This is a genomic window from Enterobacter sp. JS8-1, assembly GCF_049187015.1.
GTDB lineage: Bacteria > Pseudomonadota > Gammaproteobacteria > Enterobacterales > Enterobacteriaceae > Enterobacter > Enterobacter mori.
In genome coordinates, this window is record NZ_CP185805.1 from 975178 (window position 1) to 1032848 (window position 57671).

49 protein-coding genes, 1 tRNA gene and 2 pseudogenes (1 of these 52 running past the window's edge) are annotated in these 57671 nt (G+C 53.5%); 30 read left to right on the plus strand and 22 right to left on the minus strand.

Going from position 1 to position 57671, the window contains the following annotated elements; all coding sequences use genetic code 11:
- Positions 1-39 precede the first annotated feature (39 nt).
- The gene (dinB, locus tag ACOQH0_RS04540; protein ID WP_010427901.1) at positions 40-1098 is read left to right on the plus strand and encodes a DNA polymerase IV; all 1059 of its coding nucleotides are present in this window, start codon (positions 40-42) and stop codon (positions 1096-1098) included.
- Positions 1099-1174: 76 nt separating this feature from the next.
- Here the strand turns inward: dinB and pepD are convergent, their stop codons facing one another.
- The gene (gene pepD, locus ACOQH0_RS04545) at positions 1175-2632 is read right to left on the minus strand and encodes a cytosol nonspecific dipeptidase (RefSeq protein WP_421511631.1); all 1458 of its coding nucleotides are present in this window, start codon (positions 2630-2632) and stop codon (positions 1175-1177) included.
- A 260-nt stretch (positions 2633-2892) separates the two neighbouring features.
- On the opposite strand from pepD, the gene gpt reads away from it, so the two are divergent.
- The 3 genes from gpt to crl all read left to right on the plus strand — a co-directional run bounded on the left by gpt (position 2893) and on the right by crl (position 5159).
- A complete protein-coding gene (gene gpt / locus ACOQH0_RS04550) occupies positions 2893-3351 on the plus strand; it encodes a xanthine phosphoribosyltransferase (protein ID WP_010427903.1) in 459 nt (152 codons plus the stop codon).
- A gap of 104 nt (positions 3352-3455) precedes the next feature.
- On the plus strand, positions 3456-4700 hold the full coding sequence (gene frsA, locus ACOQH0_RS04555) for an esterase FrsA (protein ID WP_089598126.1): 1245 nt from the start codon (positions 3456-3458) through the stop codon (positions 4698-4700).
- A 57-nt stretch (positions 4701-4757) separates the two neighbouring features.
- Positions 4758-5159, plus strand: a complete 402-nt coding sequence (gene crl / locus ACOQH0_RS04560) for a sigma factor-binding protein Crl (protein ID WP_010427905.1) — start codon at positions 4758-4760, stop codon at positions 5157-5159.
- A gap of 110 nt (positions 5160-5269) precedes the next feature.
- Here the strand turns inward: crl and phoE are convergent, their stop codons facing one another.
- A complete protein-coding gene (phoE, locus tag ACOQH0_RS04565; protein WP_010427906.1) occupies positions 5270-6322 on the minus strand; it encodes a phosphoporin PhoE in 1053 nt (350 codons plus the stop codon).
- Positions 6323-6626: 304 nt separating this feature from the next.
- On the opposite strand from phoE, the gene proB reads away from it, so the two are divergent.
- From proB to ACOQH0_RS04590, 5 genes are all read left to right on the plus strand, one after another.
- The gene (proB, locus tag ACOQH0_RS04570; RefSeq protein ID WP_089598125.1) at positions 6627-7730 is read left to right on the plus strand and encodes a glutamate 5-kinase; all 1104 of its coding nucleotides are present in this window, start codon (positions 6627-6629) and stop codon (positions 7728-7730) included.
- A gap of 11 nt (positions 7731-7741) precedes the next feature.
- Positions 7742-8995, plus strand: a complete 1254-nt coding sequence (proA, locus tag ACOQH0_RS04575; RefSeq protein WP_172701325.1) for a glutamate-5-semialdehyde dehydrogenase — start codon at positions 7742-7744, stop codon at positions 8993-8995.
- A 111-nt stretch (positions 8996-9106) separates the two neighbouring features.
- Positions 9107-9182: transfer RNA gene (locus ACOQH0_RS04580), tRNA-Thr, on the plus strand.
- 110 nt (positions 9183-9292) lie between these two features.
- The gene (locus tag ACOQH0_RS04585; protein ID WP_421511633.1) at positions 9293-10528 is read left to right on the plus strand and encodes a tyrosine-type recombinase/integrase; all 1236 of its coding nucleotides are present in this window, start codon (positions 9293-9295) and stop codon (positions 10526-10528) included.
- A complete protein-coding gene (locus tag ACOQH0_RS04590; protein ID WP_421511634.1) occupies positions 10518-11468 on the plus strand; it encodes a hypothetical protein in 951 nt (316 codons plus the stop codon). The genes ACOQH0_RS04585 and ACOQH0_RS04590 overlap by 11 nt, the downstream gene beginning before the upstream one ends.
- A gap of 46 nt (positions 11469-11514) precedes the next feature.
- On the opposite strand, the gene ACOQH0_RS04595 is transcribed toward ACOQH0_RS04590, so the two are convergent.
- Positions 11515-13005, minus strand: a complete 1491-nt coding sequence (locus ACOQH0_RS04595; RefSeq protein ID WP_421511635.1) for an ATP-dependent nuclease — start codon at positions 13003-13005, stop codon at positions 11515-11517.
- Positions 13006-13798: 793 nt separating this feature from the next.
- On the opposite strand from ACOQH0_RS04595, the gene ACOQH0_RS04600 reads away from it, so the two are divergent.
- Positions 13799-14113, plus strand: coding sequence for a hypothetical protein (locus ACOQH0_RS04600; protein WP_410975242.1), 315 nt, complete (start codon positions 13799-13801; stop codon positions 14111-14113).
- Here the strand turns inward: ACOQH0_RS04600 and ACOQH0_RS04605 are convergent.
- The gene (locus ACOQH0_RS04605) at positions 14110-14919 is read right to left on the minus strand and encodes a DUF4225 domain-containing protein (RefSeq protein ID WP_218308622.1); all 810 of its coding nucleotides are present in this window, start codon (positions 14917-14919) and stop codon (positions 14110-14112) included. The two genes, ACOQH0_RS04600 and ACOQH0_RS04605, sit on opposite strands and share 4 nt — an antisense overlap.
- A gap of 854 nt (positions 14920-15773) precedes the next feature.
- Between ACOQH0_RS04605 and ltrA the strand changes: the two genes are divergently transcribed.
- The gene (gene ltrA, locus ACOQH0_RS04610; protein ID WP_421512326.1) at positions 15774-17282 is read left to right on the plus strand and encodes a group II intron reverse transcriptase/maturase; all 1509 of its coding nucleotides are present in this window, start codon (positions 15774-15776) and stop codon (positions 17280-17282) included.
- Between the two features lie 80 nt (positions 17283-17362).
- A pseudogene (locus ACOQH0_RS04615) lies at positions 17363-17840 on the plus strand (DDE-type integrase/transposase/recombinase); the annotation flags it as partial.
- 47 nt (positions 17841-17887) lie between these two features.
- Here the strand turns inward: ACOQH0_RS04615 and catA are convergent.
- The 5 genes and pseudogenes from catA to ACOQH0_RS04640 all read right to left on the minus strand — a co-directional run.
- Positions 17888-18565, minus strand: a complete 678-nt coding sequence (gene catA / locus ACOQH0_RS04620) for a type A chloramphenicol O-acetyltransferase (protein ID WP_421511636.1) — start codon at positions 18563-18565, stop codon at positions 17888-17890.
- A gap of 55 nt (positions 18566-18620) precedes the next feature.
- Positions 18621-20552, minus strand: a complete 1932-nt coding sequence (locus ACOQH0_RS04625) for a bifunctional diguanylate cyclase/phosphodiesterase (RefSeq protein ID WP_109492526.1) — start codon at positions 20550-20552, stop codon at positions 18621-18623.
- A 17-nt stretch (positions 20553-20569) separates the two neighbouring features.
- A complete protein-coding gene (locus tag ACOQH0_RS04630; RefSeq protein ID WP_010427922.1) occupies positions 20570-21064 on the minus strand; it encodes a molybdopterin-dependent oxidoreductase in 495 nt (164 codons plus the stop codon).
- 348 nt (positions 21065-21412) lie between these two features.
- Positions 21413-22624 (minus strand): L-dopachrome tautomerase-related protein, encoded by a 1212-nt coding sequence (locus ACOQH0_RS04635; protein ID WP_421511637.1) that lies wholly within the window; start codon positions 22622-22624, stop codon positions 21413-21415.
- A 45-nt stretch (positions 22625-22669) separates the two neighbouring features.
- Positions 22670-22888: pseudogene (locus ACOQH0_RS04640) on the minus strand (hypothetical protein); the annotation flags it as partial.
- 152 nt (positions 22889-23040) lie between these two features.
- On the opposite strand from ACOQH0_RS04640, the gene ACOQH0_RS04645 reads away from it, so the two are divergent.
- Together ACOQH0_RS04645 and ACOQH0_RS04650 are read left to right on the plus strand one after the other, a co-directional pair.
- Positions 23041-23940 carry a LysR family transcriptional regulator gene (locus tag ACOQH0_RS04645; protein ID WP_411777572.1) on the plus strand — a complete coding sequence of 300 codons (900 nt, stop codon included), beginning with the start codon at positions 23041-23043 and terminating at the stop codon, positions 23938-23940.
- A gap of 16 nt (positions 23941-23956) precedes the next feature.
- Positions 23957-24466 (plus strand): hypothetical protein, encoded by a 510-nt coding sequence (locus ACOQH0_RS04650; RefSeq protein WP_218308617.1) that lies wholly within the window; start codon positions 23957-23959, stop codon positions 24464-24466.
- Positions 24467-24488: 22 nt separating this feature from the next.
- Here the strand turns inward: ACOQH0_RS04650 and ACOQH0_RS04655 are convergent, their stop codons facing one another.
- Both ACOQH0_RS04655 and ACOQH0_RS04660 read right to left on the minus strand, forming a co-directional pair.
- Positions 24489-26273 (minus strand): diguanylate cyclase, encoded by a 1785-nt coding sequence (locus ACOQH0_RS04655; RefSeq protein WP_421511638.1) that lies wholly within the window; start codon positions 26271-26273, stop codon positions 24489-24491.
- 112 nt (positions 26274-26385) lie between these two features.
- Positions 26386-27495: an AI-2E family transporter gene (locus tag ACOQH0_RS04660; RefSeq protein WP_010427927.1), complete on the minus strand. Its 1110-nt coding sequence runs from the start codon at positions 27493-27495 to the stop codon at positions 26386-26388.
- 362 nt (positions 27496-27857) lie between these two features.
- Between ACOQH0_RS04660 and mmuP the strand changes: the two genes are divergently transcribed.
- Together mmuP and mmuM are read left to right on the plus strand one after the other, a co-directional pair.
- Positions 27858-29258: an S-methylmethionine permease gene (mmuP, locus tag ACOQH0_RS04665; protein ID WP_421511639.1), complete on the plus strand. Its 1401-nt coding sequence runs from the start codon at positions 27858-27860 to the stop codon at positions 29256-29258.
- Positions 29245-30177, plus strand: a complete 933-nt coding sequence (gene mmuM / locus ACOQH0_RS04670; protein ID WP_420986431.1) for a homocysteine S-methyltransferase — start codon at positions 29245-29247, stop codon at positions 30175-30177. Before mmuP ends, mmuM begins: the two co-directional genes overlap by 14 nt.
- Positions 30178-30217: 40 nt before the next feature.
- On the opposite strand, the gene fbpC is transcribed toward mmuM, so the two are convergent.
- The 6 genes from fbpC to ACOQH0_RS04700 all read right to left on the minus strand — a co-directional run bounded on the left by fbpC (position 30218) and on the right by ACOQH0_RS04700 (position 38015).
- Positions 30218-31264: a ferric ABC transporter ATP-binding protein gene (gene fbpC, locus ACOQH0_RS04675; protein ID WP_100167153.1), complete on the minus strand. Its 1047-nt coding sequence runs from the start codon at positions 31262-31264 to the stop codon at positions 30218-30220.
- Positions 31265-31268: 4 nt separating this feature from the next.
- Positions 31269-33347: an iron ABC transporter permease gene (locus tag ACOQH0_RS04680; RefSeq protein WP_348580162.1), complete on the minus strand. Its 2079-nt coding sequence runs from the start codon at positions 33345-33347 to the stop codon at positions 31269-31271.
- A 65-nt stretch (positions 33348-33412) separates the two neighbouring features.
- Positions 33413-34444, minus strand: a complete 1032-nt coding sequence (locus ACOQH0_RS04685; RefSeq protein WP_033487712.1) for an ABC transporter substrate-binding protein — start codon at positions 34442-34444, stop codon at positions 33413-33415.
- A 13-nt stretch (positions 34445-34457) separates the two neighbouring features.
- On the minus strand, positions 34458-35759 hold the full coding sequence (gene uhpC, locus ACOQH0_RS04690) for an MFS transporter family glucose-6-phosphate receptor UhpC (RefSeq protein ID WP_421511640.1): 1302 nt from the start codon (positions 35757-35759) through the stop codon (positions 34458-34460).
- Positions 35760-35844: 85 nt separating this feature from the next.
- On the minus strand, positions 35845-37386 hold the full coding sequence (locus tag ACOQH0_RS04695) for an MASE1 domain-containing sensor histidine kinase (RefSeq protein WP_348580160.1): 1542 nt from the start codon (positions 37384-37386) through the stop codon (positions 35845-35847).
- The gene (locus ACOQH0_RS04700; RefSeq protein WP_010427966.1) at positions 37386-38015 is read right to left on the minus strand and encodes a response regulator transcription factor; all 630 of its coding nucleotides are present in this window, start codon (positions 38013-38015) and stop codon (positions 37386-37388) included. The genes ACOQH0_RS04695 and ACOQH0_RS04700 overlap by 1 nt, the downstream gene beginning before the upstream one ends.
- A gap of 240 nt (positions 38016-38255) precedes the next feature.
- On the opposite strand from ACOQH0_RS04700, the gene tauA reads away from it, so the two are divergent.
- Genes tauA through tauD form a run of 4 tightly spaced genes read left to right on the plus strand, consistent with a single transcriptional unit; the run spans position 38256 to position 41665 of the window.
- A complete protein-coding gene (tauA, locus tag ACOQH0_RS04705) occupies positions 38256-39218 on the plus strand; it encodes a taurine ABC transporter substrate-binding protein (RefSeq protein ID WP_023293188.1) in 963 nt (320 codons plus the stop codon).
- Positions 39219-39228: 10 nt separating this feature from the next.
- Positions 39229-39996 carry a taurine ABC transporter ATP-binding subunit gene (gene tauB, locus ACOQH0_RS04710; protein WP_063955278.1) on the plus strand — a complete coding sequence of 256 codons (768 nt, stop codon included), beginning with the start codon at positions 39229-39231 and terminating at the stop codon, positions 39994-39996.
- Positions 39993-40820 carry a taurine ABC transporter permease TauC gene (gene tauC, locus ACOQH0_RS04715; protein ID WP_010427972.1) on the plus strand — a complete coding sequence of 276 codons (828 nt, stop codon included), beginning with the start codon at positions 39993-39995 and terminating at the stop codon, positions 40818-40820. Before tauB ends, tauC begins: the two co-directional genes overlap by 4 nt.
- On the plus strand, positions 40817-41665 hold the full coding sequence (gene tauD / locus ACOQH0_RS04720; protein ID WP_421511641.1) for a taurine dioxygenase: 849 nt from the start codon (positions 40817-40819) through the stop codon (positions 41663-41665). The genes tauC and tauD overlap by 4 nt, the downstream gene beginning before the upstream one ends.
- A 105-nt stretch (positions 41666-41770) precedes the next feature.
- Here tauD and ACOQH0_RS04725 read toward each other — a convergent pair whose 3' ends face one another.
- Positions 41771-43471 carry a lysophospholipid acyltransferase family protein gene (locus ACOQH0_RS04725; protein ID WP_421511642.1) on the minus strand — a complete coding sequence of 567 codons (1701 nt, stop codon included), beginning with the start codon at positions 43469-43471 and terminating at the stop codon, positions 41771-41773.
- Between the two features lie 72 nt (positions 43472-43543).
- Positions 43544-44518 (minus strand): porphobilinogen synthase, encoded by a 975-nt coding sequence (gene hemB, locus ACOQH0_RS04730; RefSeq protein WP_421511643.1) that lies wholly within the window; start codon positions 44516-44518, stop codon positions 43544-43546.
- 451 nt (positions 44519-44969) lie between these two features.
- Here hemB and ACOQH0_RS04735 point away from each other — a divergent pair, with 451 nt between their 5' ends.
- Positions 44970-47744, plus strand: a complete 2775-nt coding sequence (locus ACOQH0_RS04735) for an autotransporter outer membrane beta-barrel domain-containing protein (protein WP_421511644.1) — start codon at positions 44970-44972, stop codon at positions 47742-47744.
- Positions 47745-47836: 92 nt separating this feature from the next.
- On the plus strand, positions 47837-48466 hold the full coding sequence (locus tag ACOQH0_RS04740) for a helix-turn-helix domain-containing protein (protein ID WP_421511645.1): 630 nt from the start codon (positions 47837-47839) through the stop codon (positions 48464-48466).
- 1 nt (position 48467) lies between these two features.
- Here ACOQH0_RS04740 and ampH read toward each other — a convergent pair whose 3' ends face one another.
- On the minus strand, positions 48468-49628 hold the full coding sequence (gene ampH, locus ACOQH0_RS04745) for a D-alanyl-D-alanine-carboxypeptidase/endopeptidase AmpH (RefSeq protein ID WP_089599247.1): 1161 nt from the start codon (positions 49626-49628) through the stop codon (positions 48468-48470).
- Between the two features lie 204 nt (positions 49629-49832).
- Between ampH and ACOQH0_RS04750 the strand changes: the two genes are divergently transcribed.
- The 3 genes from ACOQH0_RS04750 (at position 49833) to ACOQH0_RS04760 (ending at position 52813) form a co-directional block, all read left to right on the plus strand.
- On the plus strand, positions 49833-50366 hold the full coding sequence (locus ACOQH0_RS04750; protein ID WP_421511646.1) for an isochorismatase family protein: 534 nt from the start codon (positions 49833-49835) through the stop codon (positions 50364-50366).
- A 114-nt stretch (positions 50367-50480) separates the two neighbouring features.
- Positions 50481-51701 (plus strand): peptide antibiotic transporter SbmA, encoded by a 1221-nt coding sequence (sbmA, locus tag ACOQH0_RS04755; RefSeq protein WP_421511647.1) that lies wholly within the window; start codon positions 50481-50483, stop codon positions 51699-51701.
- Positions 51702-51715: 14 nt separating this feature from the next.
- Positions 51716-52813, plus strand: a complete 1098-nt coding sequence (locus tag ACOQH0_RS04760) for a DUF1615 domain-containing protein (protein WP_221552369.1) — start codon at positions 51716-51718, stop codon at positions 52811-52813.
- Here the strand turns inward: ACOQH0_RS04760 and ACOQH0_RS04765 are convergent.
- Entirely contained in the window at positions 52810-53112 is a 303-nt protein-coding gene (locus tag ACOQH0_RS04765; RefSeq protein WP_108415685.1) for a DUF2755 family protein, read from the minus strand. The two genes, ACOQH0_RS04760 and ACOQH0_RS04765, sit on opposite strands and share 4 nt — an antisense overlap.
- 248 nt (positions 53113-53360) lie before the next feature.
- Here ACOQH0_RS04765 and ACOQH0_RS04770 point away from each other — a divergent pair, with 248 nt between their 5' ends.
- A complete protein-coding gene (locus ACOQH0_RS04770; protein ID WP_010427988.1) occupies positions 53361-53597 on the plus strand; it encodes a DUF2754 family protein in 237 nt (78 codons plus the stop codon).
- On the opposite strand, the gene ddlA is transcribed toward ACOQH0_RS04770, so the two are convergent.
- Positions 53594-54694, minus strand: a complete 1101-nt coding sequence (gene ddlA / locus ACOQH0_RS04775; protein WP_010427989.1) for a D-alanine--D-alanine ligase — start codon at positions 54692-54694, stop codon at positions 53594-53596. The two genes, ACOQH0_RS04770 and ddlA, sit on opposite strands and share 4 nt — an antisense overlap.
- A gap of 102 nt (positions 54695-54796) precedes the next feature.
- On the opposite strand from ddlA, the gene ACOQH0_RS04780 reads away from it, so the two are divergent.
- From ACOQH0_RS04780 to phoA, 4 genes are all read left to right on the plus strand, one after another.
- Positions 54797-55480, plus strand: coding sequence for an extensin family protein (locus ACOQH0_RS04780; protein WP_421511649.1), 684 nt, complete (start codon positions 54797-54799; stop codon positions 55478-55480).
- A 169-nt stretch (positions 55481-55649) separates the two neighbouring features.
- Complete coding sequence (locus ACOQH0_RS04785; RefSeq protein ID WP_421511650.1) at positions 55650-56864, plus strand: multidrug efflux MFS transporter; 1215 nt, start codon at positions 55650-55652, stop codon at positions 56862-56864.
- Positions 56865-57070: 206 nt separating this feature from the next.
- The gene (iraP, locus tag ACOQH0_RS04790; protein WP_010427994.1) at positions 57071-57331 is read left to right on the plus strand and encodes an anti-adapter protein IraP; all 261 of its coding nucleotides are present in this window, start codon (positions 57071-57073) and stop codon (positions 57329-57331) included.
- 99 nt (positions 57332-57430) lie between these two features.
- Positions 57431-57671, plus strand: the 5' portion of a protein-coding gene (gene phoA / locus ACOQH0_RS04795; protein WP_421511651.1) for an alkaline phosphatase. It continues 1175 nt past the right edge of the window; only the first 241 of its 1416 coding nucleotides appear in the window; it begins with the start codon at positions 57431-57433; the stop codon falls past the right edge of the window.

A 57671-nucleotide genomic window follows, 5' to 3' on the forward strand; every position in this document is an offset into this window, starting at 1 on the left:
TTTACTGTATACTTATCCAGTAATGAGTGAGGGCTTACTATGCGCAAAATAATCCATGTCGATATGGACTGCTTTTTTGCCGCAGTGGAGATGCGTGACAACCCGGCGCTGCGGGATATTCCCATCGCCATTGGCGGCAGCCGCGTGCAGCGCGGTGTGATCAGCACCGCCAACTATCCCGCGCGCAAGTTTGGCGTGCGCAGCGCCATGCCGACTGCGATGGCCTTAAAGCTTTGCCCTCATCTCACGCTCCTGCCCGGTCGGTTTGATGCTTATAAAGAGGCCTCAATTCATATTCGTGAAATCTTCTCCCGCTACACCTCACTGATAGAACCGCTGTCGCTGGACGAAGCCTATCTGGATGTGACCGACAGCGTGCATTGCCACGGCTCGGCCACGCTGATGGCCCAGGAGATCCGCCAGACGATATTCAACGAACTGAATCTGACCGCATCGGCGGGCGTCGCGCCGGTTAAATTCCTCGCTAAAATTGCTTCAGATTTAAATAAACCCAACGGTCAATACGTCATCACCCCTGAAGAGGTGCCTGCGTTTTTGAAAACCCTACCGCTTGGCAAAATACCCGGCGTGGGGAAAGTCTCTGCCGCAAAGCTGGAAAGCATGGGGTTGCGCACCTGCGAAGACGTGCAGCGAAGCGATCTCGCCATGCTGCTTAAGCGCTTTGGAAAGTTTGGTCGCGTGCTGTGGGAGCGCAGCCAGGGCATTGACGATCGCGATGTGAACAGCGAACGGCTACGGAAATCCGTCGGCGTTGAGCGCACCCTCATTGAAGATATTCATGACTGGTCCGAGTGCGAGGCCATTATCACGGAACAGCTTTACCCTGAGCTGGAGCGACGCTTAACCAAGGTAAAGCCGGACCTGCTGATCGCCCGTCAGGGCATCAAGCTAAAATTTAACGATTTCCAGCAGACCACGCAGGAACACGTCTGGCCGCGTCTGAATAAAGACGATCTGATTGCGACCGCAAAAAAGGCATGGGAAGAGCGCCGGGGCGGGCGAGGGGTGAGGCTGGTGGGATTGCACGTCACGCTGCTGGACCCGCAGCTGGAACGACAGCTGGTATTGGGATTGTAAAAAAGCCCGGTGCGCTACGCTTACCGGGCCTACGTTTTTCACCCTCTCCCTGTGGGAGAGGGCTGGGGTGAAGGTATTACTTAGCAGGAATCGCTTTCAGCAGCTCAGTCAGCAGCGTCCAGTAATGGCCGACGCTTTCGATATGAACCTGCTCATCCGGTGAGTGCGGACCGGTGATGGTTGGCCCGATAGACACCATGTCCATGTCAGGATACGGCTTCTTGAACAGACCGCATTCCAGACCGGCGTGGATAACCTGAATGTTCGGGGTGCTGTTGAACAGACGCTGGTATGTTTCACGCACCAGTGCCATGACCGGGGAGCTTGCGTCCGGCTGCCAGCCCGGGTAGCTGCCTTTCGCGGAGGTTTTTGCGCCCGCCAGCGTGCCCAGAGACTCCAGCATGCTCACCACGTACTCTTTACCGCTGTCGATCAGGGAACGGATCAGGCAGATGATCTCTGCGCTGTCGTCGCCCATGGTCACCACGCCCACGTTCAGTGAGGTTTCTACCACGCCTTTCGCAACGTCAGAGTTGCGGATCACGCCGTTTGGCGTCGCGTTCAGCAGCTGAACGAAGGTGTCGCGAGACTGTGCGGTCAGCGCGGCTTTATCCGTGGTCACGGATTCCAGCACTACGGTCAGGTTCTTCTCTTTCTCAGAAAGTTCGTTTTTCAGGATATCAAGATAAACGCTGGAGAGTTTTTTCAGCTCGTCTGCTTTTGCCGCGGGTACTACTACGGTGGCGAAGGCCTCACGTGGGATCGCGTTACGCAGCGTACCGCCGTTGAAATCGACCAGACGCAGATCCAGCTCAGCCGCGTGACCCGCCAGGAAGCGTGCCAGCAGTTTATTGGCATTGCCGAGACCCAGGTGAATATCGCCGCCGGAGTGGCCGCCTTTCAGCCCTTTCAGCGTCAGCTTGAAGGTCTGGTAGCCCGCGGGAATCGCTTCACGAGACAGCGGCAGGGTAGAAATGAAATCAATCCCGCCCGCGCAGCCCATGTAGATCTCGCCTTCTTCTTCGGAGTCGGTGTTGATCAGGATGTCCGCCTGCAGCCAGTTGGCCTGCAGACCGAACGCGCCGTCCATGCCTGCTTCTTCGGTCATGGTCAGCAGCACTTCCAGCGGACCGTGCTCAACGCTGTCGTCAGCCAGCACCGCCAGCGCAGAGGCCATACCGATGCCGTTATCCGCGCCCAGGGTGGTGCCGCGTGCTTTCACCCACTCGCCGTCGATGTACGGTTGAATCGGGTCTTTAGTGAAGTCGTGAACGGTGTCGTTGTTTTTCTGCGGAACCATGTCCAGGTGCGCCTGCAGCACAACCGGTTTACGGTTTTCCATGCCTGCGGTGGCAGGCTTGCGGATCAGAATGTTGCCAACCTGGTCGCGCTCGGCGTGCAGACCTTTTTCCTTCGCCCAGCCCATAATGTGTTCGGCAAGCTGTTCTTCATGGTAGGAAGGGTGTGGAATGGAACAGATTTTGGCAAAAATATCCCACAGCGGTTGTGGAGATAATTGAGACAGTTCAGACACGATAAGTCTCCTTGTCGATGCGCTGCAAACGGGGTTGCAGGTCACAGGGTTAGCAGGTTAATAGTTACCACAAGACAGGCTTGCGAGATGCATCTGAGAATACCACTTTCTCCGACGGCGGGTAGCATAAAGCATGTAAAAACTCAGGCTCGGGGCGCTAAACACTGGTTTTTAGTGCGTCAGATCTCTATAATCTCGCGCAACCTATTTCCCCCTCGAACACTTTTTAAGCCGTATATAAACAGGCTGGGACACTTCACATGAGCGAAAAATACGTCGTCACCTGGGACATGTTGCAGATTCACGCACGCAAACTGGCTGCGCGTCTGATGCCTTCCGAGCAGTGGAAAGGCATTATTGCCGTTAGCCGCGGCGGTCTGGTACCGGGGGCGCTGTTGGCACGTGAGCTGGGTATTCGTCATGTCGATACCGTATGTATCTCCAGCTATGACCACGACAACCAGCGCGAGCTGACCGTGCTGAAACGCGCGGAAGGCGACGGTGAAGGCTTCATCGTTATTGACGATCTGGTCGATACCGGTGGTACCGCGGTGGCTATCCGTGAAATGTATCCAAAAGCGCACTTCGTCACGATCTTCGCAAAACCGGCGGGTCGCCCACTGGTTGACGATTACGTGATTGATATCCCGCAGGATACCTGGATTGAACAGCCATGGGATATGGGCGTGGTCTTCGTACCGCCTATTTCAGGCCGTTAATCCCAGTACGTAACTTTACACGCCCGGCAATGCCGGGCGTTGTTCTTTTTATCCTGCCACGCGTTACAATGGACGTTATATGACGTATCCATGGAGGCAACGCAATGACGCAGGCGAATCTCACCGAAACTCTCTTTAAACCCCGTTTCAAACACCCTGAAACGTCGACGCTGGTGCGTCGGTTTAATCCGGGGACCATGCCTGCCGTCCAGTCTGCGTTAGACGGTAAAAACGTGCCCCACTGGTATCGCATGATTAACCGCCTGATGTGGATCTGGCGTGGTATCGATCCGCGTGAAATCCTTGACGTGCAGGCGCGTATCGTCATGAGCGAATCTGAACGGACCGACAGCGAGCTTTACGATACGGTGGTGGGCTATCGCGGCGGTAACTGGATCTATGAATGGTCGAAGCAGGCGATGCTCTGGCAGCAAAAAGCCAGCCAGGAAGAGGATGCCACGCGCAGCGGCAAGCACTGGCTGCATGCGGCCAATCTCTATGCCATTGCCGCGTATCCACATCTGAAAGGTGATGAACTGGCGGAGCAGGCCCAGGCGCTGGCGAACCGTGCTTACGAAGAGGCGGCGCAGCGTTTGCCGGGCCAGATGCGCGAGCTTGAGTTCAGCATTCCTGGTGGCGCACCCGTCACCGGGTTCCTGCATATGCCGGAAGGCGAAGGCCCGTTCCCGACCGTACTGATGTGCGGTGGGTTGGATTCCCTGCAAATTGATTATTACAGCCTGTTTGAGCGCTACTTCGCACCAAAAGGGATCGCGATGCTGACGCTCGACATGCCTTCTATTGGTTTCTCGTCGAAGTGGAAATTGACTCAGGATTCGAGCCTGCTGCACCAGCATGCGCTTAAAGCACTGGAGAATATTCCCTGGGTTGACCATACCCGCGTGGCGGCTTTTGGCTTCAGATTTGGGGCGAACGTTGCGGTGCGTCTGGCCTATCTTGAATCTTCGCGCCTGAAGGCTGTGGCCTGCCTGGGCCCGGTGGTTCACGCGCTGCTCAGCGATCCTGCCCGTCAGGGCAGCGTGCCGGAAATGTACCTTGATGTGCTGGCCAGTCGTCTTGGCATGCATGATGCATCAGACGAAGCGCTGCGCGTTGAGCTCAATCGTTACTCGTTAAAAACGCAGGGGTTGCTGGGACGCCGCTGCCCAACGCCGATGCTGTCAGGTTTCTGGAAAAACGATCCGTTCAGTCCGGAAGAAGAGTCGCGCTTAATCACGTCGTCATCTTCTGATGGCAAGTTGCTTGAAGTGCCATTCAGCCCGGTGTATCAGAATTTTGACAAAGCGTTAAAAGAGATTACACGCTGGATCGCGCAGAGATTGTGTTAATAGATTGCTAAATTTTGATGGTTTGGTAAAACAGTGGCTTCACAAAAGGAGATCGCAATGACGTTACCGAGTGGACATCCGAAAAGTAGACTGATCAAGAAGTTCATGGCTCTTGGCCCGTATATTCGAGAAGAGCAGTGTGAAGAGAATCGCTTTTTTTTCGACTGCCTGGCTGTTTGCGTCAACGTGAAGCCTGCACCCGAAAAACGTGAATTCTGGGGCTGGTGGATGGAAATGGAAGCAGAGGAAAAACGCTTTACCTACAGCTACCAGTTTGGCCTGTTTAACAAAGACGGTTACTGGCAAGCGGCACCTATTAAAGATCAGGAAGTGATCGACCGCCTGGAACATACGCTGAAAGAGTATCTCGGCAAGGCCAGCGCGCTGCTGGCAACGCTGGATCTGAAGCTGGAGCCTGCGGATGATTTTTCCAGCGAGGCGGTTAAGCTGACCGCCTGATAGTCTTCTCCCTCTCCCTGTGGGAGAGGGCCGGGGTGAGGGCACCAGACCGCATTAATCCCCGATAATAAAAAAACCGGCATCAAGCCGGTTTTTTTATTTCCACAAAATCAGAACTGGTAGGTCATACCCAGCGCGACGATATCATCGCTGCTTACACCCAGTTTATTGTCGTCATCAATCTGGTTGATTTTATAATCAACAAATGCGGACATGTTTTTGTTGAAATAATAGGTTGCGCCCACGTCGATATATTTCACGATATCTTCGTCGCCAATGCCTTCGATGTCTTTGCCTTTCGATTGAACATAGCCAACGGATGGACGCAGGCCAAAGTCAAACTGATATTGCGCAACCACTTCGAAGTTTTGCGCTTTATTCGCGAAACCACCGGAGATTGGAGCCATATTGCGGGTTTCTGAATAGATAGTAGCCAGATAAATATCATTGGCATCATATTTCAGACCGGTTGCCCAGCCTTCGGCTTTTTTACCTTCACCGCGCGTCAGCAGGTTCTGCTCGTTGGTGCGATCGGAGTTAGCATAAGCACCAATGACAGAGAAATCGCTGCCGCCGAAGTCATAGCTCAGAGACGTACCGAAGCCATCCCCGTTCTGCTTTTTCACGTCGCGGTTTTCATTTTTGCCCTGGTATTGCAGGGTCATATCCAGACCGTCCACCACGCCAAAGAAGTCGGTGTTACGATAGGTGGCAAGACCGGAGGCACGCTTGGTCATGAAGTTGTCGGTTTGCGCCAGACCATCGCCGCCGAACTCAGGGAACATATCGGTGTAGGATGCGACGTCATACAGCGCCCCGAGGTTACGACCGTAATCCAGAGAACCAAAGTCTTTCAATTTAAGCCCGGCAAACGCCAGACGCGTTTTCTGAGAAGAGTCGCTCTCTGCTTTGTTTCCGGCAAATTCTGCTTCCCAGCGGCCATAGCCCGTCAGCTGATCGTTAATCTGCGTTTCACCTTTAAAGCCGAAACGCACGTACGTCTGGTCACCGTCTTTAGCGTCATCATCACTGAGGTAGTGCATTGCTTTTACTTTGCCGTACACGTCCAGTTTATTACCGTTCTTATTATAAACCTCTGCTGCGTGAACAGATGCGGAAGCCACAACGCCCATTACCACTAATGCCAGAGTGCTCTTTTTCATTTTCAATCCTGAGTTTTATATACGCGCTAATATTCGCTGAACGCTAAGCCGACGCTTATGTTCCGTGAAAAAACAGGAAGGGTTTTATCGTCCGCGGGTGAACGTTTTATGACAATTTAAGAATATGTTTAAAAAAGTATGTTTTAATTTTTCAGTAATAAATTTGTCAAAATCAGCCGCTACGCTTCCTGATCCCGCGCAACAAAGTGTTTTGCTTTGTGCTAAGGCAGTTGGCAACGGGGCTGAGTCCTGTTAAAACGTTCGTTCGACATCATTTTCCCTTATCGTTGAACGGCAGAGAATCATGAGTGACAGCCAGACGCTGGTGGTAAAACTCGGTACCAGTGTGTTAACAGGCGGATCGCGCCGCCTTAATCGCGCCCACATTGTTGAGCTTGTACGTCAGTGCGCTCAGCTGCATGCCGCAGGGCATCGTATTGTTATCGTGACCTCCGGGGCGATTGCCGCCGGGCGTGAACATCTGGGTTACCCCGAACTCCCCGCGACGATAGCCTCTAAACAGCTGCTGGCCGCCGTGGGACAAAGCCGACTCATTCAACTCTGGGAGCAGTTGTTCTCTATCTATGGTATTCACGTCGGGCAGATGCTGCTGACGCGTGCGGATATGGAAGACAGAGAGCGTTTCCTGAACGCGCGCGATACGCTGCGTGCGCTGCTGGACAACAATATTGTTCCGGTTATTAATGAAAACGACGCCGTGGCCACCGCTGAAATTAAAGTGGGTGATAACGATAACCTCTCTGCGCTGGCGGCGATTCTGGCAGGTGCCGATAAACTCCTGCTTCTGACCGATCAGCAGGGGCTGTTCACCGCCGACCCGCGTTCTAACCCGGAAGCCGAACTGATCACCGATGTTCACGGCATTGACGATGCCCTGCGCGCCATCGCCGGTGACAGCGTTTCAGGTCTCGGAACCGGTGGAATGGGCACCAAGCTGCAGGCCGCCGACGTCGCGTGCCGTGCCGGTATCGACACCATTATTGCTGCGGGCAGCCGTCCGGGCGTGATTGGTGACGTGATGGAAGGCATCTCTGTCGGCACCCGCTTCCACGCCCAGGAATCCCCGCTGGAAAACCGCAAACGCTGGATATTTGGCGCGCCTCCTGCAGGTGAACTCGTCGTCGATGAAGGGGCCACTGCCGCGATTCTGGAACGAGGGAGTTCATTACTTCCTAAAGGAATTAAAAGCGTGACAGGCAACTTCTCCCGTGGTGAAGTGATCCGCATCCGTAGCCTTGAAGGCCGCGACATCGCCCACGGCGTAAGCCGCTATAACAGCGACGCGCTGCGCCGCATCGCGGGACACCATTCGCAGCAAATCGATGCCATTCTGGGCTATGAGTATGGTCCGGTTGCCGTACATCGCGATGACATGATTATTCGTTAAGGAGCCAGAACATGCTGGAACAAATGGGCGCAGCCGCGAAGGCCGCCTCTTACAAACTGGCGCTCCTTTCCAGCCGCGAGAAAAACCGTGTGCTGGAAAAAATCGCTGATTATCTGGAATCACAGTCCCAGGAAATTTTGCTCGCTAACGAGCAGGATCTGCTGGAAGCCCGTCGCAACGGTTTGAGCGAAGCGATGCTTGACCGTCTGGCGCTGACGCCGGCACGCCTGAAAGGCATCGCCGACGATGTCCGTCAGGTCTGTAATCTGGCCGATCCGGTAGGGCAGGTCATTGATGGTGGGCTGCTCGACAGCGGTTTACGTCTTGAGCGCCGCCGCGTGCCGCTCGGCGTGATCGGCGTCATTTACGAAGCCCGCCCAAACGTCACCGTTGACGTCGCCTCTCTGTGCCTGAAAACCGGTAACGCCGCTATTCTGCGCGGTGGGAAAGAGACCTGGCGCACCAATGCCGCGACGGTGAAAGTCATTCAGCAGGCGCTCGAAGAGTGTGGCTTACCGGCGGGGGCCGTACAGGCGATCGAGAGCCCGGACCGCGCGCTGGTCAACGAAATGCTGCGCATGGACAAATACATCGACATGCTGATCCCACGCGGTGGCGCAGGCCTGCACAAACTCTGCCGTGAGCAGTCGACGATTCCGGTGATCACCGGCGGTATCGGCGTGTGCCATATCGTGGTCGACGACAGTGCGGAGATTGAACCGGCGCTGAAGATTATCGTGAACGCAAAAACCCAACGTCCAAGCACCTGTAACACCGTAGAAACGCTGCTGGTGCATCAGGATATTGCGAACACCTTCCTGCCGGCTCTGAGCAAACAGATGGCAGAGAGCGGCGTGACGCTGCATGCTGACGCCAGCGCGCTCGCGCTGCTGCAGGATGGCCCTGCTAACGTCGTTCCCGTCAATGCGGAGCAGTACGACGACGAATTCCTGTCGCTGGATCTGAACGTGAAAGTGGTTGCGGATCTCGACGACGCCATTGCGCACATTCGTGAACACGGCACCCAGCATTCGGACGCGATCCTGACGCGTACGCTGCGTAATGCCGATCGCTTCGTGAACGAAGTGGATTCCTCCGCGGTGTATGTGAATGCCTCCACCCGCTTTACCGACGGTGGACAGTTTGGTTTGGGCGCAGAAGTGGCTGTCAGTACGCAAAAACTGCACGCGCGCGGTCCGATGGGACTGGAAGCGCTGACCACGTACAAGTGGATCGGCTTCGGTGACGATACGATTCGTGCGTAAATAATCACGGGTGATGCAAAAGTAGCCGTTTGATTCAAAAGGGCATTGACGCATCACCCGGATAGATCTAACCTTTTGCCCCGTGGTTACACTCGTAACCGGCCTCTCAGGGCCGATATAGCTCAGTTGGTAGAGCAGCGCATTCGTAATGCGAAGGTCGTAGGTTCGACTCCTATTATCGGCACCATCTCAACCTCCTCAAACGTCCTAATCATCCATAAATAGCCTGATTAATAACGATTTTACTGCTTTTTAATCCATCATCGTCCGTAACCATCCAGTAGAATCTGATACGGAATGTGTATAGGATTGTGTATATGTTCCTGTTCGGTCCTGGATTCCTATACACATGCCTTAAACGATATGCAGATTCGCCGCGCAAAGCCTGAAGATAAACCCTATACGCTTGGGGATGGGCAAGGCTTGTCATTGCTTATAGAACCTAATGGAAGCAAGAGCTGGCGATTCCGCTATCGCTATGCTGGCAAACCCAAAATGATCTCGCTTGGGGTTTACCCAACGATCACCCTTGCTGATGCTCGTTCCCGTCGCGATGAAGCTCGAAAAATCGTGGCAGAGGGAAAGAACCCTAGTGATGTTCGAAAAGAGCAAAAGCTGGCTCTGCAAACAGAGTCAGAGAACGCCTTCGAAAATATAGCCAGAGAGTGGCATCAACTTAAATCTGCTAAATGGTCGGTGGGATATGCATCAGACATCATGGAAGCGTTTAATAACGACATTTTTCCTTATGTCGGAACAAGGCCAGTGGGAGAGATTAAACCGTTAGAGCTGCTGAACGTTCTGCGTAAAATTGAGAAACGTGGTGCGTTGGAGAAAATGCGAAAAGTTAGGCAGCGTTGTTCCGAAGTGTTTCGCTACGCAATTGCAACAGGTAGGGCGGAGTACAATCCTGCGGCGGATCTCTCCAGCGCTCTCGAAGTACACCAATCCAATCATTTCCCGTTCCTAAAAGCTGATGAGATACCTGATTTTCTGCGTGCCTTAGAGGGTTATACCGGGAGTAAGCTTGTCCAGATAGCAACGAAATTACTGATGATTACAGGCGTGAGAACCATCGAATTACGTGCGGCATTGTGGTCAGAATTTGATCTAGATAACTCTATTTGGGAAATTCCAGCAGAAAGGATGAAAATGCGTAGGGCACACCTTGTGCCACTGTCGACTCAAGCGTTAGATTTACTCAATGAACTCCAGATCATGACAGGGAACTATCGTTATGTTTTTCCGGGAAGAAATGATGCGAATAAACCCATGAGCGAAGCGAGTATTAATCAGGTTATTAAACGCATTGGTTACGGTGTAAGAATAACTGGACATGGTTTTAGACATACTTTGTCTACGATTTTACATGAACAAAGCTTTAACTCTGAATGGATAGAAGTTCAATTGGCACACGTGGACAAAAACAACATACGGGGAACGTATAATCATGCGATTTATATTTCCTCAAGAGCTAAAATGATGCAGTGGTATTCTGATTATTTATTAAAAGGAGCTTTGAATGAATTTTAAATTTATCACAACATTCAGATTTTTGAAAGTGGTTGGTGATGACTATACTGATTTTCATTTAATGCCTGGTGTCGATATCATCAGGGATAGAGAGAAAATCAGGAAGATTTTGAATAAAGAATTCAAGATGAATGCTGGTTTGATTGAATATGATCATTTTTACAATGCGAATCACATAATTCATGGGGAATTTAAAAATAATTTTTTTAAAGATGATGATGCTAGCGGATTAGCTTTATTAACATGGTTAATTTGGCTCGATATGCTTGTATATGATTCTTGGCTCGTTAAGGATAATACATTCTTATGCGAAATCGCATATTGCAACAAATCTTCGAAAGATTATTCCGAGTGGAGTAACAACAGTTTGCTCGGGCTGAATACACTCAGTACTGGGCATCGCTATATTGATGTGGAATTTACTACCGAAGATTTAAAAAAGTGGGAAGAAACCAGTCGAAAATTGCAAACCTTTCTTAATGATAATAATTCCACAGTATTTAAGACATTTATATCGAAGGAATACTCACGATATGGAAGAGCATATAGTTTTATTAAGGCTGCTCGTAGAGATTTCAATCCAGCGATGAAAATATCACATTATTGTAGTGCTTTAGAAAGTTTATTTTCCACAGATAATACCGAATTAACTCATAAGTTATCCGAAAGAGTTGCTATTTTTTTAAAAGATTATGGATATAATCCTTTGACTGTTTATGATCAAATTAAATATTATTATTCGATACGTTCAAAAGTGACACATGGAGATTCTTTGCAAGGTAAGAAGTTAGAAACGATTCCAGATAAAAGCCAAGAGTTTGATAATTTATTAAGAGTAATAATGAATGCTATCATTTCATCTGATGAGTTAATGCAACTTTTTAACGGAGATTCTGTGGCTTTTGATGTCCATTTTAAAAATAAATTATTATGTGGATGATTTATCTCTTTTAATTTCCCCACCGTTGATCACGGTGGGGATGATATTAAATGGCATCTAATTGTTTGCAAATTGTGTCTTCAAATGAAGTGAAATCGATGTGTTTTTTAATATCATTACAAAGATGCTCAATGAATAACGACTCCTGTATTGAACGATTCTCAAGTTCGTGCTTGAGTTTGAAATAGAATTTTTTATCAGGTGATTCAGGTGGTTTTTTATATCGCTCGTTAAACTCATCAACAAGATCATCTAAGGATTTCAATGGGAAGTACTTATCATTTATCATTTTCCTAAGTTCTAGATTTTTTCTAAGATATACTACTTCGAAGAGGAATTTTTCTATGCTTTGAATTGGTAAAAAACATTTAGGCAAGTTTTTATAATCTAACTCTTGAGCTACAAATTCTTTAACATCACCATCTAGTATACTTATAATTTTTCTGTTGATTCCTATAACATTATTTGCAAGAAGATCACGATGAAGCGATAGAACGTTCAGCCATCCTCCAACCGGTGCAATGTGAATCAGCCTACTATTTTTTAATCCCTTCGTAATAAGAACATTATCAACTACACTCGCAGCAAGTTTATCTTCAACCAGTATTAGATAGTCAAAGCCATCATGGCTATAAACATCTCTTATCGCATAGCTTGGAAAACAAGGATTTATTGTGGATAATTTGCCTTCAATATTCGAAAGCATATACATATTATTGGGCTTAATGCTTCTTATAACTTCTGGAGAGTGAGATGTCAGATAAATAACTACATTTTTCTGCTCTGCGTTCAATTTGTTTAACAACGAAATCAAACGAGTTATCGCTATAGGATGCAATGCAAGTTCTATCTCATCGATTAATATTAGAGCCTTACCAGACTTCCCCGAGCGGTTATTAACTATTGAGTAATAAATAAAGTTCAGAAGTGATATTAATAAACATTCGCCAGAACTCATTCTGTATTGACTAAGCATATTGCCATTTTTGGCTTCAATGAAGTATGGAATGTTATTTAGTTTAAATTTCTTGGCGGTAGCTCTATTTTTTATTTTTTTCAATGTTCTGTAATGATTTTTATCACCATGTAAAATATGACTTAGGTTGTCTTTAATATATTCAACCGAATCTTCTATTTCATGGTGTGAGATGTCACCGCTCTTTAATAATTGATCCACTGCTCTCGAATCATCGAAACGAGTGCCATAAAAAAGACTACCTTCATATATACCGTTGTAGCGGAATGGTTGTACGCCAGGCGCAAGCCTCAATTGAGAAGCTTTAGGTTTCCAAAGATTTATCGAATTCTGCGTCGAGGTATTAATTCCTATTTCTATGAGTGAGTCTGAATTATAATCTTCCTTTTTGAACATAAGATAACGTCTTTCACTTAAGAGTACAGATAGTATGAGCATGATTGTACTTTTTCCACAACCATTACTACCAACAAAGCCGTAAAGCCCGCCTTCAAAAGGAATTTCAATGTTTGCACTCTCAATATGCTTAATATCTTTAACCTTAATGCTAATTGTGTCCATTATAAAATCCATTGCTATGTTAGTTAGGGGGGGATAAAAGGTTATGGTGTTTTTGATTTAATAGATTATATTTTATTTGCACTATGTGTTGGAATTTAATTTGCAGGGATTATTTTTGTCAATAAAATTCTTTGTAAACTGTCGGCTCTATCATACTTTGAAAATTAATATTTTATTAAAATAGTTTTTATTTGTAACTATTAGGTGATGAATAACTCATTTGTAGGTAGATGTTCGATTACATTATATATTTTCTTAATCGGAATAATAGTACCATTCTTAGAAAAGTGTTTACCGCACTTTACGGAAGGTAAATATATAGATTTCTTATGGTACTGATAATCTGAAAATTCCATATATATCTGGTCAAGGCTGGCATCTTTGTATTTAACTGCTTACTTAAGTAAGCGCATTCGAGTTGGCGCGCAATGCTCTCCCCGCCACGCCTGTCCGGTCACGACGTGATGACGCTTTGTGTCACCGTAGAACGGCCTTGTGGCTGCGTAAACAGGTGAATAGTGGAAACAACATGCATGCTCTGCCAGCGCTTCACTCACGCTCTGAAAGGCACACGAGCATCCTGATAAGGTATGATCCCTCTGACAATCTGATGAAGTCGCTGCGCTCCGCTTGTTGCTTGTACCACTCACGGGGCTTTATGGCTTCAATTGTATTGCCTGAAATCTGATACATTGGACAAACATCATATGGATTGCTGTAAAGTTCATCAGTATGATTGCTTGCACAATCAGCGATTGGGAAAACACTTCTGGAAGATAAGGGACGAGACGATATGAAAGTGACTGATGAGACTTTGTTACGTTCAGGGTTTACGCAGCGCGAATTGCAGAAGATAAAAAGCAATACTGAAAAATATGGAGGAACGCTTGGAGAGGCTATAAATGACCTCGCCAGGCGGTTTGTTACCTTGGCGGGAGTAGTGGCTGTGTGTGCCTTAATCCTACTGCTACTTATCGTCTTCAGCTCACCTGATAGAGCAGTTGCATGGGGGCTGGCGATGATCTTTGGGGTTGCCATTATGTCCTTCGCACAGCCGCCGGTTATTTCCTATAAATCCTGGCGTTACCGAAAAACTATCAAGGATTAACTGGTTCCATTTTCTGTTGTCAATAGATCGAAAATCACTTTTGCTTTAACACCATAACCGACAATCTTCATTGTTAGTTTAGGAGTGTTCATTGTGCTGACTTTGCGATAGTAATCGTGTGGAAGCCAGCGGAATAATCTCCAGGCTCCAGTTTTTCGAGCAAGTCCTACAATGCTGTACACACTGGCACCAAGAGTAACACCATTATAGAGAGCTAAGCCCGTGTTAGGATTAAATCCCATAAACTGGGCCGTATGCATCGCGGAGTCAGCAATGATACCTTGCGAGGGTTTATGTCCTGCTGGCTGATCAAAGTTGAGCACTTCTTTCGTTAATCCGTTCATTCCATCGGCAATCAGTACTGCGCCAGCCAGCATACCAATCGGCCCCATAGTGGATAACATCATAAATCCGCCAAAGAGAACCACGCCTGATAGCACCACATTTACAGCGGATATAACATAACCGACGATTTTATTATTTTCCTTAACAAACTCGACCTTCGCGTAAAGCTGTGCGGACTTTGTTTTTAACAGGCGCTCTTGTTCAAGCAGGTTGTCTGTTTCAGCACGAAGATTTTTGATGCATACAATACATTCTTCATCGGTTTTAGCTCGTCGTGCTGTTTCAAATTCTTTATCTACAACCTGTTTTATCTCTTCGACAAACTTGATACGTGTAAGACCATCTTGCAAATAGAATGCTGACAGCCGGTTTGCTATTTCGACAAGTTTCCGGGCTTCCAGATTCACCATGGTATCTGACCATGTTCTGTTCCAGCCCCTGTTGAGCAGCGCAATATCCATTCAAGACTCCTTCCCAAAATGTGTCTGGTCATTTTACGTGCAATAAGGTCGAAGACAACAGGAAATGATTTCCCAACGTCTGATTTAAGCGGCACGAATGTATAATCAAACCCTGAGACTCCACGTGTTAGAGTTTGCAGTAACAGAGCCTAATCAGGTCTGGTGTGGCGATGTAACTTATAGTGTGCCCGGAGTTCAGGGCGAGCATGGATGCTCAAATGAACCACGAGTCTGTCTGGAATATTGAACCGGTAACTCATGACGAGAAGCCCAACAATCCCACCGGGTGTGACGGTGGTGAACCTGAGCGGCAGTGACCTGCGGCATGCCCGCAGGGTGATGTAACCCGCTGACAACGGGGATTGAGGCGAGATCACTAAACCGAGATGATCCTCAAGGTTGAGTACTGAAAGGCTGAAGAACATGAACCCGTTAATCCGCCTCTGTGGGTTGAAAACGTCACCACGGTCTACGTGATCTGGCAGGCCGTGCAGAAGTAACGGGCAGTGATATGTAAGCACTGTCCGTCGAAGGTGTTTTGACATGTATGCGAAACACCAGGGCAGCAGCGTCTATCACGCTCAGCGTTGCTGACTTCTGCCAACTTGCGGCAAGCAAGGATAAAGAGTGCGACGGGCAGCCTCCTCAGTATGTCTGAGTCCAGGCAGGTAAACCGGGGAAGGTCAGCGACGGATGGTAAGGGGGAATGGCCCCGATGACGCGCTGGCTGGCGGAGCTTCCGTAGTAGTCCGCGATGGGGAAAGCCCATTACATGGCGAAGGGAAGCAGTTTGAATGTGTTTGCGACGTGGATTAACTGACCTAATGAGGTGAAGACCTTTGATAATCAGCGAAATGCAACGCAAGCTTGCCACATGGGCAACAGCCGATCCGTCCCGACGGATTGAACGGTTGCTGCGTCTGATAACACAACCAGAATGGCTGGCTGAGGCGGCGCGGATCACGCTTTCATCAAAGGGGGCGCATACCCCCGGCGTTGATGGTGTGAACAAAACAACGCTACAGGCCAGACTGGCTGCTGAGCTGCAAATACTCAGGGATGAACTTCTCTCGGGTGTCTATCAACCCCTGCCAGCCAGACGGGTTTACATCCCTAAAAGCAACGGCAAACAGCGACCTCTGGGTATCCCCGCGTTGCGGGATCGTATTGTTCAGCGGGCCATGTTGATGGCGATGGAGCCGATATGGGAGAGTGATTTTCATCCACTTTCGTATGGCTTCCGGCCTGAACGTAGCGTCCACCATGCGATCCGCACAGTGAAACTACAACTCACCGATTGTGGGGAAACACGGGGTCGATGGGTGATTGAAGGCGATCTGTCCAGTTACTTCGACACCGTACATCATCGACTGCTGATGAAGGCTGTCCGCCGCAGGATCAGTGACGCTCGCTTTATGAGCCTGTTGTGGAAAACCATCAAGGCCGGGCACATTGATGTCGGTCTCTTTCGGGCGGCCAGCGAAGGCGTACCGCAGGGTGGCGTAATATCGCCGCTGCTGTCGAATATCATGCTCAATGAGTTCGATCAGTATCTGCATACGCGCTACCTGAGCGGGAAAGCCCGAAAGGATCGCTGGTACTGGAATAACAGCATCCAGCGAGGCCGAAGCACCGCAGTCAGAGAAAACTGGCAATGGAAACCCGCTGTAGCGTACTGCCGGTATGCCGATGACTTCGTGCTTATCGTCAAAGGCACCAAAGCACAGGCAGAAGCCATCAGGGAGGAGTGTCGGGGTGTGCTTGAAGACAGCCTGAAACTCAGGCTGAACATGGATAAGACTAAAATCACCCATGTAAACGACGGTTTTATCTTTCTGGGTCATAGGATCATTCGCAAACGCAGTCGTTACGGCGATATGCGGGTGGTCTCGACGATCCCGAAGGAGAAAGCCAGAAACTTCGCCGCATCGCTGACGGCATTGTTATCAGGCAATTATAGTGAAAGCAAAGTCGATATGTCTGAACAACTCAATCGGAAACTGAAAGGCTGGGCCGCGTTCTACCAGTTCGTTGATTTTAAGGCCAAAGTCTTCAGTTATATCGATCGAGTGGTGTTCTGGAAGCTGGCTCACTGGCTGGCCCGCAAATACCGTACAGGTATCGCTTCCCTGATGAGGTGGTGGTGTAAATCACCGAAACCGGGTCAGAGCAAAACGTGGGTTTTATTTGGTAAAACCAATCACGGCAAGCTCAGCGGTGAAGTGCTGTACCGGTTGGTGGGGCAAGGCAAGAAGCTGTTCCGCTGGCGTCTGCCTGAGGGAAATCCCTATCTGAGGACGGAGGCCAGAAACACATATACATCGCGTTTTACTGAAGTGGCAATGGCGTTCGCCAGCGTTTAAACGGAGAGCCGGATGCGCTGAAAGGTGCACGTCCGGTTCGGAGAGGAGAGGCAGGGAAATAGTCCGACTACGCTCTGCCTCTTACTCTACTCTGGACGGGTAAACGTTGGGCTTATTTAGCCGTTGTGCTTGATCTGTTTTCCCCTAAACCGGTTGGCTGGGCGATGCGGACTCTGTATTGACAACGAAAGCGCTATCCATGGCCTGGGAAGCACGAGGAAACCCGCTAATTTGCTGTATCACTCGGATCAAGGTAGCCACTATACAAGCAGAAATTTCAGACAGTTACTGTGGAGGTATCAGATAAAACAAAGCCTGAGTCGCAGGGGAAATTGCCGGGATTACAGCCCAATGGAACGGTTCTTCAGAAGCCTGAAAACGGAGTGGGTGCCGGATAATGGATACGCTAATTTTAGCGAAGCCAGCGCAGCGAAAACAAACGGCATCATGGGATATTACAGCCAGCTCAGACCTCATCAATATAACGGTGGCTTGACGCCGAATGAATCAGAACGATTTTTCTGGAAAGACTCTAAAGCCGTGGCCAATTTTTGTTGACCACTACGCCACTCCCGATAAAAGGAATCATCAAGACTTCTTACGCATCATGTGCTAAGTTCCTTCGACAGCTCCGGCAAACCATCACACATCTCCTGCAACTCATTAAACATCCTTGCCACATGGAAGCCATCGCACACGGAATGATGGACCTGCACCGCCATAGGCAACAACACTTTCCCATCCTGCTCGTAGTATTTTCCAAACGTGAACATCGGGGAAAAGAAGTTCTTCATGTGAGCAATATTCATAGTAAAGTTAGTAAACGTTACCCAGGGAATAGACGATACGAAAAAGACATTTTCCCGTGACTCTTCTTTCGGCCAGTAAGCAAGGTTATTGCCATAGCGTGCAACGTCTTCTGCATAGGTGTTCTGGAAGTGATGCATATTGCCGTCGAAGTGGCTCCACAATGACGAAAAGGTCTCCGTTTCGGGATGGAAAATGGTATAGCTAGGATGGATTTCATTCCATATAACCAGCTCATTGTCCTTCATGGCCATACGGAATTCCGGATGCCGGTTCATGATTTTAGAAAGGAGGAAAATAATCGTCGGGTAAAACTTCCAGCCGACCTCTTTGATATGTTTTCGCAGCACGGTAATGTCGATCAGAACCGTTTGGTTAATTGTACACTCTGCAAATGACTGGAATACCTCAAAATGTTCTCTCCTTGCCCAACGAGATAAATCAACAGGCGTATATTCCGGCATTGTCTTTTTCATTTTTAAACCTTTGATTATCAAAATGGTTTTAGGTCATAAACAGCCCAACACCCATTCAACTGCACCTGATTACCTCGTTAACCTCAGGCTGAGGTTTTCCGAACAGGTATCCCTGCACGAGATCGCAGCCAAGTACCTGAAGACGTTCAAGCTGCTCTTCGGTTTCAACGCCTTCTGCAATGACCCGCATATTGAGGCTCTTGGCCATGCCGGTAATCAGTTTAACGATATTCAGTGCTTCATTTTGCGTGGATATAGAATTCACAAAGGATTTGTCTATTTTGATTTTGTCAAAATTCAGTTCACTCAGTCTTGAGAGTGAAGAATATCCCGTCCCGAAATCATCGATAGAAATTTTTACCCCCAACGATCTCAGCTTTTTAAGAATACTGATCGGCATGTTGCTGTCGCTGAAGAGCGAAGACTCGGTAACCTCTAGCTCAAGGCGGTTAGCCGGTAGTCCTGTCTCTTTTAGAATGGACTGCACCATCGTCGTAAACGATTTGCTGCCCAACTGAATCGGTGAGACATTCACAGAAATTCTCGCCGGAACGGCCCAGGAAACCGCTTCACGGCAGGCAATCTCAAGCACAATTTTGCCAATTTCATTGATCTTGCCGGTTTTTTCGGCAACGGAGATGAAGCTATCCGGCGACAGAATTCCCCTCACAGGGTGTTTCCAGCGAATAAGCGCTTCATAGCCGTAAATTTCATTACTGAAAGAATCGACAATAGGCTGGTAATAAACAACGAATTCATTGTTATCAAGTGCCAGCGCCATATCATGTTCGAGGGTTCTGCTTTCCTGTAATTTTTGCAGCATCCACTGACGGAAGACTTTTATCTGCTGTGAACCCTCTTTTTTGGCCTCGTAGAGTGCCAGATCGGCAAATTTATAAAGATAATCGGAGCGTCGTTCATTATCAGATAAAACGATACCTACACAGGTGGCAATTTTTATCAGCTGATTATTAATCGTATAGGGCTGGCTGATATGGTTACTGATTTCTTTTGCGCGCGAAACGGCTGCCGTTTCGGTGAGGCCACTCGACAGAAGGGCAAACTCGTCTCCGCCCAAACGGTAAAACGTATCAGTGGCGCTGCTCATTGAGGTGAGCCGTCTGGATACCTGATTCAACAGTAAATCACCGGCATCATGGCCATAGGTATCGTTGACCTCTTTGAACCGATCTAAATCAAATAACATCACCGTGACAGGGATGTGGTTTTTGTCTGCCTGAAGATTAATTTTACTGAGATCGTCCCAGAAGAAAAGGCGGTTTTTCATGCCGGTCAGGGAGTCATGATAAACATCATACTCCAGCTTCGCGTTCTGAATTTGCAGCTTTTCTTTTGATATCTGAAGTTCGTCAGCAAGGCTTTTAACCTGCATGTGTGCTTTGAGAATGTTTTTATTCTGGTAGATCATTAGGAACCCCAGAATAAAGCTTAATATCACCAGAAGTAACGAAAGTGCGGAATAGATATAATAGAGTATTTGTATTTTTCTATTGGATTCATTAATCGTATTAATATCTTTTGTTAACGCACTTGAAGAGAGTTGGCTGAGTGGCGCGTCGAGCAGATGCATATTAGCCAAATATTTTTTTAACTCTGCATGGCTCATTTTTTCCAGATGACTATCCAGATAAGAAAGTATTTCTTCCAGGCGTGCAGCGAGCGCCTGATGCGTTTTATCGCTTTCAATATAGCGACCTAAATCTCCTCCCTTCATTAACTCACCCTGGCTGAGCATAATTTCGAGGCGCATGCGGGCCTGGTCTATCGTAACCTCATCGGTATCGGTTGCGTACAGACCAAGCCATGATTCAAATCGGTAATACTCTGATACCAGTTGAGCCACGGACCAGGACTCAGTGTAGTGAGTCAGTTTTTGCAACTCTTGCTGACGATCGTAAACAAGAAATGCAATATATCCTGTCGTGATAAAAAGAGAAAAAATGATACCAACCAGTATCCTGTTCATTATGTTCTCCTGAACTGCTATTCAATCTTCATTTTGCTAACCTGCCATGCCGAGCGCGAGTAATAAATCTGATTATTCAATTCAGGAAGACTGTCATAAGGGTAAACAATGAATGATGGGCCTTTATCGCGAATGCGCATATATTCGCCATTGATCTTTAAAGCAAGTATGGCATTGTATTTTTTAAAGTCGCTGAGAGGGATCTCGGTAGCGTAATCATTGAGCGCAATAACATTAACGACAGAACCCTTCGCGCCAACATAATCCATGAGTTTGCCCATTGGGACACCCTCAAATTTTGTACGGCCAGTGTACCAGGGAGATGTCGTCTCAAAACTCACCATACCCAGTTTTTCAAGGCTGGCGAGATCAAACACTGCTTTTCCCTCTTCATTGGTATTTTCTATATTACCGTAAATCGTCAAAATGGGTTTTCCAACGGGTTTTGGCAGCTCGCCAGCCCAGGCTAAACTCTGTACCAGACAGCATACCAACATTAGGGTTAATCGCATTATGGCCTCCACTTTTGAACAGAAGTATATGAATTATAATTTAGTTATCACAGTAGTTTATGTATTTTATTGAGTCGCTATTACTTCTGTACTTATTTGATGTCTAAGTGTAACTAAATCAATGACTTGTGTGGTTTTGGGCGGGGGCGTTTGAATCACATACCACGCCTCTTTTTTTTGAGGCACGCTAGACTGACTTGAATAAACTCTCTTGCGTTTAAAAAACGATCGCTTTAATTGGGGGTTAATTTCTCACCGCAAAGATTGTATCTGTCATGGACAGGTAAAAAAAACGCCACCCAATGGGCGGCGTCGTCATATTTAGCGATTGTCCAGCGTAGTGCACCGTTACTTTTTCGTGCCCGATGAAGCATCGAGTGGCAAACGCCATAGCTCGTAGCGTTCATGACCGGGTTTGACCGCTCCAGCAAAGTGGTCATTGAGGCTACTTGAGGTAAAGATCAGGTCACCGTCCGGACGAATAGCCGGCGTGTCTGGCCAGCGTACGGATTCATTTTCAGCAATAAGCGACATTGTACGGCTCTTCGGCTCATACCTGACAATGCCGTTGCGGGTAACATCCGTAATATAGAGGTTGCCCTTTGCATCGGTCACCAGACCGTCCGTGTTGCCTCCCACTGTGCCCAGATTCTGGATTTGTCCGGTAATCTGCGCATCGGTTGAGCCAGGCTGCTTCAGAACGGCAGTCGGTACCGCGTACGCATGTGTTCCCGTCGTCACCGTCCAGTACAATGTCTCAGCATCGGGAGAAAGCGTAATGCCATTGATGCCAATCAACAGCGGTTTACCCGGCCACACTTCCGCACCGTGGGAAACGACTTTTACGCCGGGTTCAATCTGTAGGGCAGGGTGGCGATCCAGTACGCGCCGGGCTGCGCCGGCGGTAAAATCCACAACGATCAGACCGACACGGTTTTCAGGCGCACTTCGCGATCCGCTGTCGGAAATGTATGCGATACGACGATCTTCATCGACAACGACATCATTGAGGAAGCTCGCCTTACGGTCAGCCACGCCGTCCAGCGGGATCCGTTTGACCGTGCGGCCCGAGTCGAGATCCAGCACGACCAGTTTCTGTGAGCCTGCGGGGGATTCCGCTTCTCCCGCGACGAACCCCATATCCAGCGCCCATAACCAGCCGTTCTTACGATCAACATAAAAGCCGAGCACGTTGCGCAGGTTCCGATCGGGAGCAGAATCTACCGCATTACCCTGGCGTGACGGAAATGCCGTCAGGCGCGCCGGGCCCGACTGACTGCGGGTATCCAGAATACTTAACGTGGCGGGGGCACTGGCCGAAACCAGTCGCGGCGTGCTGACAAAGGCTCGGCCCTTTGCATCAAAGTGAATACCGGCGATTGGGGTATTAACCGACCCGGAAAAAAGCGCCGGCTGCCCGTTCTCTGGTGTATCCCAGCTTACGCCTGAATAGCTACGCCAGCGTTCAAGAGGCACCTGATTCGCCGCGCTGGCGCAGCTTGCGAACGAAAACAATACCGCCATCGCAATAGCGGAGAAAGTACGGGTACAGTGGGACATAAATGCTCCAGTGAAGAGAGTAAGAAGCGGCTTCTTAATTCGGTATCAAAGAATGGAGCGGAACGTGCCGCCCTCGACGCGTACCGCAGCTCCGTTAGACGCTGCACCGAGTGGGCTTACCAGCAGCGCGACCATAGCGGCTATTTCGTCAGCCTCGATCATTCGCGCAAGCATGCGTGGGAAGTCATGGCGGGAAAGACGCACCCCGGATATCACGTTAATGTCGAACATACGCAGCCACTCCTCGTCGGTTATGTCGGCGAATCCTGCGGTAGGTCCAGTGACAAGTGCGGTCTTACCAGCGAGTTGAAGATCCATAATTTTTGCCTTTTGGTGATAAGTGCGGTCACTTTACTCATCGCCCAATCGGAGATAAATTAGCGAAATTGAAAAACATTTGTTCGTGAAAGAGCAAAATGAGCAGAAAATTCGATTATCTCGGCGATGTTGAAGTCTTCATTACTGTCGTTGAACATGGCTCATTTACCGCGGCTGCGGTTGCCCTTTCAACCACCCCCTCAGTCTTAAGCCGCGCGGTGTCCCGCCTTGAAGTACGTCTTGGACGACAGCTATTACAGCGCACCACTCGTCGCGTGGGGCTCACGGAAGCCGGACGAATTTATCTTGAGCAGGCGCGAGCGGCGTTTTCCCTGCTTGATGACGCCGAACGGGATGGTCGTGGTCAGGGGGGCGATCTGACGGGCCGTGTGAGGATCAGCGTTCCGACCACCTACGGGCACTATTGTCTGCCGCCCCTGCTGGCTCGCTTTTCTCAACAGTATCCGCACGTTCAGGTAGAACTGAATATCACCAATCGCAACGTCGATCTGATCGCGGAGGGATTCGATCTCGCTGTTCGTCTGGGTCAGATACCCGATAGTGGCTTAGTGGCGCGCAAGCTGGAAGATGCGGCATTGCTTCTGGTGGCATCCCCTGCTTACCTTCATCGAACGGGCGTCCCGCAGACGCTGGATGAGCTGCAACAGCACCGCTGTCTGCCTTTTATCATGCCGCGAACGGGGCGCATTGCACCCTGGGTGTTCCGGGATGATGGACGCGACGTTGACTGGCTGCCCCGTTCAACCTTCGAAATATCGGATGACGTGCTGGGCGTGGTTTCACTGGCGGAACAGGGGATGGGGATCTGCCAGAGCTATGAATTTATCGTCCGCGACAGGATAGCGCGCGGCCAGCTCGTCGAAGTGCTGCCCCATTTACGCGGGCGCTCGCGGCCTTTCTCCGTGATCTTCGCGCCGCACCGTCGTCAGTCGGCAGCCACTCGCGCGATGATCGCCCTTCTGACCGCAGACGCATGACAAGGAACTGTTCACCATGAAAAAAGATAGCTATGCCTTTCTGATCCCACTCATCGTTGGCGGGTTGGCGTTGATATTTGGTTTTGTTGTCTGGTCAAGCCAGATTTATCGCGTGACCTTTCTCACCGTCCTGGGAGAACAGATTCTTGCGGTTGGCGCATTGCTGCTGCCGCTGGTGGTGATGGCGATGTTCATCGCGAAGAGAGCGTTCAAAGGCAAAACCGTTGTTGACGTTGTCAAAATTTACCTCGGCCTCATCATCATCAGCCTGCCGGTGGTCATTTTCGTCATCGTTACCGCGGCCTGGCTACTGGGCGGAGAATACTCTGCCTGGAGTCAACCTTACCGGTATGAATCCGGCAGCCGAAAAAGCTGTTCGGGGGCGAAAGTCTATGAGCCGGAACTCAAGAGAGAGATCCGCATCTGTTACCCGCAGGGGAATTATTTTATCGACAGCACCCTGTACGTGGAAAAGCGGAGTAATTCGCTGGGCATGGTGGTGCTTTGGGCAATCACACGGCCCTGAACCCGGGGCCGACTCATCCCCCTTAGCTCGCTTCCAGCATCCCAAAGCTCACAATCCGCGAGCGGCCCAGCTCTTTCGCCCGATACAAGGCCACGTCTGCAGCGCGCAGCAGGCTGTCACTTTGGGCATGTTGCGGGTAGCTGGCGATACCAATGGATACATCCACCGGACCAATCTCGGTCAGCCCGTAGCGAAGCGACAGCTCATGCACGCCGTTGTAAATTTTCTGCGCACAGGCATGCGCTTCTTCTTCATCGGCACCGGAAAGCAGAACCAGGAACTCTTCGCCACCGTAGCGGAAGGCCATACCCGTATTATGCGTGGCGCGCTGAACAATCGACGCCACGCTTTTAATGACCTGGTCACCCGCCTCATGACCAAAGCGGTCATTAATGCTCTTGAAGTGATCGATGTCGATCATCAGGCAGCTTACCGGTTGCTCGCTTCGCATGGCCTGCGCCATTTGCGTCCGCAACGTATCTTCCAGGTGATGACGGTTACGCAAACCCGTGAGCGGGTCGAAGAGCGCTTTTTCCAGTAGAGCATCGCGTAGCTTCTGGTTGGCCAGTGCCAGCCCCAGCGCTTCAGCCATAAGTTCAAGATAAGCGCGGGAGGGGGCGGTTTCAGGGGTGATGTTCTGGAAAGAGAGCAGGCCGATGGCTTCGCCCTGCGCAATGAGCGGAACGCACAGGGACCTGTGTGCTTGCGATTCTGGTAGGTGATAACAACCAATGTCAGGTTCACCGTTCACCGGGGGATGGCTCTGCCCGCGCCGGACGGCCCAGCATTCATCCGGATGGAATGCGGGTGTGTCACCCTCAGGTGACAACCATTCTGCTGCGCAGCGCATCTGCCAGGGGTCGCGATCAAAAATATATAACCGCCCGGAAACGCCCGGCGCAATATTGGGCGCAAACAGCTCTGCCACATTAATAACGTCGGCGAGGTTTTCACAGCCCTGCAACCGCTGGGTCATACGAGCCAGCAGCTCGCGGATCGCCCAGTCGGCATCGCGCTCTTTTTCCAGCTGCTGTCGCACCAGCCCGTTCTCGCGGAAGATGCGGATGGCCTGGGCCATATCGCCTATTTCATCAATCTGGGTAAAGTTTGGCGTTTCAACGGCATAGTCCTGCGAAGCCAGCCGGTGTACGACGTCGCTCAGCCGAACCACCGGGTGAAGTACACGACGCTTGAGAATAAAGCCCATCACGAACAGGAAGAGCAGGGCCGTGAGGCCGACCATCACTTCCGACACCGTGCGCAGTGCTTTCGATGTTTTGGTGGCCGCCTGTACGTCGGCAATGATGCGCTTATCCAGTATCTGGCGGAAATGATCAATCTGGCTCTGCGCGCGCTCCATCTCTTGTTCGTAGACAGGGCCATAAAGCAGGGCAACGGCCTGCTGTTGCTCGCCACGGGCTATGCTGTCGAGTGCGGTTTGCTGCTCGTCCTGCAGTTCATCAATGATTTTTAATCCTTCCTGAAGCAGCATGAGCTCTTCGCCGGAGGCGCCGTTATCTTTTAACTGCACCAGATGATGCTCTATGCTTTTTAATTCGCTCTCTTTTTGCCGATATTCTTCCCGAATAGAGGGTTCTTTTTTGATGACGAACAGGCGCGCTAAATCAGAGAGCATCCAGGTATTTGTCTCGATCTCTTCCGTAAGCCGATCAAACACCTGCCGTTGCTTAACGGCCTGACGTTCAACGCTATCGGCGTTGGATGCCAGGAGCATAACGATGCCAGAAGCGAGGGTCAGGCACACCGTGGCACCGTAGGCCCAGTTTGTTATCGTGGCGATTCGCACCTGTGGGATCCTTCTACGACAAGAGTGGGGAGGCGTTTTTCAAATTATAGAAAATGTTTGATTTAGCGTGAAAAGAAAGGCGGCAAAGAGCCGCCTGGAATGAAGAGAAACATCATAGATCTGGCCGGTTTTTTCCTTCTTCGATGAAGTCTGCGTCCAGCTCTTCGGCGTTACCTTCGTGATCGCGCCCTGAGAACAGGTTCCAGCAGGCGATAAACAGCGCGGCAATCAGCGGCCCGATGACAAAGCCGTTAATGCCGTACAGCTCCATGCCGCCGAGGGTGGAGATCAGGATCAGGTAGTCCGGCATTTTTGTGTCTTTGCCTACCAGCAGCGGGCGCAGAATATTGTCCACCAGCCCGACGATAATCACGAAGAAGCCGACAATAAACAGCCCTTGCCACAGCTGGTGGGTGGCGAACAGGAAGATGGCCGCAGGCACCCAGACAATCGCCGAGCCGACGGCTGGCACCAGCGAGAGGAAGGCCATCAGCGCGCCCCAAAGTATGCTGCCATCAATGCCTGCAATGGCAAACGCAATCCCGCCGAGCGTGCCCTGCACCACGGCGACCACCGCCGTGCCTTTTACCGTTGCCCGCGAGACGCCGACGAATTTGGCGAACAGGTGCTGTTTAGCGAAATCAGACAGCGGCAGGGAATCAAGGATCTGGCGCACCAGATACGGGCCGTCCTTGAGCAGGAAGAACAGCAAATAGAGCATGATGCCGAAGCTGATGGCAAAACCGAACGTCCCCTTACCGATCAGGAACGCGCTGCCAGCCAGATACTGACCACCCTGCAACGCCACGTCAGAGAGTTTTTTCTGGATTTGCGCGGCGTTAGTCAAGTTGTGGTCCGCCAGAAAACCGCTGGCCCAGTCCGGCAGGCGGTTAAAGATGCTCGCGATCACTTCCGGGAATTGCGTGTTGTTCGCTTGCAGCTTGGTGTACACCACGTTCAGCTCAATGGCGAGCGAGGAAAGGATCACCATTAGCGGGATAAAGACGATCAGGCAGATAATGCACAGCGTCAGGAACGAGGCCAGACCGTTGCGATCGCCAAGCGCAGCGCGCAGTTTGTTTTTCACCGGGTTAAAGATGATGGTCAGGATGGCGGCCCACAAAATCGCGGAGAAGTAGGGCGACAGCACGTCGAAGAAGGCCCAGGTCACAAGGGCGAGGATGAAAATAAAGAAACCTTTGGTCAGTCCGTTAAAGCGCATAGTCAGTCCTGGTTACTAAGAAACTGTGTCGACTATAGAACTGATTGTAGGATTTACCAACCCTTGCGCCGGGGGCGGTGGCGTCTTACCCGGCATATGGACAGTGTAGCGGTATGAATCCACTCTTCACGGATACGACTTTCGGCTGACCGAAGATCGCCTCTTCCCGCACCATGCTGTAAGCATCTGCTTGCGGAGGTGCTTATGGCCTGGCGTCCGATTCTCTATGTGATCCTCACAACCCATCCCCGACTCAGCGCGCGTCGTGCCCGTCTGCGTCTGGTCATCTAGCTTTTTATTAACAATCGCGGTATAACACACCTTCTTTGGATGTTTAGATGTCCATACGTTTAGAAGGTAATATGCAAACACAACAAGAAAATGGGCAGCTTAAGCGCACCATGAAAACACGCCACCTGATTATGCTTTCGCTGGGTGGCGTGATTGGCACAGGGTTATTTTTCAATACGGGTTATATCATTTCGACGACCGGGGCGGCGGGCACGCTGCTGGCGTACCTGATTGGCGCGCTGGTGGTCTGGCTGGTGATGCAGTGTCTGGGCGAGCTTTCCGTGGCGATGCCGGAAACCGGCGCGTTCCACGTCTACGCCGCCCGCTATCTGGGTCCGGCGACGGGCTACACCGTGGCGTGGCTCTACTGGCTCACCTGGACGGTGGCGCTCGGCTCGAGCTTTACTGCCGCCGGGTTCTGCATGCAGTACTGGTTCCCGCAGGTGCCCGTCTGGGCCTGGTGTGTGGTCTTCTGCGCGGTGATTTTTGGCCTCAATGTCATCTCGACGCGCTTCTTTGCTGAAGGTGAATTCTGGTTCTCGCTGGTGAAAGTCGTCACCATCATTGCCTTTATTATTCTCGGCGGGGCGGCGATCTTTGGTTTTATCCCGATGCAGGACGGTGCGCCCGCGCCCGGCCTGAGCAATATCACCGCCGAAGGCTGGTTCCCGCACGGCGGCCTGCCGATCCTGATGACCATGGTGGCGGTGAACTTTGCCTTCTCCGGGACCGAGCTTATCGGCATCGCGGCGGGTGAAACCCAAAACCCGCACAAGGTGATTCCGGTAGCGATCCGCACCACCATTGCACGCCTGATTATCTTCTTTATCGGCACCGTGTTTGTACTGGCGGCACTGATCCCGATGCAGCAGGCCGGGGTAGAAAAAAGCCCGTTCGTGCTGGTGTTCGAAAAGGTCGGTATTCCTTATGCGGCTGATATCTTTAACTTTGTGATCCTGACGGCGATCCTCTCGGCGGCGAACTCTGGTCTGTACGCGTCTGGACGCATGCTGTGGTCGCTCTCGAATGAGAAAACGCTGCCGCGCTGCTTTGCCCGCGTCAACAAAAACGGTGTGCCGCTGACGGCGCTGTCGGTTTCCATGCTCGGCGGCGTGCTGGCGCTGTTCTCAAGCGTGATTGCGCCGGACACGGTGTTTGTGGCGCTGTCTGCAATTTCCGGGTTTGCGGTGGTGGCGGTGTGGATCAGCATCTGCGCGTCGCACTTCGTTTTCCGTCGCCGTCATTTGCAGTCCGGCCAGCCGCTCTCCGCGCTGCAGTACCGTGCGCCGTGGTATCCACTGGTGCCGGTGCTCGGCTTTGTCCTCTGCGTGGTGGCCTGTGTCGGCCTGTGGTTTGATCCGAGCCAGCGCATTGCGCTTTACTGCGGGCTGCCGTTTGTCGCCTTGTGTTATGGTGCGTACTACCTGACCCGAAATCTGACATCGCAGGAGCCTGAACATGTCGCAGAATAATCCGCTTACCGCCCTCCTTGAAAAGCAGCCCTTCGTTGTGCTGGATGGCGCGATGGCAACGGAGCTGGAAGCGCGCGGCTGTAACCTGGCAGACAGCCTCTGGTCTGCCAAAGTGCTGGTTGAAAACCCGGATCTCATCCGCGAAGTGCATCTTGATTACTACCGCGCCGGTGCGCAGGTGGCGATCACCGCCAGTTATCAGGCCACGCCTGCGGGCTTTTCCGCGCGCGGTCTGGACGAGGCGCAGTCCCGCGCGCTAATTGGTAAAAGCGTGGAGCTGGCGCGTAAGGCGCGGGAAGCGTATCTGGCTGAAAATCCGCATGCGGGCACGCTGCTGGTGGCGGGATCTGTCGGGCCATACGGAGCCTATCTGGCGGATGGCTCAGAGTATCGCGGCGACTACGTACGCAGTGCGCAAGAATTCACCACCTTCCATCGTCCTCGAGTGGAAGCGCTGCTGGATGCGGGCGCTGACCTGCTGGCCTGCGAAACCCTACCGTCCTTTGAGGAGATTAAGGCGCTGGCGGCGTTGCTGTCTGAATACCCCCGCGCCCGGGCGTGGTTCTCCTTCACCTTACGCGACAGCGAGCACCTGAGCGACGGTACGCCGCTGCGTGAGGTGGTCAGCGTACTGGCGAACTCGCCGCACATTGTCGCCCTGGGCATTAACTGCATCGCCCTGGAAAACACCACCGCGGCGCTGAAGCATCTGCAAAGCCTGACGGCGCTGCCACTGGTGGTCTACCCGAACTCGGGCGAGCACTATGACGCGGTAACCAAAACCTGGCACCACCACGGCGAAGCGTGCGAGACGCTGGCTGGGTATTTACCGCAGTGGCTGGATGCCGGGGCGAAGCTGATTGGCGGGTGCTGTCGCACCACGCCGAAAGATATTGCTGAGCTGAACGCACAGCGCTGAGTCTTTTGCCGGGTGGCGGCTGCGCCTCACCCGGCACACATCATGCCGCTTCCGCCAATACAAACATCCCGTACGGGTGGATCTCAAGATAGTACGCATCGCCCACGTCCGGCTGCAGGCGCGTGGCGTTAACCTGCAGTAAAATCTCCTGTCCGTGCCAGTCGACAATCACCTCATACTGCGGACCCATATAGGCGACGTGGCGGATAGTGCAGCGCTGGCTCGCCTCGCCGTGCTGGCTGAGCGTAATCGCCTCCGGACGCACGCCGACGGTGCCTTCGCCCTGGGTAGCAAAGTGCAGCGGACGCGGCAGACGGTAGCCGTGGATTTCCACGACATCCTCGCTGAAGCGGGCCGGGAAGAGGTTGGCATCACCCATAAAACTCGCCATAAAGCGAGACGCCGGCTGCCGATACAAATCCTGAGGCGAGCCAATCTGCATAATGTTGCCCTTGTTCATCACCAGCACGGTGTCGGAGACCGCAAACGCCTCGCTTTGATCGTGCGTCACGTACAGCGAGGTGATGTTGAACTGCTTTTGCAGCTCGCGGATTTTGTCCCGCATGCTGCGCCTGAGGTTCGCATCGAGGTTGCTCAGCGGTTCATCGAACAGCAACACTTTGGGTTTGAGGATCAGAGCGCGGGCCAGCGCCACGCGCTGCTGCTGGCCGCCGGAAATCTGATCCACGTAGCGATCTTCAAACCCCTCCAGGTCAACCATCGCCAGGGCTTCTTTGACCCGCGTTTTTATCTCTGCGCGCGAAACGCCCAGCATCTTCAGACCGTAGCCCACGTTCTCGCCCAGCGACATATGCGGGAAAAGCGCGTAGGACTGGAACACCATACAGATATCGCGCTGCTGAATGGAGCGGTGGGTCACATCCTCACCATCGATGTAAATCTGCCCTTCGGTCGGTTTTTCCAGCCCGGCAACCAGGCGCAGCACGGTGGTTTTACCGCAGCCGGACGGGCCGAGCAGCGTTACCATTTGTCCCTGCGGGATCGCCAGGTTGATGTTTTCAATTACCGTGTTTGCGCCAAAGCGTTTGGTCACGTTGCGCAGTTCAACAAAATGTTTCTCAGTCATAGTGTTACGCCTGGTTTTTGGCTTTTGAACGGGAGATACGCGCCTCGCCGATCAGCCAGTCAAAGAGGAAAATGATCGCCAGCATGACCACAATCAGGATCGAGCCGTAGGCAATCGCCACGCCGTATTCGCCGTCTTCCACGCGGTTCAGAATGTAGGCCGTTGCCACGCGGGTGTCCGGCGTGACGAGGAACACAATGGCGCTGACGGTGGTGATGGCGCGCACAAAGCTGTAAATCAGTGCTGATAAAATGGCCGGACGCAGCAGCGGCAGCAGGATGTGGGTGATGGTGCGCAGGCTTCCGGCACGCAGGCTCAGCGAGGCCTCGTCCAGCGACTTGTCGATCTGCCCTAATCCCGCGATCCCGGCGCGAATGCCCACCGGCACGTTACGCATCACCATGGAGATAATCACGATGGCGGCGGTGCCCGTGAGGTACACCGGCGCGCTGTTAAAGGCCAGAATGTACGACACGCCCGCCACGGTACCCGGTACGGCAAAGCACAGCATGGTGGTGAACTCGATGGTCTTTTTACCCCGGAACTGCTGGCGCACCACAACCCAGGCAATCAGCAGTCCGAAGGCGGCGGTGATCGGCGCGGCAATCCCGGCGTAAAGCAGGGTATCGAGCAGCGAAGGCCACGCGCCATCGCTCATCCCCTGGCCGAACAGCTTGATAAAGTTATCCAGCGTCAGGGTGTAATCCACGCCCCAGTTGACGGTAAAGCTCCCGTAGAAAATGCTGCCGTAGAGCAGGGCGTTAAAGGCGATCCACACCGCCAGCAGGGCGATCACGCTCCACACCAGCGTCACGGGCAGCGGCTGCACGTCGCCGCGGTACGATTTACCGGACACGGTGACGTAGGAGCGCTTGCCGATCCACATGTACTGGATGCAGAAAACCAGCAGCGAGAACAGCAGCAGGAAGGCCCCAAGGGTACTCGCTGCCTGATAATCCAGCTGTGAGCCGGTAATGTAGAAGTAGATCTGCGTGGCCAGCACGTCGAAGTTCCCGCCCAGCACCAGCGGGTTACTGAAGTCGGCCAGCGACTGCACAATCACGATTAAGAACGCATTCGCCAGCGCCGGTTTCAGCAGCGGCACGAAGACGCCATTAAAGGTCTGCCAGCGGCTGGCGCGCAGGGTGTACGAGGCCTCTTCCAGCGACGGGTGGATGGTTTTGATCGCGCCGTCGAGGATCATAAAGGCCATCGGCGTGAAGGCCAGCACCTGCGCCAGCCAGATGCCGGTGAAGCCGTACAGCCAGTTGGTATTGGTTAACCCAAACCAGTCCACCATCAGCTCCGTCATATAGCCAGAGCGCCCCATCATCAGCGTTACGCCTAACCCCACCACAAACGGCGGGGTCACGATGGGGAGAATCGAGAAGATACGTCCAATGATGGCGCTGCGTTTAGCGATGCGCGTGGTGTATATCGCCAGCACCAGGCCAAAGAAGGTGCAGCCGATCCCGACGGCTATCGACAGCAGAATCGAGTTGATGATGACCTGGATAATGTGCGCCTGCGACAGCACGTTCATAAAGGCCAGCGGGGCGAATTCACCTGCGTCGTTGGTGAACATCGGAATGAAAATGGCGATGCTCGGCCAGACGATAAAAATGCCGATCAGCGCCACGATGGTAATCAGCGAGCCGATGACAAAGCGATCGCCGCCCAGCCACTCCAGGCGGGTAAGGGCCAGCGTCATGATGGCGCCCAGGGCAACAAACAGCACGATGGTGGCATAGCCTAAACCGCGTCCTTCCACGGTGGCGCTAATGACCACGAACGCCATACACAGCAGCGCCCAGCCCGCGTCAAGATAGTGGCGGCTGCGCTGCTCGCGCTTTGCTTCGTTAAACGGGCGCACCAGCAGCAGGCTCGGCAGCAGGTACCACAGCCAGCTGACGTTGACATGAGACCAGCCGTAGGCGTCGAGGATCTCATCCCCGGTAGACTCCAGCAGGCCGTAATCAAGGCTCCAGCTCGGCAGCAGGGCAAAGGCCAGCCAGCCGAGTAAAACCCACAGGAATACCGCATCCCGCTTTGTGGCGGAATGAAGAGCAAGTGTCTGTGACATAAGTTTTCCGGGTGTTGGATGCCCGGCAAAGGAATGCTGCCGGGCGATGACCACTGTTCGCGGGCTTATTTACCCATCTTCACGTCGCTGACCCATTTATTGATCAGCGCTTTACGCACGTCCGTGGAGCCGTACTTGTCCATGTCATAGCTGATGAGCTTGAGGTCATCGAGCTTGAGCGAGTTCGGCGAAGTTTCCGCCGTGGTGTTGGTCAGGATTTGGTAGGACTTGCCCTTCTTCCACGCCAGCTCCTGTGCTTCTTTGGAGAGCACCCAGTCCACGAACAGCTTCGCGTTCTCTTCGTTGCGCGCGCCCTTCAGAATGCTCACGCCGCCAATTTCATACCCGGTGCCTTCGCACGGAGAGATCAGCTCCAGCGGCGCACCCTGCTCTTTTTCCAGCGAGTAGTCGTGCAGGAAGCCGATGCCGATGGCGGTTTCACCGCGCGCGGCGTTACGTGCCGGGGCAATACCGGATTTGGTGTACTGAGACACGTTGCCGTTCAGCTGTTTCAGGTAGTCGAAGGCCTGGTCTTCCCCCCACAGCTGGACGAAGGTTGCCAGCGCGGTATAGGCGGTGCCGGAGCTTTGCGGATCGGCGATCTGGATCTCGCCCTTGTATTCCGGTTTGGTCAGATCCTTCCAGCATTTTGGGACCGGCAGGTTTTTCTCTTTCAGGCGCTGGGTGTTGACGCCAAAGCCTAAGATCCCGACGTAAACCGCTGAAGAGAGGTTGCCCTTCACCTTGGCCGGATCGCGGAATTTCTCCATGATCTGTTCCAGGTTTTTCGATTTATAGGGCTGGAGTAGCCCCATTTCACCGGCCTGGGACTGCGGATCGAGCGTGCCGCCGTACCAGACATCGGCCTGCGGGTTTTTCTTCTCGGCATCCACTTTCGCCAGCGTGCTGCCGGAGCCGTTGCGGATAAACGAGGTTTTAACATCGTACTTTTCACCGAACGCTTTGGTTTCGACTTCGCACATTTCGTTGGTGGCGCTGCAGTACACTACCAGACGGCCTTTGGCCTGTGCGGCACCGGTTAAGGTAGCCAGCGCGATCCCGGAAGCAATGAGGGTAGAGAGAAGCGTTGTTTTCATTATTCAGCCCTTTTTATGACGTTATGTGACTGCGAGAAGCGGTGATGCCCGCCATCAGCAAGGGCATCAGTAATAAACCCATCAGGACGGCGGCAATCGAGAGCAAACTGAACATCCCCGACCAGCCGTAGCGTTCAATCACCTGTGACAGCGGCCACCCGGCCAGCGATGCGCCCAGATAGGCAAATACGCCCAGAAAGCCGGTAATCGAGCCTGCCGCCTGTTTATGTCCACACTCAACGGCGGCAAGGCCAATGAGCATCTGCGGACCGAAGACGAAAAATCCGACCGTAAAAAAGCACATCGCCAGCAGGGCGTAGTGGTGAACCGGTGCCAGCCACAGCGCGGCGACAGACACCATCAGCCCCAGCGTGAACAGCAAAATCATCGGCGCACGCTGGCCGCTGAACAGCAGGTCTGACCCCCATCCGGCAAACAATGCGCCCAGTAACCCGCCCACTTCGAAGAGCATCACCGTGGCGTTGGCGCTGAGCAGGTTCACGCCATGGCTTTCTGCCAGCCAGATGTTGCCCCAGTCGTTCAGGGCGATACGGATGAGATACACCAGCACATACGACGCCCCGAGCAGCCAGATCATCGGGTTTTGCAGCATGGTGGTGCGCAACATCTGCCATAGCCCCATCGGCGGGCTTTGCTGCTGCTGGCGCAGCTCCAGCGGATCGCTCCGCCACTCCCCGACCGTGGGCAGACCCTCTTCCTGCGGTGTGCCCCGCAGCTGTGTGGTCAGCCACAGGCCGAGCACGATGCTGATGATCCCCGGTGTCAGCATCGCCGCCTGCCAGCCCCATCGGTGGGCGGCAACGGCGCAAATCAACGGAATAATCGCGCCACCTATATTGATGGAGGTATTCCAGCAGCCCCACCAGAAGCCGCGCTCGTTGCGCGAATACCAGTGGGTCAGCAGCCTGGCGCAGGGCGGCCAGCCCCAGCCCTGAAAGAAGCCGTTCAGCGTCCAGATAAACAGCAGCAGCGGGAACGCATCGCAAAAGCTGAACAGCACGTTCAGCACGCCCGTTGCCAGCAGTCCGATGCCCATAAAGGCGCGCTGTCCGTGGCTGTCGTGCCAGAGCCCGGCGGCGAATTTGGACAGCCCGTAGCTGAGATAAAACAGCGAGCCGATAAGCCCGATATCGCCCTTGCTGAGCCCCAAATCCAGCTGCAGCGCGGGTAAAACATAATTCAGACTTTTTCGCGTCAGGTAAAACGCGGCGTAGCCAATCACCATACAAAGGAGCAGCCTGGGGCGCAGCGCCCGGTAACGTTGTGAAACCTCTTCAGCAGACAGTGCGTGCATGGCGTTCTCCGTTTGAGATGACTGTAGGGAAGTGCGGCATAAATGGGATGAGACAAAGTCTGGAGTGACTAAGACTTTTTCCTGGTCAGAGCGGCGTTTGTTGCAAATTTGTGGGCAGGTTAACAATTACGCGCGTCCCGAGACGGGATTCCAGCGTCAGTTCGCCGCCGAGCGCCGAGACGCGTTCGCGCATGCCCTGAATGCCGAAGCCGGGCTGCTGCTGCGGGCTGATGCCGCTGCCGTTATCGTGCACCTCAAGATAGAGCCGCGCGTGACGCTGGCAGAGCAAAATCGTGACTTCGCTGGCGTTGGCGTGTTTGCAGACGTTGTTGAGCAGCTCCTGGAGCAGGCGATACAGGGTAAAGACCAGCGTTTCGCTTTTCGGCGGCGTGGGAAGCCGGTAATCAAAACGGCAGCGGATCCCGCGTTCAGCAAAGGCGAACTCGTTGACCAGGTGGTGCAGAGCCTCCTGGAGCGACAGTTCGTCCAGCACGGGTGGGCGGAGCTGGCGCAGCAGCTGGCGCGTGGAGTGGTGAATACGCCGCGCGAGGTCGTTGATCTGTCCGGCGGCCTCAATGGCGAGCGGCGTATCGCTCGCCCGCTTCACCAGCTGAGACTGGATCTGGATAGCGGTGATGTTCTGGCCGATTTCGTCGTGAAGCTCGCGCGCCAGCTGCTTGCGGGTGTCCTCTTCGGAATGGATCAGTTTTTCCGCCAGCGCCCGTCTGGCCTGAAGTTCACTCTCAAGCCGATGGCGATAGCGTTCGAGGTTCATAGCCAAATGCTGCTGGCGGCTGATGGCGATGCCCAGGCCAATCCCCAGCAGCGACTGGGTTGAGAGAAAAATTTCCAGTTCGAGAAGGTCGCTAAACCCGACGCCCACCTGGCGGGCAATGGTGATCATCATGCTGCCGAGCAGCCCGGAAAGGACACCGCCCTGCCAGCCGAATTTCCACGCCATCACCACGTTGGGCAGGAACACGACAATCAGCAGCAGTCGCTCCAGCGCCGGGGAGAGCACCATCTGCGTGCCGATGCCGATAATGAAAAACAGGCTGCACCAGATAATCAGCGAGGTGCGCAGCGGCGGATTGCTGGTGTCCAGCCCCAGCAGATGGTAACGATGCTGCTGGCGTAAAAATTCAAAGACCAGATAGACGAACGGCGTAAGCAGTACGCCACCGGTAAAGGAGCCGAGCAAAAGCAGCGTGGCCGGGCTGTCCAGAAAGGGCGACAGGAGCAAGGTTTGCAGCAGGGCATTCACCGTCACCGCCGCAATCAGCGTTGACAGCCGCTGCCAGTAGAGGGGGAAGCGGTGCCAGTACCGCTGCGCCAGCCAGGCGCTGACGATGCCGATAAGCGGCACGGCCAGCATCAGATAACGCGTGAGGAGCTGCTCGCCGTGCAGCCACAGAATGGCGGCAAGGGGGGGAAGAATTAATGCAGGCCAGTAGCGGCGTGAAAGTAAAATCATCAGCGCCAGCCACACCCCCTGCGGCAGAAACAGCACCGCCTGCTGGCCGTTGTGGGTAAGGTAGAAGCTCAGCGTCCACAGCATCAGCCAGCCGGTTCCCCAGGCCAGCATAATGAACAGGGACAGGATCAGATGCCGGACAGCGCGCCGCATCAGTGGCCCGTGAGCAGTTGGTTATCAAGCGCGAAGTGCACCAGGTCGATGGTGCTGCTGCACTGAAGCTTGCCCAGCACGTTGGCACGATGGACATGAACGGTTTTATGGCTCAGCGAAAGCGTATAGGCAATCTCCTTCACGCTTTCGCCTTTCACCAGCAGCTCAAACACTTCGCGCTCGCGCGGAGTGAGCGCCTCAAGCACTTTTGGCATCGGCTCGCCGCCGCGCAGCGCTTTTACCGCATCAGCGCACAGGTAATGCCCGCCCATGCCGACGGCGCGCACGGCCTGCACCAGCTCCTCCGGGCCGCAGCGCTTGGTCAGATAGCCGCTAGCACCCGCGTCGAGGGCACTTTGCACAAAGGCCGGTGTGTCGTAGATGCTCAGGATGATGGCGCGAAACGTCGGCCGCTGCTGGCGCAGGCGCTTGAGCAGGCTAAGACCGTTTTCGTCCGGCATCGCGACGTCCATCACCGCCACGTCGATATCGTTGCGCGACAGGGCGGGCCACGCCTCCGCCGCGCTGCTAAACTGGCCCTCAACGATCACATCCTCTTCCAGATTTAACAGTTGGGCGAAACCGGAACGCACCACCACGTGATCGTCCACCAGCACCACTTTAATCATCTCGACACCCTTTGCTCATTCGTTGACCTATGATGCCCGTTGCCGGCGGGCTGGCAATCCTGCGGCTGCGGTTATGTAACCGATGTAACAAAATTGCAATAAAGCCACAGCCCACTTTTTAACTATCCTTTGCCGGTTTTTTTCTAAAAACGATTCGGAATGAGCGATACCTTTTTATTCCTTTATCAAAATTCCCGCGCCGGAAATACTGCCCTCATAACAACAAGGGGAGCAGGCACTATGGCAATTTCATCGCGAATCACATTACTCGGCGCACTGGCGCTGTGGGCTTTTCAGGCGCAGGCGGTAGACGTCACCGTTGCGTATCAGACCTCTGCGGAACCGGCGAAAGTCGCGCAGGCGGACAACACCTTTGCCAAAGAGAGCGGCGCGAAAGTCGACTGGCGCAAGTTCGACAGCGGGGCATCCGTCGTGCGTGCGTTAGCCTCTGGCGACGTGCAGATCGGCAATATTGGATCCAGCCCGCTGGCGGTGGCGGCCAGCCAGCAGGTGCCGATTGAGGTGTTCCTGCTCGCCTCACAGCTCGGTAACTCTGAAGCGCTGGTGGTGAAGAAAAACATCACCAAACCGGAAGATCTGATCGGCAAACGCATCGCCGTGCCGTTTATTTCCACTACCCACTACAGCCTGCTGGCGGCGCTCAAGCACTGGGGCATCAAACCGGGTCAGGTACAAATTATCAACCTCCAGCCGCCGGCGATTATCGCGGCGTGGCAGCGCGGCGATATTGATGGGGCTTACGTCTGGGCGCCGGCCGTGAACGAGCTGGAAAAAGACGGCACCGTGCTGACCGACTCTGAAAAAGTGGGCCAGTGGGGCGCGCCAACCCTCGACGTGTGGGTCGTGCGCAAAGACTTTGCCGAGAAGCATCCTGAGGTGGTGAAGGCCTTTGCGAAAAGCGCGATTGACGCCCAGCAGCCGTACATCAGTAACCCGGATGAATGGCTGAAGCAGCCCGCCAACCTGGAAAAACTCTCCCGCCTGAGCGGCGTGCCGGAAGCGGACGTGCCGGGACTGGTGAAAGGCAATACCTATCTGACCCCCGCACAGCAGGTACAGCAGCTGACGGGGCCGGTGAACAAAGCGATTGTGGATACGGCCACCTTCCTGAAAGAGCAGGGCAAAGTGCCCGCGGTGGCAGCGGATTACAGCCAGTACGTGACCGATCGTTTTGTGAAATAAGGAGTCCGCCATGCTGAATATTACGAACCTGTATGCCGATTACGGTGGTAAACCCGCGCTGGAGGACATCAACCTGACGCTGGACAGCGGTGAGCTGCTGGTGGTGCTGGGCCCGTCAGGGTGCGGAAAAACCACGCTGCTGAATCTGATCGCCGGGTTTGTCCCTTATCAGCATGGCACCATTCAACTGGAAGGCAAAAAGGTGGAAGGCCCTGGCGCCGAGCGCGGCGTGGTCTTCCAGAATGAAGGGCTGCTCCCCTGGCGCAACGTGCAGGAAAACGTGGCGTTTGGGCTGCAGCTGGCGGGTGTTAATCGTGAACAGCGGCTGGAAACGGCGCGGGCGATGCTGAAAAAAGTGGGGCTGGAAGGGGCGGAAAAACGCTTTATCTGGCAGCTTTCCGGCGGCCAGCGGCAGCGCGTAGGCATTGCCCGCGCGCTGGCCGCAAATCCGCAGCTGTTGCTGCTGGACGAGCCGTTCGGGGCGCTGGATGCCTTCACCCGCGAGCAGATGCAAACCCTGCTGCTGCGCCTGTGGCATGAGACGGGCAAGCAGGTGCTGTTGATCACGCATGATATTGAAGAGGCGGTATTTATGGCCACCGAACTGGTGCTGCTCTCGCCGGGGCCGGGCCGCGTGCTGGAGCGTTTGCCGCTGGATTTCGCCCGCCGCTACGTCGCGGGAGAACCCGTGCGCAGCATCAAATCCGATCCGCTGTTTATCGAACAGCGTGAATACGTCTTAAGCCGCGTGTTTGAACAACGGGAGGCTTTCTCATGAGCATCGTCTTCAGTGAAAAAACGCGCCGCACGCGTCTGGCGCTGCGCTGGCCTTTCTCGCGCCAAATCACCTTGAGCGTCGGTACGCTGCTGGTCTTACTGGCGGTGTGGTGGGCGGTTGCTGCCCAGCAGTGGGTCAGCCCGCTGTTTCTGCCGCCGCCGGGACAGGTGCTGGCCAAACTCATTACCATCGCCGGGCCGCAGGGCTTTATGGATGCCACGCTCTGGCAGCACCTGGGTGCAAGTCTGGCGCGTATTCTGGTGGCGCTGCTGGCGGCGGTAATTATCGGGATTCCGGTCGGGATCGCGATGGGCTTAAGCCCGACGGTGCGCGGCATCCTCGACCCGCTGATTGAGCTTTACCGTCCGGTGCCGCCGCTGGCCTATCTGCCGCTGATGGTGATCTGGTTCGGCATCGGTGAAACGTCAAAAATCCTGCTGATTTATCTGGCGATTTTCGCCCCGGTTGCCATGTCGGCGCTGGCGGGCGTGAAGAGCGCCCAGCAGGTGCGGATCCGCGCGGCGCAGTCGCTGGGAGCCAGCCGCACGCAGGTGCTGCTGTTCGTGATTTTACCGGGCGCACTGCCGGAGATTTTAACCGGGCTGCGCATCGGCCTTGGCGTGGGCTGGTCCACGCTGGTGGCGGCAGAGCTGATTGCAGCCACGCGCGGCCTTGGGTTTATGGTGCAGTCGGCGGGAGAGTTCCTGGCGACTGACGTGGTACTGGCAGGGATCGCGGTGATCGCCGCAATCGCCTTTGGATTAGAACTGGGGCTGCGCGCGTTACAGCGCCGCCTGACGCCCTGGCATGGAGAAATACAATGAGTGAACGTCTGACCATTACCCCGCTGGGGCCGTACATTGGCGCGCAGGTGTCGGGCCTGGATGTGACCCGTCCGCTGAGCGATAACCAGTTCGAGCAGCTGTACCACGCGGTGCTGCGCCATCAGGTGGTGTTCCTTCGCGAACAGGCTATCACCCCGCAGCAGCAGCGCGCGCTGGCCCTGCGCTTCGGCGATCTGCATATCCACCCCGTCTATCCGCATGCGGAAGGCGTGGAGGAGATTATCGTCCTGGATACCCACGACGATAACCCGCCGGACAATGACAACTGGCACACCGACGTGACCTTTATCGAGACGCCGCCCGCCGGGGCGATTCTGGCGGCGAAGCTGCTGCCAGAAACCGGCGGCGATACCCTGTGGACCAGCGGCATTGCAGCGTATGAGGCGCTCTCCGCGCCGTTCCGGACGCTGCTGAGCGGGCTGCGGGCGGAGCACGACTTCAAAAAATCGTTCCAGGAGTACAAGTACCGCAAGAGTGAAGAGGAGCATCAGCGATGGCAGGAGGCGGTTGCGAAGCATCCTCCGCTGCTGCATCCGGTGGTGCGTACCCATCCGGTCACGGGCAAGCAGGCGCTGTTCGTGAACGAAGGGTTCACAACGCGCATTGTGGACGTATCCGAGAAAGAGAGTGAGGCGCTGCTGGGGTTCCTGTTCGCGCATATTACTAAGCCGGAGTTTCAGGTGCGCTGGCGCTGGCAGGAGAACGACCTGGCGATCTGGGATAACCGCGTAACGCAGCACTATGCCAATGCGGACTATCTTCCGCAGCGCAGGATTATGCAGCGGGCGACGATTTTGGGGGATAAGCCGTATTACCGTCCTTGAACCGTCGCACCCGTAGGCCGGGTAAGGCGTAGCCGCCACCCGGCAATTGTGCACCGTTCTTACCGGGTGTCGCTGCGCTTGCCCGGCCTACGAAAAACCGCACATTTAAAGGTGCGCCTCAATGTACCGCTGATAGCGGTTCGCCTTCAGGTAACACAAATCCACCAGCACCAGCCCGTCGACGCAGTCGTTAAATGCCGGGTCGCTACCAAAATCAATAAACTGTACGCCGCCGGGTTCGCAGAGCTCGGAATATTGCTTGTAGAGCGGCGGAATGCCGCAGCCCAGATTGCCGAGCAGGGATTTCAGCTTCGTCAGATCGTCCACATAATCCACGCCGCCAAACTGCGCGAGCACGTCCGGCAGCGAGGCGGGATACGGCTGACGTGAGGCGGCTAGCGGATGCGTTGCCGGGAACCACAGGCGGTAAAATGCCACCAGCAGATCCCGCGCAGCAGGCGGTAAGCCGCCGGAGATGGAGACCGGGCCAAACAGGTAGCGGTAGTGCGGATAACGCGCCAGATAAGCCCCAATCCCGGACCATAAATAATCCAGGCCGCGGCGTCCCCAGTAGCGCGGCTGAATGAAGCTGCGCCCCAGTTCAATACCGTGTTCCAGCACGTCCTGCATTTTGTCGTCGTAGTGGAACAGGCTATAGCTGTACAACCCTTCCAGACCGCGACGTTCAACCTGTTTTGCGGTCGGCATAAAGCGATACGCGCCGACGATCTCCAGATCCTCTTCATCCCAGAGGATCAGGTGCAGATAATCGTCATCATAGCTGTCCGTGTCCCGGCGTTTGCCGCTCCCTTCCTCCACGGCGCGAAAGGCAATCTCGCGCAGGCGGCCCAGCTCGCGCAGCAGAGGAGCCTCTTCTTGCCCGTTGCGCTGCCACAGGTAGATGGTTTTGCCGTCGCTGGTTTTCCCCAGACACTCGGCCTGCGCCAGTTCACGCCTCAGCGTAGCCCGGTCTTCAGGACGGGCAATGGCGCACTGGGTTTTAAAGACGCCAGGCACTCCCTTGCCAAGACGCATCACGTGCTGACGACACTGCTCGGCCATCTCACGCGACGAAAGGGTGGCGCTATGCCAGTGATGCCACGCAATCTGCTGGCCGATTTTAATCGGCAGCTGGCTATGGCGTCGGCGGAACATCTGCTGCATCAGCAGCAGCAAGGACAGCGTTGGCGACACCAGCGTGCTGGCATAAAAGAGCAGGCTGTTATGCGCCTGAATATGCACCGGCAGCAGCGGGACGCGCAGCTTGCTGGCGAGTTTGATAAAGCCTGAGTGCCATTTTTTATCGCGGACGCCTTTTCGCGTCGGGCGGGAAACTTCTCCCGCCGGGAAGAAGATCAGCACGCCTGCGTTTTGCAGATGCTGTTCCATCTGAACCAGGGATGTTTTCGCCGTCCTGCCGCCCATATTGTCCACCGGAATAAACAGCGAACTGAGGGGCTCAAGGTGAGTCAGCATCCGGTTGGTCACGACTTTAACATCGCGTCGCACGCGGGAGACGGCGTACATCAGCGCCAGCCCGTCCAGCGTACCCGTCGGGTGGTTGGCAATAATGACCAGCGGGCCATGTTCGGGGATTTGTTCGAGATCGCGGGCGGAAACGGTGCAGAGAATATCAAGGTGTTCCAGAACTTGCTCCACCATATCCAGCCCTTTCAGGTGGCGGTGGGCTGCGGCAAATTGCTGAAATTCGTCTTCGTAAAACAGTCTTTTTAACAGACTTTTTTGCCAGGGGGCAGGCCTCGCCTGAGGCCAAAGATCGTCGAGAACGCTATCGAGGCTAAACATGGTTACTCCTCCTGCCGTCTTGCGAAGACAGTAGAAGGAGCAGATGTCGGTTGTATTGCAGTTTGGTGAAGATTAGCGGAGGATTTTCTTCTCAGCCAGATCCAGCGCGAAGTAGCTGAAGATCAGGTCCGCACCCGCGCGTTTGATCGCGCCCAGGCTTTCGAGGACCACTTTCTCTTCGTCAATCGCCCCTGCCCGCGCGGCGAATTTGATCATCGCGTACTCGCCACTGACCTGGTAAGCGCCCAGCGGCAGCTCGGTGCGCTCGCGGATGTCGCGCAGGATGTCGAGGTACGCGCCCGCGGGTTTCACCATCAGGCAGTCTGCGCCCTGGGCTTCATCCAGCAGGGATTCACGAATCGCCTCGCGGCGGTTCAGCGGGTTCATCTGATAGGTTTTACGATCGCCCTTCAGCGCCGTACCCGCCGCTTCACGGAACGGACCGTAGAAGGAGGAGGCAAATTTAGTGGAGTAGGACATGATGGCGGTATCGGTAAAGCCCGCCGCGTCCAGCGCCTGACGAATCGCCTGAACCTGTCCGTCCATTGCCGCAGATGGGGCGATGAAGTCCGCACCTGCAGCGGCAGCGACGACCGCCTGCTTGCCGAGGTTCAGCAGGGTAGCATCGTTGTCCACGCCGTGATCGCACAGCACGCCGCAGTGGCCGTGAGACGTGTATTCGCAGAAGCAGGTGTCGGACATTACCACCATTTCCGGCACGGTCTCTTTGCAGATGCGGGACATGCGGGCGACGAGGCCATCTTCTTTCCATGCATCGCTGCCGGTGGCGTCGGTATGGTGAGAGATGCCGAAGGTCATCACCGAGCGGATCCCCGCGTGGGCGATGCGTTCAATCTCACGCGCCAGATGTTTTTCCGGAATGCGCATCACGCCCGGCATCGCCTCGATGGCTTTGTAGTCATCGATCTCTTCTTCGACAAAAATCGGCAACACCAGATCGTTTAAGGTCAGGGTTGTCTCTTCAAACATAGCGCGCAGTGCAGGTGACTTGCGCAGGCGGCGGGGACGTGCAATTAAATCGGTCATGGTATGCCTGATGTTTGTGGAACAAAGAAGACCAGTGTACATGAAAGTGAAGGGGGGTGTTTTACGAAATTGGGCATTTTGATGTTGCGAAATGCGCTAAAACAAGCTGCATCCAATGTCTCTATTATAGAGTGAATAATGGTTTGTTAGGTGGCGTGAAATATTGGCGGAAGTTTTGAATTGAATGGAAGGTATAATTATAAATGATCTATTGTTTTTTATTATATTGGCTGGGTCAATAAAATAGAATTGTAATTTGCTGATTTTATAACATTTATTCAGGGTGATTCTTATTGTTTCGTTTTTTAGACGTGAGTTGTCTGGATACGGACTTAATTGAATCATTCATTGAACCTTTTAGAAATGAAACTGCATAATTCCCTCCGCAATTAAACATTGCAAAATGATTTGACGGACAAACTTGCTTACGTCCCTGAGGAGGGATGACCCAATGCAAACATGGAAAAAGAAACTGGTTGTATCTCAACTTGCATTAGCCTGCACCCTGGCTATCGCTTCTCAGGCTAATGCGAAGGATATTTCCGGCACGACGTATAATACGTTTGGATATGATAATACAGCCTCTACCCCCTGGTATTATGGTTATGCAGACTGGGATTACTCGGATGCCACCCATGATGGTGATATTTATCCGGTGATTAACAAATCCACGGTAAACGGTGTTATTTCAACATACTATCTGGATGATGGCGTTAATGGCCGGGCGAACGCGTTGAGTATTTCCAACAGCACCATCAACGGCATGATCACGTCTGAGTGTATGACCACGACGTGTGCCGATGGCACGGAGACGGATGGTACTGCACATACGCAGTATGACCGTTTTAGCCTGACGGTAGATAACAGCACCATCAATGACACCTACGAGCATTATGTTTATGACGTTGTGAATGGTGACACCACCGAATCCCATTATCAGGATACCTACGGTCTGGGTAACGCCATTACGCTGGATGTAGAGTCTGATATCGTTATTCAGAATAACTCCCACGTAGCCGGTATCACGCTGACGCAGGGTTATCAGGAACTGGATAATACCCCGTATGACGGTGTGGAAGGCGTTGCCAATAGTAGCAACATCTTTACCGATACCCTGGTGGTGAAAGACTCCGTGCTGACCTCCGGCGCATACAGCGATCTGGGTACCAGCGGTTTCTATGGTCAAACGGCCAAGCCGAGCGACTACGGTGAAACCAACGCGACGGCGGCGGATGACGCGGCGCTGATCGTGGCTGCCAGCGCGTCTGATAACGCGATGCAGACGACAGCGACGTTCGATCACTCCACCGTTACAGGTGACATCCTGTTCTCCAGTACCTTCGATAACAACTTCTACGAGAATGGCGACCCGGCAACCGATACCACCGATGACGGTGTGTATAACCCAACCACCAACGGCTGGGATGGCACCGATACACTGGATGTCACTCTGACTAACGGCAGCAAGTGGGTGGGTGCAGCGCAGTCCAGCGTTGAAGCCATCGGCACCGCGCAAATGTACGGTCAGGGCTATAGCGATGTCGACTGGCATACGCTCTCGCCAAACAGCATCTGGCCTGATTCTACCTTCGACACCAACGGTCACGTTGCGGGTGAAGAGGTTTATCAGAGCGGTCTGTTCAACGTGGCGCTGGATAACGGTTCCGAGTGGGATACCCGCAAAGTCTCCAACATCGACGGGCTGACAGTGAATAATCAGTCGCAGGTCAATGTTGAAAACTCTGCCCTGCTGGCGGACACCATCACGCTGACCAATGCTTCAACGCTGAATATCGGCGACAGCGGCGCCGTCGCGACCGACAGCCTGTATCTGGACAGCTACAGCCGTGCAGCGCTGACTGAAGAGACCGCTGAGCTGTATGCCAACACCATCACCGTAGACAACGGTGCCGAGCTGGCGCTGGGTATGGGTCAGGTTGATACGCACAACATGGTGCTGACCGACGGCGGCGTGCTGAACGTGGCCAGCCGCGATTATGTGCTGAACAGCGATCTGAACAACGCGCGTTACATTACCAACGATCGTTACAAAGCGGACTACGACTATGGTGTCGTCGCACTGAACTCTGACGGTCATCTGTCGGTAAACGGTGATGTGGCGGGTAACTACAAAGTGCGCATCGATGATGCGACCGGTGCCGGTTCCGTTGCCGATTACAAAAATAAAGAGATCGTCCGCATCTATGACAATAACGCGGATACCACAGCCAGCTTTACTGCCGCGAACAAAGCTGATTTAGGTGCCTACACCTATCAGGCGCAGCAGAAAGGTGACACCGTTGTTCTGCAGCAGAAAGAGCTGACTGACTATGCCAACATGGCGCTGAGCATCCCGTCTGCTAACAGCAACATCTGGAACCTGCAGCAGGATACCGTCGGCACGCGTCTGACCAACAGCCGCCACGGCCTGGCGGATAACGGCGGAGCGTGGGTGAGCTACTTCGGTGGTAACTTCGACGCTGATAATGGCAACGTTAGCTACGATCAGGACGTGAGCGGCATTATGGTCGGTCTGGATACCCAGATTGACGGTAACAATGCGAAATGGATCGTCGGTGGTGCTGCAGGCTTCGCGAAGGGCGATATCAGCGATCGTACCGGTCAGGTTGATCAGGACAGTCAGAGTGCGATGGTCTACGCGTCAGCGAAGTTCATGAACGATCTGTTCCTCGACAGCTCCCTGAGCTACACCCGCTTCAACAACGATCTCTCCGCTACCATGAGCAACGGTCAGTATGTTGACGGTGACACCACGACCGACGCGGTCGGCTTTGGGATGAAACTGGGCTACGACTGGAAACCAAACCTCTCTGGCTACATCACGCCTTACGCGGCGGTATCCGGCCTGTTCCAGTCTGGGGATGACTACCAGCTGAGCAACGACATGCGAATTGATGGGCAGTCATACGACAGCTTGCGTTATGAGCTTGGCGTAGATGCGGGTTATACCTTCAATTACGGCGGAGAGCAGGCGTTGACGCCTTACTTCAAGCTGGCTTACGTGTATGACGATGCCGACAACAATGCTGATGTGAATGACGACAGCATCGACAACGGTGTTGAAGGTTCCGCGGTTCGAGTGGGTCTGGGCACGCAGTTCAGCTTCACGAAGAACTTCAGTGCATATACTGATGCAACTTATCTCGGTGGCGGCGACGTTGACCAGAACTGGGGTGCAAATCTGGGCGTGAAATATACCTGGTAAAATATAAAAAGCGGGGGAATATTTCCCCCGCTTTTTTATATAACAATTAAAAATAATCGAGAACCGACAGATACAGATGACTTGAGGTCTGCATGAATGTTAATGCGAAGCCACTTTCTGAATTAAGCCGGATCGTACAGTGCCTGGAAGTCGCCAGCACCCCTTTTAAGACCGCGCCACAGAAATTAATTTCAACCGCTAATAATGAGGATGATGTTCCATACACATTTGTAATACAAACCGGCGTCGTTGCCATCCACAGAAAGTCAGATGAACTTCTCGTGGGTATTGCAAAGGCACCCTATATTTATGGTTTAAGCGCGTGGGTAAATAATAGCCATCAAGAATATGTGATGATGGCGCATTCACATTGCTCAGGTTTTTATTTACCGGCCTCTTCACTGTACCAACGGCTTCAGCAAGCCTCACTCTGGCAAGACGCATTTTGTTGGCTGTCGTGGATCAACCATCATCTGGGTAAACGTGACATGCAACTGGTGGGGAATAACTCTTACAGCCAGATCCGGGCCATGCTCATTAATATGGACGAGTGGGATGAAACGCTGCGCTCAAAAATTGGCGTTATGAATCATATTCAGCGTAGCACAGGGATCTCTCGCTCTGTGGTCGCGGAAGTTCTGGCAGCGCTGCGGCAGGGTAATTATATTACGATGAGCCGGGGCAAACTGGTTAGCATCAACCGTCTGCCCGCGGACTATTAGGTCAGTTAGACGCCGTCAGCACCTGCGCTTTATTTGCGCTCAGCTCAGCAACCAAATTATTGATGCCATCGCTCATGTTAACGAAGCGCGTGTTTGGCGAGCGGGTGACGACCACAAACGCCCCTACGTTGGACTGCGGGATCATCGCCATATAGGTGATGAATCCGCCACCGCCGCCGGTTTTCTGAATAATGCCCGGGCGGCCGTCTTTCGGCGCCATGTACACCCAGCCCAAACCGAGGGCATCGGCTTTACCCGGTACGTCCATGCCGATAACGCGGGTCAGTTGGGTACGCTGATAAATCAGCGTTTGCATGCGATCGGCCTGGTGGGTGCGAGAGTAGAAATCCGAAGAGAGGAACTGCTGCATCCAGCGCATCATGTCGCCAGGCGTTGAATACACACCACCGCTGCCGATCGCCGCCAGGGTGTTATTACACGGGCTGGCACCTTTTTCAGCGACCATCAGGCGACGGCACTGGTCCGGGGAGGGGGTAAAGGTGGTGTCCTTCATCCCCAACGGACGGGTAATCTGCTCTTCAAACAGCTGAGGATAGGGTTTACCCGAAGCGGTCGATAACGCATCGGCCAGCAGATCAAACGCGAGGTTTGAATAGGCGGCCTGCGAACCCGGCGTGGTTTTCAGCGTCGCGGTGCTCAGGTAATTCCAGCGCTGTTCGCGCGTCGGCCAGACAAAGACGGGACGATGTGCCGCGCCGCCGGGTTGCTCTCGCGGCAGGGCACTGGTGTGGGTCGCCAGGTTGACCAGTCTGATGGGTGCACCCTGATAAGTCGGGACGCGAGCGCCGGGTGGTGCGTATTTGCTGAGCGGGTCGTCGAGTTTAACCACGCCCTGGTCGAGAAGCTTCACCAGCATTTCGCTGGTCATCAGCTTGGTGATGGAGGCAATACGGATCACCGAATCCAGCTGCGGGTGAATGTTATTCCCCGGGCGCGTTTCACCAAAGCTGCGAAACACACGCTGGTTACCGTCAATGACCACCAGCGCCATTCCCGTCCCGCCGCTACCGTAATAGATCAGGTTCGCGTAGCGATCGGCGATATCAGAGGCTAAAACCGGGGCCGTCAGCGGCTGCGCTGCCTGGGCGGTGGAAAAGCTCACCGCACATAGCGCGGCGAAAGAGAGCAGACAACGTTTCAACGAAAAGCATCCATCAAGTAAATAAGGAAAGTTAGGGGTATTTATACTACTAATCGGTAAGCTGCAAAGGCCCGAATTGCATAACGATAGCGAGAAAAACGTAACCATGGGTAAATATGAACAATTTACTTGCGGCCAGGATCTCATTTTGTGACATCGGGCTTATGATAGGCACCAGTGCGACTTAATCTTGCGGAGAACGGTATGTCTGAAAAGCGTGTGGTTATGGTGGTTGATATGCAGAACGGGGTATTCGAGACGCCGCGTCATCAGCGCGAGAAATGTGTCTCTCTGATCAACCAGCTTACGCAGGCAGCCGACAGGGTGGTTTTTATCCAGCATGCCGAAGCCGGGGGACTGGAAGAGGGAAGTGAAGGGTTTGCGTTGCTTCCTGAGCTCAATCAGCCAGCAGGTGCGTTGTACGTCACCAAAACCGCCTGTGATGCCTTCTATAACACCGCGCTTGAGACGCTGCTGCGTGAACAGGGCATTCGCGAGTTTGTCATTTGCGGCTGTGCCACCGATTACTGTGTCGATGCCACCCTCAAAAACGGCGTCAGCCGGGGCTACCACATCACGGTTGCTGAAGATGCCCACACCACGGCCAATCGCCCGGCGGCGGAAGCCCAGGTTCTGATTGCCCACTACAACGATGTCTGGCGTAACTTCATCGCCCCTGCCAATCCACCTTCGGTGAAACGCACCGAAACAATTCTCGAAAACTGGAAAGCGAACTAATAATAAACCCACGGGTCTGACCTTTTTGCCTGCGCCGCTGGTGGGCTCAGGTCAGATTTTCGTGTGGCGATGTGTTGAGCACAGCAACAGCCAGAACAACAAAAAGGAAGCACAATGTTTAAGTCTTTTTTCCCAAAGCCGGGGCCTTTTTTCCTGTCGGCATTTATTTGGGCACTGATAGCTGTCATTTTCTGGCAGGCGGGCGGTGGCGCATGGCTGACGCGTATTACGGGGGGAACGGGTGAGGTGCCAATTAGCGCCGCGCGCTTCTGGTCGCTCAGCTACCTGCTGTTTTATGCCTACTACACGGTCTGCGTGGGGCTGTTTGCGGTTTTCTGGTTTATCTACTCTCCACACCGCTGGCAATACTGGTCGATTCTGGGCACCTCGCTGATCATCTTTGTGACCTGGTTCCTGGTCGAAGTCGGCGTGGCGGTGAACGCCTGGTATGCCCCCTTCTACGATCTGATCCAGACGGCGCTGAGTTCCCCGCATAAGGTGACGATTAACCAGTTTTACCATGAGGTGGGTATCTTCCTCGGCATCGCCCTGATTGCGGTCATCATTGGCGTGATGAACAATTTCTTCGTTAGCCACTATGTCTTCCGCTGGCGTACCGCCATGAACGAACACTATATGGCGCACTGGCAGCACCTGCGTCATATCGAAGGTGCCGCGCAGCGTGTGCAGGAAGACACCATGCGTTTTGCCTCTACGCTTGAAGACATGGGTGTCAGTTTTATCAACGCCATTATGACGCTGATCGCCTTCCTGCCGGTGCTGGTGACGCTTTCCGCGCACGTGCCGGAGCTGCCGATTATTGGTCACCTGCCGTATGGTCTGGTTATCGCCGCGATTGTCTGGTCGTTGATGGGCACGGGGCTGCTGGCGGTGGTCGGCATCAAGCTGCCGGGTCTGGAGTTTAAAAATCAGCGTGTCGAAGCGGCCTACCGTAAAGAGCTGGTCTACGGCGAAGATGATGCTAACCGCGCCTCGCCACCGACCGTTCGCGAGCTGTTTGGCGCCGTGCGTCGCAACTATTTCCGCCTCTATTTCCACTATATGTATTTCAACATTGCGCGCATTCTGTATCTGCAGGTTGATAACGTTTTCGGTTTGTTCCTGCTGTTCCCGTCGATTGTTGCGGGTACGATTACGCTGGGCCTGATGACGCAGATCACCAACGTCTTTGGTCAGGTGCGCGGTTCGTTCCAGTATCTGATCAGCTCCTGGACCACGCTGGTGGAACTGATGTCCATCTATAAACGTTTACGCAGTTTCGAGCGTGAGCTGGACGATAAAGATCTGCAGGAAGTCACCAACACATTGAGCTAATACAGGGAGTTGCTATGTCTTTTGCCGTACCGCGTACGTTATCGCTGTCCTTACTTGCTGCCCTGGTACTGGCGGGGTGTGCCGAGAAAGGGGCCGCACCACTCAAAAAAGGGGAAAAGCCCGTGGACGTGGCGAGCGTTGTCCGGCAAAAAATGCCCTCCAGCGTGAAGGATCGCAATGCGTGGGCGGACGCGCTGGCAAAGACCTTTGAAAGCCAGAAAATTGCCCCTACCGAGGAGAATATCTGCTCGGTGCTGGCGGTGGCGCAGCAGGAATCCATGTACCAGTCAGACCCGGTCGTGCCGGGTCTGAACAAAATTGCCTGGAAAGAGATCGACCGCCGCGCGGAATCGATGCATATCCCGGTGTTCCTGGTCCATACCGCGCTTAAAATCACCTCGCCAAACGGCAAAAGCTATAGCGATAGGCTGGATACGGTGAAAACCGAGAAACAGCTAAGCGCCATTTTTGATGACTTCATCAACATGGTGCCGATGGGGCAAAAACTGTTTGGCTCGCTTAACCCGGTACACACCGGCGGTCCGATGCAGGTCAGCATCGCGTTTGCAGAAAAACATACCGACGGTTATCCGTGGAAAATTGACGGAACGGTGCGTCAGGAGGTCTTCTCCCTGCGCGGCGGGCTCTGGTTTGGCACTTATCACCTTCTTAACTACCCGGCGAATTACAGCGAGCCGCTGTACCGCTTTGCAGACTTTAACGCGGGCTGGTATGCCAGCAGGAACGCAGCGTTCCAGAATGCCGTGAGCCGGGCATCCGGGGTGAAGCTGGCGCTGGATGGCGATCTGATTGCCTACGGCAGCAGCGAAGCGGGTACGACCGAACGTGCAGTGCGCAAACTGGCGACAAAGCTGGATATGAGCAACAGCGATATTCGCCGTCAGTTGGAGAAGGGCGACAGTCTGGCGTTTGAGAAAACGGATTTGTATCAACAGGTCTTTGCGCTGGCAGAGAAGAAAAGTGGAAAAGCGTTACCGAGGGCTATCCTGCCCGGAATTCAGCTCGAGAGCCCAAAGATCACGCGTAACCTGACTACTGCATGGTTTGCGAAACGCGTCGATGACCGCCGGGCTCGCTGTATGGGGCTTTAGAAACGACGGCGCAGGCGAAGCACTAAGGCAATGACGCCAAGAATCATGCACCCGACGAGGAACGGGACCAGGCCAAACAGGGTGCTTACCCCGAAACCGATCTCAACGCGTGGGCGCCCGCTATCCTGAACCTGCATCAGATGTTCATAAACGCCTGGCGCATGAACCAGCATGTTGAGAAGCTGTGAGCCTGCCCAGAAGCAGAACAGCACAAACAGGGCATAGGCGATATTACCCGCCGTGGAGGTTTTTGGTTGTTTGCCGCCAAAAATCGGTTTCGACAATGTAAAATCAGCCATAAAGACCTCCCGAAATGTCACTCTGTTTTATACGTTTCGTATAGGGTGAGTTTGACAGGTCATCGCATTTGTCAATATCAGAATCGTGGTAATTTACCCTCAGGAATGCTCCTGGATTGATGATTTCTGCATCACATCACAATTTGATCACTTAAGTGAAATTGCGTCGCGTTTCAGAATTTCCGCATTCGCCACAGACCCGGCCATAAAACTGTGAGAGGATGTCTTTTTTTCCTGCCGGAGTTGTTATGAAACTCACGTCCAAACTACGCCGTGACTGGCATTACTACGCCTTTGCTATTGGGCTGATCTTTATTCTTAACGGTGTTGTGGGGCTATTGGGGTTTGAGGCAAAAGGCTGGCAAACCTATGCCGTGGGGCTAGTCACCTGGGTCATCAGTTTCTGGCTGGCAGGGTTGATTATCCGCCGTCGCCCTGAAGAGACGACAGCGGAAGAGACGGAAACGGTGAAGAAAACCGATTAACCGTTTACGGAGCTTTTAAGGGCGCTGTCAGCGGCGTGACGCTCCAGCGCCAGTTCGATCAGGCGAGTGATGAGTTCCGGATAGCTCATTCCGCTGGCCTGCCACAGTTTCGGATACATGCTGATGTTGGTGAAGCCTGGCAGCGTGTTGATCTCGTTGATGACCACGTCGTTTTCCGGCGTCAGGAACACATCAACGCGAGCCATACCGCAGCAGCCCAGCGCCTGATAAGCTTCTACGGCGATCGCGCGGATCTTATCGTTGATGACCGGATCGATAACCGCAGGTACCACAACCTGCGCGCCTTTATCATCAATGTATTTGGTATCGTAAGAGTAGAAATCGCTGTTCAACACCACTTCACCGCAGGTGCTCGCCTGTGGGAAATCATTCCCCAGCACGGCGCACTCAATTTCGCGGCCTTTGATACCCTGTTCAACCACCACTTTGTGGTCAAACTCAAACGCCAGGCGCACGGCGTCGGTAAATTGCGCTTCGGTGGTGACTTTGCTGACGCCAACGGAGGAGCCCTGATTCGCCGGTTTGACGAACAGCGGCAGGCCGAGCTGGCTGGAAATCTGCGCGAAATCGAATTTTTCGCGGTTGGCGCGGGTGAGCGTGACGAACGGCGCAATATTCAGCCCGGCATCGCGCAGCAGACGCTTGGTGACGTCTTTGTCCATACAGGCGGCGGAGCCCAGCACGTCGGAGCCGACAAACGGCAGGTTCGCCATGCGCAACATCCCCTGCAAAGAGCCGTCTTCGCCCAGCGTGCCGTGCACGATAGGGAAAATAACGTCAATCTGAGCCAGCGCCTGCGCATTACCGGCGTTGATAAATTGCCCCTGAACCAGGCCTGGTACGGTCGCGACGCTGGTTTCTGAAGGATTAAGGGCGATGTGCGCCGGATCGTTAGCATTGATCAGGTACTGGCTGGCATCGTTAACATGCCACTGACCCTGTTTATCAATACCCAGCAGCACCACGTCGAAACGGCTTTTATCGATCGCATCGACAATATTTTTGGCCGATTGCAATGACACCTCGTGCTCTGCTGATTTTCCCCCAAAGACAATCCCTACGCGCTGCTTTGCCATCTCACTCTCTTCCAGTCTGTCGAAAAGCCAATAACATACCACGATGCCCTGCGGGTTTCGCGGCCTTCTGCCATAATGTTTTGGGGTTATCGTGGGGGGCGCGTGAAAGGAAAAAGTCTGCTAACCGTTTTGATTATTGTGGCTGTCGCAACGGCGGGTTACCGCTGGTTGCCGTCTCATTACAACCCTTTTACGCCGCTTACCCTTGACGATCCTCCCGGAAAAATCACCCAGTTTAAGCTTCGGCGCTTAACGCCGGAGGCCTGCGAACGCTTGTTAACCGAAGCAAATCAAAGAGCGCTTATCCGCACGCAGCCGGTGGCTGACAGCGCGGGAGCATGCCCGCTCAGTAACGTGGTGCGCGTGAGTAACTTCGGTCCGGTCAGCCTGAACAGCAGTTTTCTGGCCAGTTGCCCTCTGGCATTAAGCTCTGCGCTGTTTGTCAGCCAGCAGGCCCGACCGCTGACGAAAAGCTGGATGGGCAGCGAGCTTACGCGCATCGACCACCTGGGAAGCTATGCCTGTCGTAATATTTACGGCCGCCCGGATGCGCGTCGCAGTGAACATGCCACGGCAGAGGCGCTGGACATCAGCGCATTTCGGCTGACAAACGGTGAGCGGATCACCATTCTGAGGGGCTGGTCGTCGGCTAAAACCCAGCCATGGCTTCAGGCTCTGCTGGCGGCGAGCTGTGGCTATTACGGTAACGGTCTGGGGCCTGAATATAACGCGGCCCACGCTAATCATTTCCATCTTGGGATGCGTGGCTTTGGCCTGTGTCGCTGAAGCATAATCTTTCGTCAGAAAATGGATAATTTGTGACTTGTTTCACAAATATGATGACTGGGAAGATAAAACACTAAAGTCAGCAAGGCCGCATCTCTGGTGCGACGTCAACGCGCGTAACTTGCTAATCTGTCGGCGAATTCGCCTAAAAATGAAGACTATTTCTGTTATGGAATCCTGGAAAGTTAACCTCATCTCGGTCTGGTTCGGCTGTTTCTTTACCGGACTGGCCATTAGCCAGATTTTACCCTTTCTGCCGCTGTACGTGTCTCAGCTGGGGGTGACCTCCCATGAAGCGCTCTCTATGTGGTCAGGGTTGACGTTCAGCGTCACGTTTCTGGTTTCGGCCATCGTCTCGCCGATGTGGGGGAGCCTGGCGGACAGAAAAGGCCGCAAGCTGATGCTGCTGCGTGCATCCCTCGGTATGGCGATCGCCATTTTGCTTCAGGCCTTTGCCACCAACGTCTGGCAGCTGTTTATCCTGCGGGCAATCATGGGGCTGACTTCCGGGTATATTCCCAACGCGATGGCGCTGGTGGCCTCGCAGGTGCCGCGTGAACGTAGCGGCTGGGCGCTGAGTACGCTCTCTACCGCGCAGATTAGCGGGGTCATCGGCGGTCCGCTGCTGGGGGGCTTCCTCGCGGATCACGTGGGGCTGCGCGCGGTATTTTTCATCACCGCGATACTGCTGGTGATCAGTTTTCTGGTGACGCTTTTCCTGATCAAAGAAGGGGGCCGTCCCGTTGTCAGCAAATCAGAACGCCTGAGCGGCAGGGCGGTCTTTGCCTCGCTGCCTTATCCCGGCCTGATGATCAGCCTTTTTGTCACCACCATGGTGATCCAGCTGTGTAATGGTTCCGTCGGGCCTATTCTGGCGCTGTTTATCAAGTCGATGGAGCCAGGCAGCAATAATATCGCCTTTCTCGCGGGGTTGATTGCGGCGGTGCCTGGCGTGTCGGCGCTGATCTCTGCGCCGCGGCTTGGCAAACTGGGCGACAGGATTGGCACGGCGCGCATCCTGATGGCCACACTGATATTTGCGGTCATACTCTTTTTCGCTATGTCGTTCGTAACGACCCCGCTTCAGCTTGGCGTTCTGCGCTTCTTGCTTGGTTTTGCCGATGGAGCCATGTTGCCCGCCGTGCAAACACTGCTGGTGAAATATTCCAGTGACCAGGTCACCGGGCGTATTTTTGGTTACAACCAGTCGTTTATGTATTTGGGCAACGTCGCCGGTCCGCTTATTGGTGCATCCGTTTCCGCGATGGCCGGTTTCCGTTGGGTATTTGCCGCGACGGCAGTGGTGGTGTTGATAAATATTATCCAGCTGGCTATTGCACTGCGTCGTCGCAGACAATTAGCGGAGGCAAAAGGAGCCCGTTAACTCTGGGGATGTATTATATATTTTTATGGCTGCCGCTTTTTTATATAACAAAAAGCGGCCAGTTGTTATAGAAAAACGTTTCGCTACGGTGCGCGCTACGCTATTTTTGACGTAACGTCACTTTTGCATAAGATAATACTTTTCTCCTCTTTGCATAAATCATTGAGAGTGCTAATTTCAGGAAAAACCCATAAGGAAATAGCACCATGAAGAATCTCATTACTGAGTTGTTGGTTAAGCTTGCACAAAAGGAAGAAGAGTCGAAAGAATTGGTCGCCCAGGTTGAGGCACTGGAAATAGTCGTCACCGCGCTACTCAGACATATGGCTTCCCAGGATCAACAGGCGTTAATTGACAGCATTGAAAGCGCGCTGGACAACGCCAAACCTGATTCACAGGTTCCACCTGAGGACGCCGAAATGCTCCATCAATACATAAAAAAGCTGTTAAGGCATCCGCGCAGCTAAACTGTCACAATGCGTGACGGGCTGTCATAGAAATGTCATGCCGGTTGCCTATAGTCGCTCTGTTTTTATTTTTATGTATTTGTACATGGAGAAAATAAAGTGAAACAGAGCGCGCTTTTTATCGCATTAATCCCACTGTTATTTGCCCCCGCTATTCACGCTGAAACCGCGAATATGAACGTCCTCGAACATCGTGCTGCGCAGGGGGATATCACCCAGCCCGGTGGTGCGCGCCGTCTCTCAGAGGATCAGACTGCCGCCATTCGAGCTTCTCTGAATGAAAACCCCGCTAAAAATATTATTCTGCTGATTGGCGACGGAATGGGGGATTCCGAAATTA

Coding starts and splice junctions, on each gene's coding strand:
- dinB (WP_010427901.1), top strand. CDS start 40: ATGCGCAAAATAATCCATGTCGATATGGACTGCTTTTTTGCCGCAGTG.
- gpt (WP_010427903.1), top strand. CDS start 2,893: ATGAGCGAAAAATACGTCGTCACCTGGGACATGTTGCAGATTCACGCA.
- frsA (WP_089598126.1), top strand. CDS start 3,456: ATGACGCAGGCGAATCTCACCGAAACTCTCTTTAAACCCCGTTTCAAA.
- crl (WP_010427905.1), top strand. CDS start 4,758: ATGACGTTACCGAGTGGACATCCGAAAAGTAGACTGATCAAGAAGTTC.
- phoE (WP_010427906.1), bottom strand. CDS start 6,322: ATGAAAAAGAGCACTCTGGCATTAGTGGTAATGGGCGTTGTGGCTTCC.
- proB (WP_089598125.1), top strand. CDS start 6,627: ATGAGTGACAGCCAGACGCTGGTGGTAAAACTCGGTACCAGTGTGTTA.
- proA (WP_172701325.1), top strand. CDS start 7,742: ATGCTGGAACAAATGGGCGCAGCCGCGAAGGCCGCCTCTTACAAACTG.
- ACOQH0_RS04585 (WP_421511633.1), top strand. CDS start 9,293: ATGTGTATAGGATTGTGTATATGTTCCTGTTCGGTCCTGGATTCCTAT.
- ACOQH0_RS04590 (WP_421511634.1), top strand. CDS start 10,518: ATGAATTTTAAATTTATCACAACATTCAGATTTTTGAAAGTGGTTGGT.
- ACOQH0_RS04595 (WP_421511635.1), bottom strand. CDS start 13,005: ATGGACACAATTAGCATTAAGGTTAAAGATATTAAGCATATTGAGAGT.
- ACOQH0_RS04600 (WP_410975242.1), top strand. CDS start 13,799: ATGAAAGTGACTGATGAGACTTTGTTACGTTCAGGGTTTACGCAGCGC.
- ACOQH0_RS04605 (WP_218308622.1), bottom strand. CDS start 14,919: ATGGATATTGCGCTGCTCAACAGGGGCTGGAACAGAACATGGTCAGAT.
- ltrA (WP_421512326.1), top strand. CDS start 15,774: ATGCAACGCAAGCTTGCCACATGGGCAACAGCCGATCCGTCCCGACGG.
- catA (WP_421511636.1), bottom strand. CDS start 18,565: ATGAAAAAGACAATGCCGGAATATACGCCTGTTGATTTATCTCGTTGG.
- ACOQH0_RS04625 (WP_109492526.1), bottom strand. CDS start 20,552: ATGAACAGGATACTGGTTGGTATCATTTTTTCTCTTTTTATCACGACA.
- ACOQH0_RS04630 (WP_010427922.1), bottom strand. CDS start 21,064: ATGCGATTAACCCTAATGTTGGTATGCTGTCTGGTACAGAGTTTAGCC.
- ACOQH0_RS04635 (WP_421511637.1), bottom strand. CDS start 22,624: ATGTCCCACTGTACCCGTACTTTCTCCGCTATTGCGATGGCGGTATTG.
- ACOQH0_RS04645 (WP_411777572.1), top strand. CDS start 23,041: ATGAGCAGAAAATTCGATTATCTCGGCGATGTTGAAGTCTTCATTACT.
- ACOQH0_RS04650 (WP_218308617.1), top strand. CDS start 23,957: ATGAAAAAAGATAGCTATGCCTTTCTGATCCCACTCATCGTTGGCGGG.
- ACOQH0_RS04660 (WP_010427927.1), bottom strand. CDS start 27,495: ATGCGCTTTAACGGACTGACCAAAGGTTTCTTTATTTTCATCCTCGCC.
- mmuP (WP_421511639.1), top strand. CDS start 27,858: ATGCAAACACAACAAGAAAATGGGCAGCTTAAGCGCACCATGAAAACA.
- mmuM (WP_420986431.1), top strand. CDS start 29,245: ATGTCGCAGAATAATCCGCTTACCGCCCTCCTTGAAAAGCAGCCCTTC.
- fbpC (WP_100167153.1), bottom strand. CDS start 31,264: ATGACTGAGAAACATTTTGTTGAACTGCGCAACGTGACCAAACGCTTT.
- ACOQH0_RS04680 (WP_348580162.1), bottom strand. CDS start 33,347: ATGTCACAGACACTTGCTCTTCATTCCGCCACAAAGCGGGATGCGGTA.
- ACOQH0_RS04685 (WP_033487712.1), bottom strand. CDS start 34,444: ATGAAAACAACGCTTCTCTCTACCCTCATTGCTTCCGGGATCGCGCTG.
- uhpC (WP_421511640.1), bottom strand. CDS start 35,759: ATGCACGCACTGTCTGCTGAAGAGGTTTCACAACGTTACCGGGCGCTG.
- ACOQH0_RS04695 (WP_348580160.1), bottom strand. CDS start 37,386: ATGCGGCGCGCTGTCCGGCATCTGATCCTGTCCCTGTTCATTATGCTG.
- ACOQH0_RS04700 (WP_010427966.1), bottom strand. CDS start 38,015: ATGATTAAAGTGGTGCTGGTGGACGATCACGTGGTGGTGCGTTCCGGT.
- tauA (WP_023293188.1), top strand. CDS start 38,256: ATGGCAATTTCATCGCGAATCACATTACTCGGCGCACTGGCGCTGTGG.
- tauB (WP_063955278.1), top strand. CDS start 39,229: ATGCTGAATATTACGAACCTGTATGCCGATTACGGTGGTAAACCCGCG.
- tauC (WP_010427972.1), top strand. CDS start 39,993: ATGAGCATCGTCTTCAGTGAAAAAACGCGCCGCACGCGTCTGGCGCTG.
- tauD (WP_421511641.1), top strand. CDS start 40,817: ATGAGTGAACGTCTGACCATTACCCCGCTGGGGCCGTACATTGGCGCG.
- ACOQH0_RS04725 (WP_421511642.1), bottom strand. CDS start 43,471: ATGTTTAGCCTCGATAGCGTTCTCGACGATCTTTGGCCTCAGGCGAGG.
- hemB (WP_421511643.1), bottom strand. CDS start 44,518: ATGACCGATTTAATTGCACGTCCCCGCCGCCTGCGCAAGTCACCTGCA.
- ACOQH0_RS04735 (WP_421511644.1), top strand. CDS start 44,970: ATGCAAACATGGAAAAAGAAACTGGTTGTATCTCAACTTGCATTAGCC.
- ACOQH0_RS04740 (WP_421511645.1), top strand. CDS start 47,837: ATGAATGTTAATGCGAAGCCACTTTCTGAATTAAGCCGGATCGTACAG.
- ACOQH0_RS04750 (WP_421511646.1), top strand. CDS start 49,833: ATGTCTGAAAAGCGTGTGGTTATGGTGGTTGATATGCAGAACGGGGTA.
- sbmA (WP_421511647.1), top strand. CDS start 50,481: ATGTTTAAGTCTTTTTTCCCAAAGCCGGGGCCTTTTTTCCTGTCGGCA.
- ACOQH0_RS04760 (WP_221552369.1), top strand. CDS start 51,716: ATGTCTTTTGCCGTACCGCGTACGTTATCGCTGTCCTTACTTGCTGCC.
- ACOQH0_RS04765 (WP_108415685.1), bottom strand. CDS start 53,112: ATGGCTGATTTTACATTGTCGAAACCGATTTTTGGCGGCAAACAACCA.
- ACOQH0_RS04770 (WP_010427988.1), top strand. CDS start 53,361: ATGAAACTCACGTCCAAACTACGCCGTGACTGGCATTACTACGCCTTT.
- ddlA (WP_010427989.1), bottom strand. CDS start 54,694: ATGGCAAAGCAGCGCGTAGGGATTGTCTTTGGGGGAAAATCAGCAGAG.
- ACOQH0_RS04785 (WP_421511650.1), top strand. CDS start 55,650: ATGGAATCCTGGAAAGTTAACCTCATCTCGGTCTGGTTCGGCTGTTTC.
- iraP (WP_010427994.1), top strand. CDS start 57,071: ATGAAGAATCTCATTACTGAGTTGTTGGTTAAGCTTGCACAAAAGGAA.